Raw genomic sequence first — 56271 nt, forward strand, 5'->3', positions numbered from 1 at the left:
AAGCCGAGTTCCGGCCCCGTGCCCTCCGCTCAGGTCCAGCCGTAGCGTTCTGCCAGCCTTCGGCGTACCAGGTCGAAGCGTCCGCGGTCCAGGGCGCAGGCCTCGCGGCGCATGCCGTTCTCGTGGAGACGCAGGACGCGGTCGATGTCGACCCAGGAGTCGCGGCCGGTGCGGTCCCAGGGGCCGCTGCCGATGGCCACCCATTCCCGGTCGCCGTCGTGCCGCTTGCTGGAGAGCTGGACGGCGAGCAGGGTGCCGCCGGGCTCGCGGGCGACGACGAGGACCGGGCGGTCCTTGCCACGGCCGTCGTTCTCCTCGAAGGGCACCCAGGTCCACACGATCTCCCCGGGGTCGGGATCGCCGTCGTGTGCGGGGGAGTACTCGGTGCGCACCTTGCCGACCTGGCGCGGGTCGGCCTCGGTGGTGGCGGAGGGGCCGAAGCGGCCCGGGACGTTCTCATCGGTAGTCGCGGTCACGGGGGCACCTTAAACCGTGCGCGTGTGTGTACGGCGACTGCCTACGCCGCCGGGGAGTCCGTCACCGCCCGCTGCGGTGGCCACGCCCCGTGCCAGCGCAGTTCCGCCTCCAACTGCGCGGCCAGGGAGATCAGCAGCGGTTCGCTGCCGGCCGGTCCGAGGAGTTGGGCGCCGACGGGAAGGCCCCCGGTCACGAAGCCGGCCGGGACGTTGACGCCGGGCCAGCCCAGTACGTTCCACGGCCAGGCATAGGGGCAGGCGGCGATCATCGCGCGGTCGGTGGCGAAGCCGCTCAGCGGCAGCAGGGCGCCGATGCGCGGCGGGGGAGCGGCCGTGGTCGGCGCGAGGATCACGTCGTAGGACTCGAAGACGGAGCCGATACGGCGGTGCAGCACCGCCTCCGCCCGCCGGGCCGCCTTGAGCGGGGCCCCGCCGAGCAGCCGCCCCAACCGGGCGGCGTCGCGGGTGCGTCGGTCCAGGAGCGCGGGGAAGGGCGCCTCGGCCACACGCTCCGCGATGCCGAAGGTGGCGCGGGGGACGAAGGTGAGGCCGATCTGCCCGTAGGGCGGGTTCGCCTCCTCCACGACGTGTCCCAACTCACTGAGTTTCTGCGCGAGTTCGAGCACTCGCGCGCGCACCTCCGGCTGGAGGCGTGCGCGCACGGCGGTGAACGGGGGTTTGAGGGCGAGCGCGATGCGCAGTCGACCGGGCTCACGGCGGGCCGCCTCGGACGCGTCGATGGGCGCCGGCCGGTGCGGATCATTGGCGTGGTTGCCGCTCGCCGCGTCCAGCAGCAGGGCGGCGTCCGCGACCGTACGGGCCAGGGTGCCGTTGACGGTGATGCCCTGGAAGGACTCGCCGCGCGGCCAGGTGGAGATGCGGCCGCGCTGCGGCTTGATGCCGATGAGGTGGGTCCAGGAGGCGGGGATGCGCACGGACCCGGCGCCGTCCGAACCGAGGGCCGCGGGCACCAGCCCGGCCGCGACGGCAGCCGCCGACCCGCCGGACGAACCACCCGGCGTGTGCTCCGGGTTCCACGGATTGCGGGTCGCACCGAACGCGGGCCCCTCGGTGAACGGCCACTGCCCGAACTCACAGGTGTTGGTCTTGCCGACGATCACCGCACCGGCCGCCCGCAACCGCCGTACGGCCTCGCCGTCCCGGGCGACCGGCGGGAACTGTCCGTCGCAGCCGAACGCGGTCGGCTCGCCCGCCACGTCCATGTCGTCCTTGACGGCGACCGGCACGCCGAGCAGCGGTTTGCGTACACCGGCGGCCAGTTCCGCGTCGGCGGCCTCGGCCTCGGCGAGCGCGGCCTCGGCCCGCACGACCCGGAAGGCGTTGACGGAGGGCTGCGACGCCTCGATGCGGGCGAGGGCCTGCTCGACGAGCGCCCGTGAGCTCACCTCCCCGTCGGCCAGCGCCCGCGCGGACTCCGCCAGGCCTGCGGCACGGTCGAGCGTCATGCGGGCACCTCCGGTAGCGCTGCGCGTTGTCTACCGAACAGTAACGTCCGCGCGGCGGTGAGGGGAACGGCCGTACCGACGAGGGGAGTTCGCCGCAGGGGCCACCCTGCGCCTGAGCAGCACGGCGAGCCGACCACCGGTCCGGAACCTATCGACGCCGTATCGAAAACCGCATACACGACGGCAACACCGTGCTGCCTTGACTTGGGGCATGTCCTACAGCGAACCAGCCCGACCAGCGGTCCGAAACGCGCACCATCGCGGGTCCGGGACCGGGGGCGCGAGGCTGACCGTCGGGCCGATCAGCGCCGCCGAGCATCTGGCGTTCGTCAGGGCACAGCGGTCGGTCAGCTTTCTGCAGACCCCTGCCTGGGGCCAGGTGAAGACCGAGTGGCGCAGCGAGTCCCTCGGCTGGCACGACGGGCGGCGACTGGTCGGTGCCGGACTCGTCCTGCACCGCCCGATACCGCGGCTCGACCGCTTCACGCTGGCCTATCTGCCCGAGGGCCCGGTCATCGACTGGACCGGTGACATCGACGCATGGCTCGACCCGCTGGCGGCCCACCTCAAGACACACGGCGCGTTCGCGATCCGACTCGGCCCGCCGGTGCGCACGCACACCTGGAGCGCCGCTCAGGTCAAGGAGGGCATCGTCGCCCCGGACACCAAACGGCTCACCGACGTGTCCTGCCAGTGGGCCGACCCGGTCGGCGCCAGGGTGATCGGCCAGTTGGAGGACGCCGGCTGGCTGCCGCAGAGCCCCGAGGACGGATTCGGCGTGGGGCACCCGCAGTTCAAGTACGAGATCCCGCTCGCGGGCCGGACCGAGGACGATCTCCTCAAGGGCATGAACCAACTCTGGCGCCGCAACATCAAGCGATCCGCCAAGGAGGGGGTCGAGGTCACGGTCGGCGAGGACCTGAAAGCATTCCACGACCTCTACGTCCACACCGCCGAACGCGACCGCTTCACGCCCCGCCCGCTGCGCTACTTCGAGACGATGTTCGCGGCGCTGCGCGCCGAGGACCCCGAACGGATCAGGCTCTATCAGGCGCACCACCAGGGCGACTTGGTCGCCGCCACCCTCCTGGTCCGCGTCGGCGCCCACGCGTGGTACTCCTACGGCGCCTCCTCCACCGAGAAGCGCGAGGTACGCGGCTCCAACGCCTGCCAGTGGGCGATGATCCGCGACTCGCTGGCCGCCGGCTGCGACACCTACGACCTGCGCGGCATCACCCCCACCCTGTACGCGGACGACCCGCACGTCGGCCTGATCCAGTTCAAGGTCGGCACCGGCGGGCAGGCGGTGCGCTACGTCGGCGAGTGGGACCTGCCGCTGCGACCGATGGTCTACCGGGCCTTCGACCTCTATATGAAGCGGCGTGCGCGCAACGCCTGAGCCCTCTGGGTGAACTACCCGAGTGCGGCCGCGACTTCATCGAGGTGCGCCCCGCGGGAGGCCTTGACCAGCACCACGTCTCCGGTAGCGATGCGGTCGCCCAGCCAGTCCACGGCCGCGTTGTTGTCGGCCAGTGTCACCGCCCGCTCGCCCGCGCCGTCGGCGATCGGCCGGGCGGCCTCGCCGACCGTGGCCACCACGTCGGCCCGGGAGGCGGCGTACTCCCCGACCGCGCGGTGCTCGGCTTCACTCGCGTCGCCCAGTTCGAGCATCGGGCCGAGGACGGCGATGCGGCGCCTGCCCTCGATCGCCGCCAAGGCGTCCAGGGCGGCCCGGGTCGAGTCGGGGTTGGCGTTGTAGGAGTCGTCGACCAGCATTGCCCCGCACGGGAGTTCGCGCAGCTCCATGCGCCAACTCGACAGCGAGGCGGTGGCCAGCGCCGCGGCCGTCGCGTCGAGGGGTACGCCGGCCGCCAGTCCCACCGCTGCCGCGGCCGAGGCGTTGAGCGCCTGGTGGGCACCCACGTGCGGCAGTGTGACGGGGACCGAGGTGTCCGCGGTCAGCAGCGTGAAGGACGGGCGGCCCAGCCGGTCCAGCGTCAGGCCGGCGACCCGTACGTCGGCATGTTCCGCCCGGCCGAAGGTCAGCACCGGGCCGTCCGTGAGCGAGCGCATCGCGACCACCCGCGGATCGTCGGCGTTGAGGACGGCGGTGCCGCCGGGCGCCAGCCCGCGCACCAGCTCGCCCTTGGCCCTGGCGATGGCCGCACGCGATCCGAAGGTGCCGAGGTGGGCCTGACCCACGTTGAGGACGACGGCGATGTCCGGCGCGACCAGGCCGGTGAGCAGGGCGATGTCCCCGACATGACGGGCCCCCATCTCCAGGACCAGGAACCGGGTGGCCGCTTCGGCGCGCAACATCGTGAGCGGTACGCCGAGTTCGTTGTTGAGCGAGCCGGTCGTGGCGACCGTCGGCGCGGCGCTCGACAGTACGGCCGCCACCTGGTCCTTGGTGCCGGTCTTGCCCTGGGAGCCGGTCAGCCCGATCACGGACAGCCGGTCGCGCAGCCGGGCCACGACATGGGCGGCGAGTGCCTGCAGCGCGGCCTGGGCGTCCTCGACGACGACGGTGGGCAGCGGCGTGGGACGCGAACCGAGCACGGCCGACGCACCTGCCCGGCCTGCCTGTTGGGCGAAGTCGTGGCCGTCGGCATGCTCGCCGGCGAAGGCGACGAAGAGGCCGCCCGGCTCGGCCCGCCGACCGTCGAGCACCGCAGGCGCGGTCACCTTCACACTGCCGTCGCCCACGACCGCCCCGCCGACCGCGGCGGCGATCTCACCGAGGCTGAGAAAGTCTGGTTCGCTGTAGGTCATGCCCTCAGTCAAAAGGGCGTGATGTTGCGCGCACGTATGCGGAATTCGATAGGCCGACCATACATTACCGAGCGGTAGTGTATCGGTGGAATATCGAAAAGCGCATACGCCTCGGCAACATGGTGTCGCATTGACTGGGGGCATGCCCTTCAGTGAACCAGCCCGTATCGCGGCCCATCGCAATCGATCACCGGCCACGGGAATCACCATTTACGGATGCGAGCGGGACGAGGCGGCTCTGTTCCGGAAGATCGCACCCGGCTTCGGCGTCGTACCGACCATCACAGAAGCTGCCCTGACCGCATACAATGCCGAACTGGCCCTGGGAAACCGGTGCGTCAGCGTGGGTCACAAAACCCGGGTCGCTCATTCGGCGCTTCGTGCGCTCGGCCGGGTCGGCGTGAAGTACCTCTCCACGCGGAGCATCGGCTGCAACCACATCGACGTGGCATACGCGGAAAGCATCGGCATCTCCGTCGGGAATGTCTCCTATTCGCCCGACAGCGTGGCCGACTACACGCTGATGCTCATGCTGATGGCGGTGCGGAACGCGAAGGAGACCGTCCGCCGGGCCGACCTGCACGACTACAGGCTGCACGATGTGCGCGGGAAAGAGCTGCGCGATCTGACCGTCGGGGTGATCGGCACCGGGCGCATCGGCACGGCGGTGATGGACAGACTGCGGGGTTTCGGCTGCCGAACACTGGCCCACGACAATCGCCCCGAAGCTTCCGCCGACCACGTATCTCTCGACGAACTGCTGCGGCTGAGCGACATCGTCACGCTCCACGCACCGCTCAACGCGGACACGCACCACCTCATCGACCGCCGGCGAATAGATCGGATGAAAGAGGGGGCATTCCTCATCAACACCGGACGCGGCCCACTGATCGACACCGAGGCCCTTGTCCGGGCACTGGAGAACGGCCGATTGAGCGGCGCGGCGCTGGACGTGCTCGAAGGAGAGGAAGGCATCTTCTACGCCGACTGCAGAAGCAGATCCATCGAAAGCAAACTGCTGTTGCGGCTGCAGGAGTTGCCGAATGTACTCATCAGCCCGCACACCGCCTACTACACCGACCACGCCCTGCGCGACACGGTCGAGAACTCCATCTTCAACTGCCTGAAATTCGAGAGCGGGAGTCAAGCATGTCCAGGCTGAACGTCGGCATCGTATTCGGGGGCTGCTCCGAGGAGCACCCCGTCTCCGTCAAGTCCGCGCGGGAAGTGGCGCGAAACCTCGATACCGCGAAGTACGAACCGTTCTACATCGGCATCACGAAGAACGGCGACTGGAAGCTCTGCGACGGCCCTGACCCGGACTGGGAGAACGGCGGCAGCCGTCCGGTCGTACTGTCACCGGACCGCGGCGTCCACGGACTCCTCGTACTGGAGCAGGGGCGATACCGAACGATCCGCCTGGACGTCGTGCTGCCGGTGCTGCACGGCAGACTCGGTGAGGACGGCGCGATGCAGGGCCTGCTGGAACTCTCCGGCATCCCCTATGTCGGCTGCGACGTGCCGAGTTCCGCGCTGTGCATGGACAAGTCCCTTGCCTACGTGGTCGCCGGGAGCGCGGGAATCGCCACTCCGAAGTTCTGGACCGTCGCGGCGGGCGAGAACATCGATACCGAAAGCCTCACCTACCCCGTCTTCGTGAAGCCGGCCCGTTCGGGATCGTCCTTCGGCGTCAGCAAGGTCTCCCGAAAGGAAGAGCTGCACAGTGCGGTGGAAACCGCTCGGCACTACGACGCGAAGGTGCTGATCGAAGAGGCCGTCGTCGGCAGCGAGATCGGATGCGCCATCCTGGGCAACGACCTGGATCTGGTCGCGGGCGAGGTGGATCGCATCGCGCTCTCGCACGGCTTCTTCAGAATCCACCAGGAGGACGAGCCCGAAAGCGGCTCGGAGAACTCGACGGCGATCGTGCCGGCCGACATCCCCGAGGCGTCGCGGGCACGCGTGCAGGAGACGGCGAAGGCCGTGTACCGCGCCTTGGGGTGCAAGGGGCTCGCGCGGGTGGACCTGTTCCTCACCGAGGACGGGCAAGTGGTCCTCAACGAGGTCAACACCCTGCCCGGCATGACCTCGTACAGCCGCTATCCGAGGATGATGGCGGCGGCCGACCTGCCGCTCGCCGAAGTGCTCGACCGTCTGGTGTCGTTGGCATTGACCGGGAAACTGCGATGAAAGAAGACTTCGTCTTCGTGGACGAGTTGGTGCCCGGAATGCGGTGGGATGCCAAGTACGCCACCTGGGACAACTTCACCGGCAAGCCGGTCGACGGCTATCTGGCGAATCGGATCGTCGGCACGCGGGCCCTGTGCGAAGCCCTGGCGAAAGCGCAGGAGAAGGCCGAATCCCTCGGCTTCGGGCTGGTGCTCTGGGACGGTTACCGCCCGCAACGCGCCGTGAACTGCTTTCTGCGCTGGGCGCAGCAGCCGGAGGACGGCCGGACGAAGGCACGGCACTATCCGAACATCGGCAGGGCCGAGATGTTCGACCGGGGGTACGTGGCCACGAAGTCGGGCCACAGCCGCGGCAGCACCGTAGACCTGACGCTGTATCACCTGGACACCGGTGAACTCGCCCCCATGGGCGGTGGCCATGACCTGATGGATACCGTCTCGCATCACGGGGCAAAAGGAATCACCCAGGTCGAGGCGGCGAACCGCCGACACCTGTGTTCCCTCATGGACGCCTGCGGATTCAGCCCGTACGCCAGCGAGTGGTGGCACTACACGCTGAAGGCCGAACCCTATCCCGACACCTATTTCGACTTCCCGGTCGCATGACCACTGAACGCACGCTCCAGGCTCCCCTTGTCCGGTGGTGCCGCGGCGGATAGCGTCCCGATGTATCAACTCGATATATCGGGTCGGCACTTGGGGTCGGCCGTCCGACGCGGGAGCGGCGATGAGATCGATCGACTACGACGCGGAGCAGCACCAGGACTACGCGCGGGGCCGCGCGCTCAGTCGGCAACAACTGCGGGTATGGATCAGCGCCTTCGAGGCGGCACTGCCCGAACGGCGCCCGCTGGTAGGGCTGGACGTCGGTTCGGGCACGGGCCGGTTCACCCCCGCACTGGCGCGGGCGTTCGGCGGCCCGGTCACCGGCGTCGAGCCGTCGGACCGTATGCGCGAGGTCGCGCACGCGCAGTCCCGCCACCCCGAAGTGTGCTACCTCCCCGGCGCCGCCGAGGAGTTGCCCGTGCCGTCCGACAGTGCCGACTACGCGCTCATGGGCTGGTCCTGGCACCACGTCCAGGACCGGCCCCGGGCGGCGCGGGAGCTGGCCAGGGCGATCAGGAGCGGAGGACGTCTGCTTCTGCGCACCAACTTCAGCGACCACCATCCCCGGCCCTGGTGGCTGGAGTACTTCCCCCGCGGCTGCGAGGCGGACGCCTCGCTGTTCCAGCCGCTGCACGAGGTCATCGCCACGTTCACCTCGGCCGGCTGGCGCGTCGCCGGCTTCGGCACGGTCACCGAACCGTCCTCGGGCACCCGCGCCGAGATGCTCGAACGGCTGCGCCTGCGCACCCTCTCCTTCTTCGCCCAACTCGATCCCGACGAACTGGAGACCGGCTTCCGCCGATTGGAGGAGGCGGTCGCCGCAGACCCCGACGCCCCGGCCCCGGTGTTCGCCGAACCGTTGCTCACGCTCGAACTTCCGTGACACTGTGCGCTGTTGGCGGTTCCTGCGGCCCCAGCGGCAGTACGTGCCCTACAGCGGCGCCGGCGAAGAGGCCCCCGGGATCAGCAGCCGGGGCGTGCCCGTGCCGTCCGCCGGCACGCTCCACAGGTCGCTGGTGCCGACCTTGCCCTGGGTCGGCAGGGCGTATGCCACGGTGTGGCTGTCGAGCCAGGTGGCCTGGTCGTCGACGCTGTGGCGTTCGGCCAGGGCCGTCTCCTTGAGGGTCTTCAGATCGAGGACGTACTCGTGCCACAGGTCCGTGCGGGACAGGATCCGTTTTTTGAAGGCGACGCGGGTCTCGTCCGGGGACAGCGACGGGCACTCCACGTTCTCGACCAGCGTCGTGACCTTGCGCTGCGAGAGCGAACCGCGCACCAGGTACGTCTTGTTGGCGGTGTTGAGGGTGGCGTAGAAGGTGTCGTCGTCGTGGGCGAAGGTGACGCCCCAGAAGTTCACGTCCGCGGCCTTGTAGGGCTTGCCGTCCTTGACGATGGAGAAGGTCTCCAGGCTGGGGATCAGCTTCATGGTGCGGGTGTCCAGGATCGAGGTCCTGGTGGAGAAGAAGGCCGAGGAGTAGGACTCGCCGGAGACGAACACGGTCCAGGCGACCAGTCGGCCACTGGGGGAGACCCGGGCCCGGCTGGGGGTGCCCGCGAGGGCGAACGTGTGCCGGGTGCGCAGGTTCGCATCCAGCAGGAGCGCGCGGTTGCTCTGCTTGAGGACGCCCGTGGTCGACTGGAGGCAGACGCCCGTGCCGCCCGCCGCGTAGAAGCGCACGCACTTCAGGTCCGAGGCGACGCGCTTGGCCTTCGGGTCGTCGGAGGGGACCGCGGCGACCGCGGTGCGGTGCGGGCCCGCGGCCCCGTTGACGAAGGCCAGACGCTTGTCCTGATTGAGCGTCAACTTGCCCGCGCCGACGGCGGGTCCGCCGGCCTGGGGGTGGTTCGCACGGTCCGCGCGGGCGGCGGCGTGCAGCACGACGCCGGTTCCCACGCCCGCGAGCACGAGGACCGCCGCGACGAGTACGAGCAGGCGGCGTCGCATGGATGTCATCTGGATCCCTGTGGTCTTGTCGCTTGGTCTTGTCGCTGAGGCGGTCATCGGCCGGCTGAGGTGGTCATCGGGTCCCTGCGGTGTTCAACGGTCGTTGTGGTCGTCATCGGGTGCCGTCGGCCGGTCGTAGCGCCACACCCGCTACGGCCGCGCAGCACAGCAGTCCGATCGCGGAGCCCGCCAGCGCCGGGCCGTCGCCCCATACGGTCCAGGCGGCGCCGAAGGCCAGCGAGCAGCAGAACCGGGCCAGCGCCTGGCTGGTACCGACGATGGCCAGACCGCTGGCCCGCAGATGGCCGGGTACGACGGCGGCGAGCGCGGCCGGGAGCACGCCGTCGGTGGCCGCGTAGAACACGCCGTGCAGAGCAAGTACCAGACACGGCAGAGCCGGTGTGTCCGGAGCCCACAGCAGGAGGGCGTAGGCGGTGAGCAGCACCGCATGTCCGGCGAGGAACACGGTACGGCGCCCGATCCGGTCGGCCAGTGCGCCGACGGGCACGGCCAGCAGCAGGAAGACGACGGCGGTGCCCAGCGGCAGCAGCGGGAACCACTCCTCGCCGATGCCCGCCCGCCGTTGCAGCAGCAGGTAGACGAAGGCGTCGCTGACGGTGGTCAGGCCGAGCAGCGCGGCGCACCCGGCGAGCGCCCGCAGCCGCGGTATGCGTAGGAGCGCCAGTGCTTCGCGGACGCGAACGGGTTGTTTGGTGCCGGGGTCGGCCGCCTCGCCGCTCGCCGCTGCTCCGTCGCGCGCCAAGTCCTCGTCGGGCGCGGCGGTCGCTGCCGCCGCATCGCCCGGCGCGGCCCGCTCACCCGACTGCCCGCCTCCCCGCCGAGCCGACGCCCCCCGCTCCCTCCCCGGCACGAACAGCACCAGCACCAGTACGCCGAGCACGGCGACGCACGCGCTCACGCCGAAGACCGCGTCGTAGCCGTCAACTGCCGTACGTAGGATGAGGAACGCGGCGAGCGGGCCGAGCATCGCGCCGGTGGTGTCCATCGCGCGGTGCACGCCGAAGGCCCGGCCCTGTTTTCCGGCGGGTGTGGACAGGGAGATCATCGCGTCGCGCGGGGCGGTGCGCAGACCCTTGCCGGTGCGGTCCAGGGCGAGGACGGTGCCGAGCGCTCCGACGCTGCTCGCGAGCAGGAGCAGCGGCTTGCACAGCGCGGACAGGCTGTAGCCGAGCCCGGCCAGCAGTTTGTGATTGCGAATGCGGTCGGCGAGGTGGCCGCCGGTCAGCTGGACGAGCGCGCTGACGCCGTTGTAGACGCCGTCGAGGGTGCCGAAGCCCAGCGGGCTGAAGCCGAGCGTGGTGACGAGGTAGAGCGGCAGGACGGCGGTGACCATCTCCGAGGAGATGTCGGTGATCAGGCTGACCGTGCCCAGTACGAGGACGACCGGGGCGACCTTGCGGCCCGGTCCGCGTCTTCGGCCCTGATCGGTGCCCGCTTGGGCGGGCGCGGAACGGTCGGTGAGATACAAGCTGTGAACTCCAGGTGTGGTGCGGTCAGTTCTGCCGGCTGCTCTCGTCCCGCAGCCAGGTGCCGAAGTCCTGTGTCCGGATGGCCTTCCTGGCTTTGCGCCGGGCGGTGACCGCCGCCGCGAGGAAGACCACGAGGCTCGGCAGAAGCCTCGGCTCCCTGCGGAGCATGGCCTTGAGATCCGCCGAACTCGTACGCGCCGACGCCTCCTTGGGGCCCTGACTCCGCTCGCCCCGACTCCGCTCGCCCTGATTCTGTTCGCCCTGATTCTGTTCGACCTGGGCCGTGGACACGGCTGCCCGGATGCGTCTTCTGATCAGATCCGGCCAAGTTCGCGGTGGTTGGATCACCACGGAGGCCGAGTCCACCACGCGCCGCTCCTCGGGCGTGAACGCCAGCGAAGCCGCCAGGTCATCGGCCATCAGCGGTGGCAGCGCGGCGATCCGGGCGTGCCCGGCCTTGGAGACCGCGACGACCCCCCGGCCGAACAGCCCCTCGCGCACGGCGGGCAGCCGCTGCCACACCCGGTAGTAGGCCCGAACCCGCCAAGTGCAGGCGGCGAGCGGGATGTTGCGCGCGGGGGCGGTGGCCAGGATGCCCGAGGTCCCGTCCTCCAGGGGCTCGGCCAGTGCCCTCACCCCGGCACCCGTGATGACCACGTCGGCGTCCACGTAGACGCGGGGAAAGCCGCGCGCGTGGTCGTCACCCGCCCGCAGAGCAGCGTGCTTTGACGGGACGGGGATCTCCACCACCCGGACCCGCGGACCGCGCGCGGCGGCGACCTGTGCGGTCTCGTCCGTGCAGCCGTTGCACACGACCAGGATGTCCGTGTCGTCCTCGGGGACGGAATCGGCCAACAGTGAATCGAGGAGTCTGCCGATGACTGCCGCCTCATTGTGGGCAGGGATCACGATGCTGGTCACGCGGGCAGTATGCCGCTGGTGTCTCTATTGCGACATGTGTTTCGTCCAACTGTTCCCGAGACTGAGGTACGTGGTCTAGATTGAGCTCCGCCGGACCGGTTTGGGTGGGGAACAAGGCTTGATTGCATGTCACGGTGCGGCTTTGTGAACGGATTTGATCAACCAGTAACCGGCGCGCTGGGGGCGTGAGGGCGGTTGGGGAACCGCTGCAGCTTCCGTCGCTTTCCAGTGCCGCCTTCGCGAGGGCACTTCGGTCAGGGGTAGTCGCGCATGTGGTGGGGGGCGCATGACCATTGAGGTCACGCATGAGCGAGTGGTTGTGGAGCGCAGACGTCCACAGACTCGTCGAAGACGTTGGGAACAGAAGTACCGGATTGTTCTGATGGTCGCGGACGGCCTCGCAGCCGCTGCCGCGGCCTTCTTGGTCCACGCGGCCTACGGCCGCTGGGCGGTGGCCCTGGTGCTGCCGCCGATCTGGATCGTGGCGATGTTCGCCCACCGCGCCTACGACCGCGGCGCCCTCGGCCTGGGAACCGAGGAGTACCGCCGGGTGCTGCGCGGTGCCGTGGCCCTGCCGGCCCTGTCGGCTCTCGCGTACGGGCTGGGAACCCGCGACTCGGGCCTCCTTCATGACATGATCATGGCGGCTGTGCCGGTCGCCGTGCTGGCGGTGATGCTGCGCGGCACGCTCCGCCGCAGACTGCACCGGCGCTGGGCGCGCGACCGGGACCGCAGCGCGACGCTCCTGTTCGGTCCGTCGCAGGGCATCGTGGAACTGGCCGCCGTACTGCGGCGCGGCGGCGCCGAGGAACTCCAGGTCGTCGGCGTGTGCTTGAGCGATCCCGAAAACGCCGCGGACATACGTAAGTTGGGGCTTCCCTTTCTCGGTGGCCTCGGCGACATCAACGACGTCGTGCGGGCCCTGGGCATCAACACCCTTGTGGTGCTGCCGGTTCCGGGTGCCGACGTCTCCGTACTGCGCCGGATGTCGTGGGCCGCGGCCGCGCAGGGCGTCGACTTCCTGCTGGCACCTGTCCTGAACGACGTGTCCGCCTCGCGGCTGGCGATACGGCCCACCAACGGGGTGCCGCTGGTACGGATCAAGGCACCCGACCTCTCCCGGTTCTCACGGCTGCCGAAGGAAGTGCTGGACCGTTCCCTCGCCGGAGCGCTGCTGCTGTTCCTCGCGCTGCCCATGCTGCTGATCGCCCTGATCGTCCGGCTGGACAGCTCAGGACCGGCGCTGTTCCGGCAGCAGCGGGTGGGCCGCTACGGCGACCACTTCACCATGCTGAAGTTCCGCACCATGCGGCCGGACTCCGAGGCCCTCAGGGCGCAGCTGCAGCACCTCAACGAGAACAGTGACGGCCTGCTGTTCAAGGTGAAGCAGGACCCGCGCATCACCCGGGTCGGCTCCTTCCTGCGCCGCAGCTCGCTGGACGAACTGCCGCAGCTCATCAATGTCGTCAAGGGCCATATGTCGCTCGTCGGCCCCCGCCCGTCGCTGCCCGAGGAGGTCGAGGAGTACGCGCCGGACGTCAAGCGCCGACTGCTGGTCAAGCCCGGTCTGACCGGACTGTGGCAGGTCAGCGGCCGCTCCGACCTGCCCTGGGACGAGGCGGTCCGGCTCGATCTCGGATACGTGGACAACTGGTCGACGGGTCTTGACCTGTCGATCCTGGCGCGCACCGGGTCCGCGGTGGTGCGCGGAACGGGGGCCTACTGATGGACCTGACCGACCGGGAGAAGAGGAAGCAAGTGACGCAGACCAGCAAGCCGTTGGGGGTCGCGGTCGTCGGGGCCGGCTACTGGGGCCCCAACCTCGTACGCAACTTCCAGGCCGGCGAGGGATTCCGGCTGCGCTGGCTGTGCGACCTCGACGTGGAGCGGGCCCAGCGGGTCCTCGGCTCCTACTCGACCGTGCAGGCGACCTCGGACTACGCGGCCGTACTCGCCGACCCCGAGGTGACGGCCGTCGCCGTGGCCACGCCCGCGGGCACCCACCTCGACATCGCCCTGGCCGCCCTGCGCGCCGGGAAACACGTCCTCGTGGAGAAGCCGCTCGCGGCCACCTACGCCGACGGACTGCGCCTGGTGACCGAGGCCGAGGAGCGCGGCCTCATCCTGATGTGCGACCACACCTACTGCTACACACCCGCCGTCGGCCACATCCGCGAGCTGGTCCGCTCCGGCGAACTCGGCGAGATCCACTTCGTCGACTCGGTCCGGATCAACCTCGGGCTCGTCCAGAAGGACATCGACGTGATGTGGGACCTGGCCCCGCACGACCTGTCGATCCTGGACTTCATCCTCCCGGCCGGTGTCGAGCCGGTCGCCGTCGCCGCCCACGGGGCCGACCCGATCGGTGCGGGCCAGGCCTGCGTCGCCTATCTGACGCTCCAGCTCAACACCGGGGCGATCGCCCACGTGCACGTCAACTGGCTGTCGCCGACCAAGGTGCGCACCACCATGGTGGGCGGCTCCAAGCGCACCCTCGTCTGGGACGACCTCAACCCCGCCCAGCGCGTGGCGGTCTTCGACCGGGGCGTGGACCTGGCCTCGCCGCAGGAGATCGGCGCGGACGAGCGCCGCGACATGCTCATCTCCTACCGCTCCGGGGACATGGTCGCGCCCGCGATCGGCGAGAAGGAAGCGCTGCGCAGCATGGTCGAGGAGTTCGGCGCCGCGATCACCGGGCGCAGGGCGCCGCTGACGGACGGCCGGGCGGGCCTGAGGGTGCTGGACATCCTCGAAGCGGCCTCCCGCAGCCTGGAGTTCAAGGGCGCGGTCGTCGGCCTGCGCGCCGGACACTGAGCGCGTCCGGTCCGGATTCGGTGCAGCCAATGCAATTCACTGGGAGGGCACAGCAGTTGAGCAGCGTACGAGGCAAGAAGATCCTGGTCACCGGGGGAGCGGGCACCATCGGCTCCAACCTCGTCGACCTCCTGGCCGAGGGCGGCGCCCGCGAGATCGTCGTACTCGACAACCTCGTGCGCGGCCGGCTGGCCAACCTCGCCCAGGCCCTGCCGAGCGGTGTCGTGCAGGTCGTCGAGGGCGACGTCCGCGACGCCGACACCGTACGGAAGGTCACCGAGGGCGCGGAGCTGGTGTTCCACCTCGCCGCGATCCGCATCACCCAGTGCGCGGAGGAGCCCCGGCTCGCCAACGAGGTACTCGTCGACGGCACCTTCAACGTCCTGGAGGCGGCGGCCGAGGCCGGCGTCGCCAAGGTGATCGCCTCGTCCTCGGCGTCGGTGTACGGCATGGCCGAGGACTTCCCGACGACCGAGCGCCACCACCCCTACAACAACGACACCTTCTACGGCGCGGCCAAGGCCTTCAACGAGGGCATGCTGCGCAGCTTCCACAGCATGTACGGCCTGGACTACGTGGCGCTGCGCTACTTCAACGTCTACGGCCCCCGCATGGACATCCACGGCCTGTACACCGAGGTCCTCATCCGCTGGATGGAGCGCATCGAGGCGGGCGAGCCGCCGCTGATCCTCGGCGACGGCACCCAGACCATGGACTTCGTCGACGTACGCGACATCGCCCGCGCCAACGTCCTGGCCGCCGAGTCGGATCTGACCGACGAGGTGTTCAACATCGCGAGCGGTACGGAGACTTCGCTGAAGGAGCTCGCCGAAGGTTTGTTGGAGGCGATGGGGGCGTCCGGTCTGGAGCCGGTGCACGGGCCGGCCCGCGCGGTCAACGGCGTGACCCGCCGGCTCGCGGACACCTCGCAGGCGGCCGAACGGCTCGGCTTCACCGCGCGGATCGACCTGCGCACGGGGCTGCGCGACCTGGTCGAGTGGTGGCGCGCGGAGCGCTCCGCCGCCCAGGAGGCCGCCCAGTGAGCACCGACCGCATCCCGGTGATGATCCCCTGGCTCGGTGAGGAGGAGGCCGCGGCCGCCTCCGCCGCGGTGCTGTCCGGGTGGGTCGCCCAGGGGCCGCGCGTGGCCGCCTTCGAGAGGGCCTTCGCCGAACGGGTGGGCGCCGAGCACGCCGTCGCCGTCAGCTCCTGCACCACCGCCCTGCATCTGTCCCTCGTCGCGCTCGGCCTGGGCGCGGGCGACGAGGTCGTGGTGCCCTCGCTGTCGTTCATCGCCACCGCCAACGCCGTACGGTACGTCGGTGCCGAGCCGGTGTTCGCCGACGTCGACCCCGACACCGGCAACCTGACCCCGGCCACGGTGGACGTGGTCCGCACCCCGCGCACCAAGGCCGTCCTCGCCGTCCACCAGGGCGGTGTACCGGCCGACGTGCACGCCCTGCGAGCCGCCTGCGCCGACTGGGACCTGCCCCTGGTCGAGGACGCGGCCTGCGCCATCGGCTCGACCGTCGGCGGCAAGCCGGTCGGCCACGGCGCGCTGCTCGCCGCCTGGTCCTTCCACCCGCGCAAGCTCGTCACCACGGGCGAGGGCGGCATGGTCACCACCGACGACGCCGAGTGGGCGGCACGGCTGCGCAGGCTGCGCGAGCACGGCATGAACGCCTCGGCGGCCGAACGCCACGCCAGCGACAGGCCCGTCCTGGAGAGCTATCTGGAAGTCGGCTTCAACTACCGGATGACGGACGTCCAGGCCGCGATCGGCCTGGTCCAGCTCGGCAAGCTGGACACGATGATCGCCCGCCGCCGTGAACTGGCCGCGCGCTACGCGCAGTTGCTGCACGACGTGCCCGGTCTGACCCCGGTGAGCGATCCCCCGCACGGGCAGAGCAACTTCCAGTCCTACTGGGTGCTGCTCGCCGAGGACTTCCCCGTCGGCCGGGACGACCTGCTCGCCGCGCTCGCCGCAGCCGGCGTCTCCGCCCGGCGCGGGATCATGGCCGCGCACCTCGAACCCGCCTACGCGGACCACCCGCGCGCACCGCTGCCGGTCACCGAGCGCCTCACCCGCGACTCGCTGATCCTGCCGCTGTTCCACACCCTGACCGAGGCCCAGCAGGACCGCGTCGTGGCCGTACTGCGTGAACAGGCCGGTGGATGAACGAACTTGTCATCGTGGGAGCGGGCGGCTTCGCCCGGGAGACCGCGCAGGCCGTGGCCGACGCGGGCGAGTTCACGCTGCTCGGACACCTCGACGACGACGCCGCCCTGCACGGCACCGAGGTGGACGGCGTACCCGTCCTCGGCGGCTGCGACCTGGTCCGCGAACTGCCCAATGCCCGCGTGGTGGTCTGCGTCGGCAACCCTCGGGACTACGCGGCCCGCGCCCGACTGGTGCACCGGCTCGCCCTGCCCGTGGAGCGCTACGCCACCGTGGTCCATCCCACCGCGGCGGTGTCGGTCACCTCCCGGATCGGCCCCGGCTCGGTCCTGCTCGCGCACTGCGTGCTGACCGCCGCCGTACGGGTGGGCGCGCATGTCGCCGTGATGCCCCATGTCGTCCTCACCCATGACGACGTGGTGGAGGACTTCGCCACGCTCACCTCGGGCGTCCGCCTGGGCGGCAGCGCACGGCTGGCGCGGGGAGCCTACGTGGGCTCCGGTGCCCTCGTCAGGGAGGGCACGACGATCGGCGCCTGGTCGCTGATCGGAATGGGCAGTGCCGTGCTCGGCGACGTACCGCCGGGCGAGGTCTGGGTGGGGAGCCCGGCCCGGCGGCTGCGCGCGGCGGACGCGCCCGCGCTCGACCAACTCGCGGCGCAGACAGATGACTTCGCGTCGCCGCACGTACTGGGGGGACCAGTCACATGAACCAGATTCCGCTTGTGGACCTCAAGGCGGCCCACGAGGAGGTCGCCGACGAGGTACGGGCCGGATTCGAACGGGTCCTGGCCAACACCGCCTTCGTCGGCGGCGAGGAAGTCCGCCGATTCGAGCGCGAGTACGCGGACTTCGGCGGCATCGCGCACTGCGTGGGCGTCGCCAACGGCACCGACGCCGTCGAACTCGCCCTGCGTGCAAGCGGGATCGGCCCCGGCGACGAGGTCGTGCTGCCCGCCAACACCTTCATTGCCACCGCGGGCGCGGTGGCCAGGATCGGCGCCCGCCCGGTCCTCGCGGACTGCCTGCCCGACAGCCAACTGCTCGATCTGCAGGCCGCGCTCGACGCGGTCGGCCCGGCCACCCGCGCGGTCGTCCCCGTCCACCTCTACGGCCAGATGGCCGACGTCGCGGCACTGACCGGCCAACTGCCCGACCGCGTAAGGGTCGTCGAGGACGCCGCCCAGAGCCAGGGCGCGAGCCGCGACGGCCGCACCCCGGGCAGCGGCCACATCGCGGCCACCAGCTTCTACCCGGGCAAGAACCTCGGCGCCTACGGCGACGCGGGCGCGGTCCTCACCGACGACGAGGAACGCGCCGGCCTGGTGCGGGCCATCGCCAACCACGGCGGCACCGCCAAGTACCGCCACGACGTACCCGGGTTCAACAGCCGTCTGGACGGACTGCAGGCCGTCGTCCTGCGGGCCAAGCTGGCCCGCCTCGCCGACGGCAACACCGCCCGCCGGGCGGCCGCGGCCCGCTACGACGCGCTGCTCGCCGGCCTGGCCGAGGCCGGCCGTGTCGTCCTTCCGGTGACGGAGCCGGGCAACGTCCACGTCTGGCACCTGTACGTGATCCAGGTCGCCGGAGCCGACCGCGACGACGTCGTCGGCAAGCTCAACGCCGAGGGCATCGGCGCCGGAGTGCACTACCCGGCCCCGGTCCACCTCACCCCGGCGTACCGCCAACTCGGCCACAGCCGCGGCGACTTCCCGCACGCCGAAGCCGCGGCGGACCGGATCCTGTCCCTGCCGCTGTACCCGCAGATCAGCCCCGACCAGCAGCAACGGGTCGTCGACACGCTCACCGACGCACTCGACGGCTGACCGGTCCCACATGTACGACGCTCCACGCCCGGCCCGCCGACCGGTCCGGCACAGCACCGCTGAGAGGTACACATGAAGAGATGGAGCAGACGGATCCGGGGCGGGCGCCTCGCCGTCGCAGCAGCACTGATATTGGCGGTGCTCCCGCTGGCCGGGTCCGCACAGGCTGCGTCCGATCCGTGCGGGTCGGGCTCGAACCCCATCGTCTGCGAGAACTCCAAGCCGGGCAGTCCCAAGGAGGACTGGTTCTCGCCCAACGCCTACGGTGACATCCAGGGCTTCTCCACCAAGGAGAGCGTCCAGGCCGGTGACACCGTCCAGTTCAAGATCCAGTCGAAGACCCCGTACAACGTCCAGATCTACCGTCTGGGCTGGTACGGCGGCGACGGCGCCCGTCAGATGTCGACCGCCGCCGAGGCGGCCAAGACGTACCCGGCCAACTACACTACGAATCCCGCCAGTTGCACCACCAAGCCCGCCGCGGGCCTGGTCGACTGCGGCAACTGGCCGGTGACCGCGAGCTGGACCGTGCCCAGCGATGCCGTGTCCGGCCTGTACATCGCGAACCTGACGCAGACCGACGGCGACGGCCTGATGCCGTACCCCTTCGTCGTGCGCAACGACTCCAGCACCTCCGACGTCGTCGTGCAGACCAGCGACCAGACCTGGCAGGCCTACAACGACTACGGCGGCCAGGACCTCTACGGAGGCACCGGGCCCGCGCCGGACGGCCGCGCCTACGAGGTCAGCTACAACCGGCCGCTGGACATCGGCGGCGACAACGGCATCTACGGCTCCGAGTACATGATGCTGGCCTGGCTGGAACGCAACGGCTACGACGTCAGCTACACCTCCGGCGTGGACGTGTCGTCCGCGAACGGCGCCGCCCTGCTGGAGAAGCACAAGGTGTATCTGTCGTCGGGGCACGACGAGTACTGGACGCAGAGCCAGTACTCCAACGTCCTCGCGGCCCGGAAAGCGGGCGTCCGCCAGGGCTTCTTCAGCGGCAACGAGGTCTTCTGGAAGACCCGCCTGGCCCCCAGCATCGACGGCACCAGCACCGCCGACCGCACCCTGGTCTGCTACAAGATGACCAAGATGGCGCAGAACAACGGCATCGCGGATCCCAGCGGCAGCTGGACCGGCACCTGGATGGACCCGGCCAGCAAGGACTACGGCCAGGACTACCAGCCGCCCAACATCCTCACCGGCTCCATGTTCACGGTGAACGGCTACCGCGCCGACGCCATCACCGTCCCCGGCTCGTACGGCAAGAACCGGATCTGGCGCAACACCTCGATCGCGGGCCTCAGTTCGAGCCAGACCGCCACGTTCCCGACGGGCACCCTCGGCTACGAGTGGGACAGCGACATCGACAACAGCACCCGGCCCGCCGGGGCGATCGACGTGTCGTCCACGACGGTCGACATCAACGACGGCAAGCTCCGCATGGACTGGGGCAACGTCTACGGCAACGGCACCGCGACGCACAACCTCGTCGAGTTCCGCGACCAGGACTCAGGAGCCCTGGTGTTCGGCACGGCGACCGTGCAGTGGTCGTGGGGCCTGACCAACGTGCCCACGTACAACCCCGACGACACGGTGGTCACCGAGGACTCCCGGATGCAGCAGGCGACGCTGAACATCCTCGCCGACATGGGTGTCCAGCCGCTGACCCGGCAGAGCAACCTCGTGGCCGCGACGGCCTCCACCGACACCACAGGGCCGACCGTCACCGTGACGAGCCCGGCCTCCGGGGTCACCGTGCCCGCGCTGAAGCCGCTCACCATCAAGGGCACCGCCACCGACTCCGGCGGCGTGGTGGCCCGGGTGGAGGTGTCCACGGACGGCGGCAAGACCTGGAAGGCCGCGAGCGGACTGTCCTCCTGGACCTTCAGCTGGACCCCGACCGCCCCGGGCGCGGCGTCCATCAAGGTCCGCGCGGTCGACGACAGCGTCAACATCGGCGCCGTCACCACCATCCCGGTGACCGTCGGCCCCCAGGCCTGCCCCTGCAGCATCTGGCCGGCCTCGGCGGTGCCCGGCACCGTCAACGCGGGCGACGGCAGCTCCCTGGAGCTGGGCGTCAAGTTCCGTACCACCGTGGCCGGTTCGATCACCGGCGTGCGCTTCTACAAGTCGCCCGCCAACACCGGCACCCACACCGGCAGCCTGTGGAGCGCCTCCGGCACCCGCCTGGCCACCGGCACCTTCACCGACGAGACGGACTCCGGCTGGCAGCAGCTGAACTTTTCCACCCCGGTCACCGTCAAGGCCAACACCACCTATGTCGCCTCCTACTTCGCCCCCAACGGCGGATACTCCTACGACGGCGGCTACTTCGACGACAATGACGCGGGCCTGGCCCCGCTCACCGCACTGAAGTCCGGCACCGACGGCGGCAACGGCGTCTTCCACTACGGCTCGACCAGCGCCTTCCCGAACACACCGTCCGAGGGCAGCAACTACTGGGTCGACGTGGTGCTGGACACCTCCACCGCCAGCACGACTCCGCCCACAGTCGGCTCGACCTCCCCGACGTCCGGGGCGACCGACACCTCGATCACGGCACCGGTGTCGGCCACCTTCAGCGCCGCCGTCGACACCGACGACGTGACGTTCACCGTGAAGGACGCGGACGGCGACACCGTGCCCGGCGCGGTCACCTTCCCCTCGTCGAACAAGGCGACTTTCACCCCGTCGACGCAGCTGTCGCTGCACACCACGTACACCGCCTCGGTGCAGGCCTCCGACGTGTGGGGCAACGCCATGGCGGAACCGGTGACCTGGTCCTTCACCACCAGTTCCACCCCGCCCGCGGTCACCTGCCCCTGCACCCTGTGGAGTGCCTCCGCGACGCCGGCCACCACTGACACGACCGGGGACACCAACTCCGTGGAGCTGGGCACCCGGTTCACGTCCTCGGCGGACGGCTGGGTCACCGGTGTCACCTTCTACAAGGGCACCGGCAACACGGGCACCCACACCGGCAGCCTGTGGACCGACGACGGCACGCTGCTGGGCAGCGGGACCTTCACCGACGAGACGGCGTCAGGCTGGCAGACCCTGACGTTCGCCACTCCGGTGCCCGTCACCGCCGGCACCCCGTACGTCGTCTCCTACCACGCGCCGAACGGCAACTACGCGGTGAACGGCGGCTACTTCGCCGGCGCCCACCAGTCGTATCCGCTCACCGCCACGGCCGACACCACCGCGCACCACAACGGGCTCTACCGCTACGGCGCCGACCCGGCCTTCCCCAACGGCTCCTACGGATCCGCGAACTACTGGGTGGGCCCGGTCTTCACCGCCGAGAACCCGAGCGCGTCCCTGGCCACGGAGACCGCAACGGAGGTGACCGCGTCCTCGGCGGCGCACACCGCCGACGCGGCGAGCCCCCTGGTCATGGCCGTGGACAAGAAGGCCGCGGTGGCCTCGGTCAAGGCGAGCGTGAGCATCGTCAAGGGCTCCAAGGCGGCCAGAAAGCTCCATGTCACGGCCGTCGTCTCCTACGACCGGGCGACCCGCAAGGCGTCCGTCCGTCTGTCCGCCCCCCTGCCGGACGGCACCCGGTTCAAGGTCACGGTCACGGCGAAGGACAAGCACCGGCACACGGTGAAGTCCCGCAGCTGGACGCTGACGAGCAAGACCGTCTTCCACAAGAAGAAGAGCCGATGAGCAGCGTCAGCGTGGTGATCCCCTGCTACAAGTACGGCCACTTCCTGGCCGACTGCGTCAGCAGCGTCCTGGACGAGCAGGACGGCGTCGACGTCCGCGTCCTCATCATCGACGACGCCTCGCCCGACGACTCGGCGGCGGCCGCGCAGAAGCTGGCCGCCTCCGACCCGCGGATCGAGGTCCTCGTCCACGAGAGCAACAAGGGCCATATCGCCACGTACAACGAGGGCCTGATGGAATGGGCCGACGGCGACTACGTGGCCCTGCTGTCCGCCGACGACCGGCTGGTGCCGGGCGCACTGGTCCGGGCCGCCCGGCTGCTGGACGAACACCCCGAGGCGGGCTTCGCCTACGGCCGCCCGCTGCGCTTCCAGCACGGAGGCCCGCTGCCCAAGGCCCGTACACGGAGCACCGGTTCGGTCGTCTACCCCGGGCACTGGTGGCTGGAGCGGCGCTTCCGCGAGGGCACCGGCTGCATCACCTCGCCCGAGGTCGTCGTCCGCACCAGCCTGCAGCACAAGGTCGGCGGCTACGATCCGGCCCTGCCGCACGCCGGCGACATCGAGATGTGGATGCGGCTCGCCTCGCACGCCGACGTCGGCTACGTCCGCGGCGCCGACCAGGCCTTCTACCGCGTCCACGGCAAGAACATGTCCACCGTCGACTTCGGGGGCCAGCTCGACGACCTGCGCCAGCGGCTGGTGGCCTTCGACTCGGTGCTGGCCAAGTGCGGCGACCTGCTGCCCGAGGCCGACCGCCTGGCCGAGCAGGTCCACACCCGCCTGGCCCGCTTCGCCCTGCGCCGGGCCTACCGGGCCTACGACCGCGGCCGTACCGGCGTCGTACCGGTCGACGAGTGCGTGACGTTCGCCGAGCAGTGCCTGCCGGGATACCAGGCCCTGCCGGAGTACCGCGCGCTACGGCTGCGGCGGCGCGTCGGCCCGAAGGCGATGCCGTATCTGCAGCCGCTGGTGTGGTCGGCCGTGGCCGAGCGCGGGCGGGAGTGGCTGTGGTGGGAGTCCTGGAAGCGCCGCGGTATCTGATGGATGGTCAGTTCAGCCCGGTGGCCGGGTCAGTTGGCCACCGGGACGGCAGGAGTGGAGCTTCGCCGGCGGCCCTGCGGGGTCGTCCGGCGGTTCAGCGCGTACCGGTCGAGCCACAGCGCGCCGACCACACCGGCCGCGAGCCCCAGCAGCGCCACGCCCGCAAGGCCGCGGGTCTTGTTGCCCCGCACCGCGGCGGCGCTCGGGGTGGTCAGCACGGAGGCGGTGATCCGCGCACCGGACGGGACGTGCTGGGCGCTCTGCAACTGCTCGACGTGCCGGGTGTAGACGTCGATGATGCGGCGCACCGCCGTCACCGCGGCGTCGGGCCCGGACGCCTGCGACTGCACCTGCAGGGACGGGATCAGATACTGCGGCGTCGCGCTGGTGCCGCTGTTGCGGGGGATCAGCTGATAGGTCCCCCGGACACCGGCCGCGTGCAGCTCCTCGGTCCCGGCGGGGGACCGCAGTTGCTGCACGACGCCGTAGGAGACCACCGCGAGCGGTGGCTGCAGATTGGTGTACTGGTTGGGCTGGTTCCGCGTCACCGGCGGCTTGAGCACGACCACTGCGGAGCCCACGTACTGCGGCGCGGGCCGGAGCACGAAGTACGCCCCGGCGATCGTCACCAGCAGCGCGGCCACCACGACGTACCAGCGGCGGAGCAGCGCGTCGGCGACGTTTCCAGGCGACATACGAGTTCCTTCCGTCACTCCCGATACTGGCAGGACGCGCGGTGGGATGCCACCGAATGGAGGGACGCATCGTGAGTCTTGGTGAGATATGGGCAATTCTGCGCCGACGCTGGTACTTCATGGTGCCCTTCACCGTGCTCAGCCTGATCGGTGGCGGCTATCTGTGGGTGACCGTGCCCGTCTCCTACGAGTCGCACAGCTCCGTCGCGCTGCTGGACTCCTCGGCCGTCGCACGGCTCGCGCCCACCTTCGGCAATCCCATCTCGAACGCGGGCGGTTCGCTCATCGTCACGGCCGACGTGCTGATCAGAACGCTCGAATCGGCGGACGCCGCAAAGGAGTTGCAGGGCCGCGGAGTCACCGACGCGTACACGGCCGGCTTCGCACCGGCCAGCGACAGCCCGCTGCTGGTGCTCACGGTCACCGGCACGGACCGGGAGAAGGTGCTCAAGGAGACCAGCACCCTGACCGCGTTCGCCGGTGAGCAGCTCGACGCCCTGCAGTCCGCCGCGAAGGTCCCGCCCGCGTACGCCGTGCAGACCGCGCCCGTCGTGCTGCCGCAGACCCCCGTCGCCAAGTCCAAGAGCCGCTACCAGGGCGTCGCGGCCGTCGTCATCCTCGGTGTGGTCAGCGCGTTCCTGCTGTCCATCCTGATGGAGGGCGTCTCGGTGGTCCGCCGCCGCTACAAGACGGCGTCGAAACCCAAGAAGGCCCGCACTCCCGGGCGGGGCCGGGCGGGCATGCTCGGCCGGCGGGTCGACGCCACCGCGATCCTCACCGTCTACCTGGTGCTGGCCTTCTTCATCCCCTCGAACCTCGCCCTGCCCGCGCTCGGCGGAGTGGGCACCCCCGCCAATGTCTTCGCCCTGCTCGGCCTGATGTGGTACCTGGCGACCTGGCTCGGCGGCCGTATCCTGCCCGCGCCCGGCACCAGACTCGTGCGGGTCGCGCTGTGCGTGCTCGGGCTGGCCGTCCTTTCGGCGTACATCTCCGACGCGATGCGCGAGAGTTCGCACGAGGAGGTCCTCGGGGCCGACCGCGGACTCATCGGCTTCCTGGTGTGGGTGTCCCTGGTCGTCCTGACCGCGGCGGCCATGCAGCAGCGCGGGCGGCTGGACGTGCTGATGCGCCGCGTGGTCGTCATGGCGTCCGTCGTCGCCGCGATCGGCTTCTACGACTTCTTCGCCGCCACCAACATCGCCGACTCCATCAACATCCCCGGCCTGCAGACCAGCGTGGCCCAGGTCAGCGTCATGGACCGCGGCGCCTTCACCCGGCCCCGGGCCACCACGGCCCAACCCCTCGAATTCGCGGGCATGTTGGCCATCCTGCTGCCGTTCGCCGTCCAGCAGGCATTGGACCCGGTGCGCCGCCACCGCCACGCACTGCGCCGCTGGGGCCCGGTGATCCTGATGGCCGGCGCGCTGCCCCTGTCGGTGTCGCGGACCTCGATCATCGGCCTGCTGCTGGTGGCCCTGGTGATGGTGCCGCGCTGGAAGCCGGCCCGGCGCTGGGCCGCGATCGGTGTGCTGACGGGCTCCGTTGCCGTGTTCAAGGTGCTGGTTCCGGGCCTGATCGGCACCATCACGGGCCTGTTCGCGTCGTTCCTGTCCAACTCCGACAGCAGCACCCAGGCCCGCACCGTCAAGTACAGCGCGATCGTGCCCTATCTGAAGGAACACCCGCTGTTCGGGCGGGGGTTCGGCACCTTCACCCCGGACCTGTACTTCTTCACCGACAACCAGTACATGCTGGGCCTCGCCGAGATGGGTCTGCTGGGGCTGATCGCCCTGCTCACCCTGTTCTTCACCGGCATCCACCAGGGCGGCGCGATCCGCCGGTTGGCGCGCACCGAGAGCGACCGTGAACTGGGCCAGGCGTTCTTCGCCTCGGCGCTGGTCGCCCTGGTCATCAGCGCCACCTTCGACTCGCTGAGCTTCCCGATGTTCGCCGGCATGTTCTTCCTGATGCTGGGGGCGGGGTCCGGCTATCTGGGCTTCGTCCGGCGCGAGGCGGCCGCCGCCACCGTGCCCGGCCCCCGCAGGACCCCGAAAACCGCACTGGCCCGACCAGTTGAGCGTCCCCGACCGGCCGAGCTTCCCCGACCCGTGGAGTCCCGATGAGCACGACCGTCGCCGTCATCGTCGTCACCTGGAACAGCGCCTCGGTGCTCCCCGGGTTCCTGGCCGCGCTGCCCGACGCCATGAAGGGCCTCGACCACCGGCTGGTCGTCGCCGACAACGACTCTGCCGACGACACCGTCGACATCCTCAAGACCCTGGCCCCCGAGGCCACCGTCGTCCAGACCGGCCGCAACGCCGGGTACGCCGCCGGGGTCAACGCGGCGCTGAACGCCGCCGGGGACATCGGCGCCGCCCTGATCTGCAACCCCGACATCCGGATGCGGCAGGGCTGCGCGAAGCGGCTCGTCGACAGCCTGGGGGAGGGCGTCGGGATCGCCGTACCCCTGCTCTACGAGGAGGGCCGGGACACCCCCCACTATTCGCTGCGACGTGAGTCGAGCGTGCCGCGGGCGCTGGGCGAGGCGGTGATCGGCAACCGCCGGGCCGGGCGGTTCCCGGCCCTGAGTGAACTGGTCACCGACCCCGGCGCCTATCGCCGCCCCACCCGCGTCGACTGGGCGACCGGCGCCCTGATGGCGATCTCGGCCGACTGCCTGTCCGCCTGCGGTCCCTGGGACGAATCCTTCTTCCTCTACTCGGAGGAGACCGAATTCTGCCTGCGCGCGCGGGACTTGGGCCACGCCACACAGCTGGAGCCGACCGCCGAGGCCGTCCACCTCGGAGGCGACTCCCAGGTCTCACCCCGCCTGTGGAGCCTGCTCACGGTCAATCGCGTACGGCTGTACGCGCGTCGGCACGGAAGGCTCGCCACCCTCTGCTTCCGGGCCGCCGTCCTGCTGCGCGAGGCGTCACGGGCGGCCCTCGGACGCAAGGCGAGCCGCGCGGCGGCGGGCGCCCTTCTCAGGCCGGGGGCGCTGCGGGCGACGCCCGGGCCGTGACCGGAGGGCGCTCAGCCGCCGCTCCAAGTCGTGTAGAAACTCTCGGGGTTGACCAGGTACCGCACCGTCGCGTGCGGCACGTGGCGCACCTCGTGGTTCCGGCTGTAGCGGTACACCAGCTCCCAGTCCTCACGCGGGAGCACCTTCGGTGTCCGGCGCAGGCGGCTGAAGTGCAGGGCGCCGTCGCGGCGGGCCACGAACGCGTTGGTGTCGAGGAAGGACTCGCGGGCGGCGCGGCGGCGGTCGAACGGGACGGAGAGGGTGTCGCGTTCGGTGCCGTCCGGCAGGACGCGAAGCAGGGCGGTGTAGATGCCGTCGGGGCCGCCGGGGGAGTCCAGGACCGCCAACGCCCGTTCCAGATGGTCGGATTCCCAGACGTTGTCGTCGTCGAGGAAGGCCACGTAACGGGAGCGGGTGAGGCGGATGCCGACGTTGCGCACGACACCGGCCACGGCGGTGTTGCGGGCCAGTGACACCGCGAACAGCCGTGGATCGTCCGGGAGTTCGGGGAGCCCCGCGCCGTCGTCGACGACGATGACGACCTGGTCGCGCACGGTCTGCGCCAGCGCCGAGCGGACGGCCGCCCGCAGTGCGTCCGGCCGGCGGTGGGTGGCGATGACGGTGGCCACGAGGGCGCTGGGCATGGGCCCCGTTGCGGCCTTGAGGCGGCGGACCTCCGCGGATTCGAAGCGGCGCAGCCGCAGCGCGGACGGCGCGAGCAGCACCTTGTTGCGCAGCTCGAAGAGGACCAGCCAGCCGAAGGCGCCCTTGAGAAGCTCCCAGGGAGCCCGCGCGACACGTCTCATGGTCCTCTTCCTCAGCCGGCCGGTGCGGGGGTGATCGGGGTGCCGTCGGCGAAGCGGTTGTCGCGCCAGACGTTGCCGCTGCCCGTGGCGTTCCAGGCGGTGACGGCGCCGTAGACACCGGCGTTGCCGTGGTACCGGGTCGAGAAGACGTTGTCGGTGACCGTGATCCCGGTGGCCCCGTCGCCGCCGCCGTAGAGGGCGTAGGCGCCGCCCGCCAGCAGGTTGCCGTCGATGACGGTGTCGGAGACATGGCCGGTGTCGGCGAACAGCCCGATGCTCGCGGACGCCCCCCGGTTCACGTCGACCGGGTTGAGCAGCGTGTTGTGCCGGATGACCAGCCTGCCCGTGTTGCCGCCGCCGCTGATCACCGCGTCCGTGTGCTGCCACTCGCCACCGGCGTTGCGGAACGGGACGAGGTCGTGGACGTAGTTGTCGTGGATGGTGCCCTGGCCCATGGACAGCGCGTTGCCGAACACGGAGATGTCGCACCAGCCGACCTCGACGGAGCTGGTCCCCATGTTGGACACGGCGTAGTCCACACCGCCGTTGTCGGGGCCCTTGCCCGGGACGGCCGTGATGGTGGTGTGCAGGACCCGCAACCCGTGATGGCCGGGACGGAGGTTGACGCCCCACCAATTGGTTGAGGTGATCCGGGAGTCGACGATGGTCACGTCGTTCGCGTAGATGTCCAGGGACCCGGTGATGTCCCAGCCCTTGATGACCGTGCCGTCGGTCCTGACGCTCATGTTGCCTGTGGCGTGCGGCTTGAGGCGGGTCCGGGGGCCGGTGGTGCGGGCGCTGGGGAAGTCGGCCTCCACGGGTGCCACGGTGGTGACGCGGGTCGAGGGCTTGGCGCCGGACCCGGTGGCGGAGGGCGGGGAGCTGGGGCTGGGCGTGGGGGAGGCCGTGGCCGAGGGGGAGGGGCTGGACGCCGGCGCGGCCGAGGGCCGGTCGTGGGTGCCGGCCGTGTGCGGTGACGCGGACGGAGCGCCGGAGCCGGAGCAGCCGGCGATCAGCAGCAGGGCCAGGCAGGCGAGCGGGCCGCGGAGCCTTCTCATACGGCCTCCGGTGTCCGGGTGCCGCGCAGGAAGCCGAGGCCGGGCAGGACGCACAGCACGTAACTGGCCAGCGCCACCGCGCCGATGGCGAACACGGCCGGGGTGCCGTCGCCGAGCAGCCGTCGCGCGCCGAGGATCACCAGGGTCATCACGATTCCCCCGAGGAAGGGCCAGGCACAGGCTCTGGCGATGTGGGCGAGGCCGATCCCGGCCCGGCCGAGGGCGTGCAGGAACACCGGGACGACCAGCACTGCGCCGACCAGGACGTGGCCCTGCGCGACGCCGACGATGCCGCCCGTGCGCGCGCCGACGATCAGGACCGGGACGAGAGCGACGACCCACAGACCCTGCACGAGGATGAGGGAGCGCCGCTGCCCGGACGCCACCAGGCAGTCGTAGGCGAGTTCGCAGCCGATGCGGATCAGACCCAGGGCCATCAGCCAGGGCAGCGCCTCGGCGGCGGGCAGCCACTTGCCGCCGTAGACGAGGTGGACGACCGGGCCCGCGAGGCCGCCGAGCAGGACGCACAGGGGCACGGTGCCGGTGACCAGCACCCCGAGCGCCCGGCTGAAGCCCTGGGCGAGGGCCTGCGGGGTGTCGGCGAGGCGGGAGAAGCCGGCGAAGGAGACCCGCCGGGCCGCCTCGGAGATGACCCGGACGGGCCAGCCGGACATGTTGAACGCCAGGACGTAGAAGCCGAGGGAGACCCCGCCGAGCGTGGAGCCGACGACCAGGGTGTCCACGTTGACGACCGCGAGCGCGAGCAGGCTCGCACCGGCCAGGGGGAGCCCGAACTTCAGCAGGGCGCGGGCCTGTTCGCGGTCCCAGCCGAAGCGCAGGGTGCCCGGGGCGGCCACGGCGGAGGCGACGAGCGCGGCGACGTTGCCCACGACCGCGCCCCACGCGAAGCTCATCGCGCCCCAGCCCGCGAAGGCCAGCGTCAGGGTCACGGCGGTGCTGAGGACGAAGTTGAGCGCGTCGATGAGCATTCGCTTGCCCTGCGCGAACTCGCGGGTCAGGAAGCCGGCGGGCACCTGCGCCACCCCGTCGATCACCAGGCACAGACACATCACGCGCAGGACGCCCGAGGCGTGCGGCGAGTCGAGCAGACCGGCCACCGTCGGCGCCGAGACGAACAGCGCGGCGTACAACACGACGCTGGAGGCGGTCGCCAGGGTCAGCACCGTCGGCGCGAAGCGGCGCGGGTCGCCGTCCCAGCGGATGAGGGCCAGGCTGACGCCCAGCTCGTTCGCCGAGAGCAGGACCAGCAGGACGGTCTGGGCGATGCCGTAGACGCCCCACTCGGCCGGGCCCAGGGCGAAGCGCGCCAGCAGGATGCCCGTGGCGAAGTTGCCCAGGCGCATGACCACGGTGTTGATCAGGCTCCACCGGGCCGCCGAACGGACCTTGCGGCCAAAGGAGTTGTCGACCGCCGGAACTGACGCCCCGGAGTTCCCGCTCGCCTCAGATCTCTCGCTGTCCGGTGTGCGAACGCTGTCCATGAGTCGACTCCTCGTCGAGCGGCTCGGCGGCGGACGCCACGGCCGTGGCGGACCGTCCGGCCCCCGGCTGCGTGGCGCGCCGGTTCTCGGCGGAACGCGACCAGGCGGGCGGCCGCCTGAGGGCGATCGTCTGGTCCGCGACCGGCTCCCCGGCCTTCGGCTCGGGGAAGTCGTCCTGCCCCGCCGGTTCTTCGGGCGGCGCGAATTCGTCCGGCCCCGCCGCGGTGCGCGGTCGGCGGCGCGCCTCCACGTAGAAGACGGCGACCAGGCTCAGCACCAGACCCAGGAGCCCGGCCATGACCATGTACTCCAGCCGCGTCTTCGTCTGCGCCGCCGGGTTCTGCGGCGGCACGATCGTCGTCATGCGGATCATGGCCTTCGGGGCGACCGACTGCTGCTTCTGGAACTGGTCGAGGCGGTCCTTGGCGTACGAGGTGAAGACCTTGTCCGAGGCCAGGACGGAGGCCTTGTCGGTGCCGGTGACGGTCAGCCACATCAGCGGGCCCTGCGCGTTGTCGGCGAGCTTGGCCTCGAACGTGCCTTTGGCTCCACGGGACTTGAGCTCCCGCAGCGACACGTCGGAGTTGAGATTGCGGGCCAGGCTGTCGGCCATGCCGGTGAGCGAGGTCTGGGTGCTGAGGAAGGGGTTGCCGTCGTAGGCCATGGTGGCCTTCTGGGAGTTGAGGAGGACCACGGTGCTCTGCGACTGGTAGGTGACCGGGACCAGCACGAGGACGCCGACGACCAGACCGGCGGTCAGCAGCAGTCCCGGCAGCAGGACGTACCAGCGCCTGCGCATGACGCGGAAGATCTCAGCGAGATCCATGGCGGTCCCCCCTAGCGACCAGATGTTCGACGAGCATATGTTGCAAGCGGATCATATGGGGAACGTTCGGTCCGTAGGTCTGGGCTGGTCCGTAGGTCTGGGCTGGTCCGTGGGGCTGGGCTGGTCCGTGGGGCTGGGCTGGTCAGTGGGGCTCGGCTGATCCGTGGGTCTCGGCCGGTCGGTCGGTCGTGGCCGGGTGCTCGCGGTGCCTCCTCCCAGCAGCACGTCGGCGATGCGGTCGCTCGCGCGGCCGTCCCACAGGTCGGGTCTGCGCGGTGCGGGCGGGGCGTCCAGTACGGCGCTCACGGTGGCCACGATCCGCGCCGGGTCCCGGCCGGCGAGCACATTGGTGCCCTGCTCGACGGTGATGGGGCGCTCGGTGTTGTCCCGCAGGGTCACACAGGGCACGCCCAGTGCGGTCGTCTCCTCCTGCACGCCGCCGGAGTCGGTCAGCACGAGGCGGGCCGCGTCCTGCAGCGCGATGAAGTCCAAGTACCCTGCGGGCGGCACGAGTTGGATGCCGCCCGGCACGCCGATCTCGGCCAGCTTCCCGGCCGCCCGCGGATGCACGGGCAGCACGAGCGGGCAGCTTCCGGCGATCTCGCCCAGGGCCTTGAGCAGTCCGGCGAGGACCTCGGGGTCGTCGACATTGGCGGGCCGGTGCAGGGTGACCAGGCCGAACTCGCCCTGGGACAGGCCGTATCGGCCGAGCACGTCCGAGGCGCGGGCCCGTTCCAGGTTGGCCAGCAGCGTGTCGATCATGACGTTGCCGACCAGATGGATCTGGTCCTCCCGGTAGCCCTCCGCGCGCAGGTTGGCGACGGCATCGGGGGAGGGGGCCAGCAGGTAGTCGCTGACCCGGTCCGTGGCGACCCGGTTGACCTCCTCCGGCATGCCCCAGTCGCGGCTGCGCAGACCGGCCTCGACATGGGCGAGCAGCGGTCCGGCCTTGGCGGTGACCAGGGCGCAGGCCAGCGTGGAATTGATGTCGCCGACCACGACGACGAGGTCCGGCGCCACCTCCTCCAGCAGCGGTTCGAACGCGGTCATCACCCGTCCGGTCTGCTCCGCGTGGCTGCCGGAGCCGACCCCCAGGAAGCGGTCGGGCGGGCGGATGCCGAGGTCGGCGAAGAACACGTCGTTCATGGCCGGGTCGTAGTGCTGGCCGGTGTGGACGAGGAGCAGCTCGGCGCCCCGGCGTTCCAGGGCGTCCATCACCGGTTTGATCTTCATGTAGTTGGGGCGCGCCCCGGCGACACAGACGATGCGCATGGCTTCAGAGCACCTCGATCGTGGGTCCGGACGGCAGCCGCCGACGGCAGTCCAGGACGAAGGGGGCGTGTTCGGCGACGAGTTCGTAGTCGAAGCTGTCGTGGTCCGTGAGCAGCACCACCACGTCGGCGCCCGCCAGCTCCTCGGGTGTCGGCTCGACCCGCACCAGCCGGGTGTCCACCGGCAGGCTCTCGACGACATGCGGATCCGCCGCCCTGACCTGCGCGCCCATGTCGAGCAGAAGTTGGGAGATGCGCAGGGCGGGCGACTCGCGGGCGTCGCCGGTGTTCTTCTTGTACGCCAGCCCCAGCAGCAGGACCCGCGAGCCGTTGACGGAGCGCCGCCGGTCGTTGAAGTGCTCGCTGATGCGGCGCGTCACGTACTCCGGCATATGGCCGTTGATGTCGTTGGCCAGCTCCACGAACCGGAAGTTCTGGCCCAGTTCGCGCTGCACCCGCCAGGACAGATAGGAGGGGTCGATCGGCAGGCAGTGGCCGCCGACGCCCGGGCCTGGCGTGAACTTCATGAAGCCGAAGGGCTTGCTGGAGGCCGCGTCGATGGCCTGCCAGATGTCGATGTCCAGGTGATGGGCGAACATCGCGACCTCGTTGACCAACGCGATGTTCACATGCCGGAAGGTGTTCTCCAGCAGCTTGGCGAGCTCGGCCTCCTTGGGGGAGCGCACCGGCACGGTGGTGTCGACGAGTTGGGCGTAGAAGTCCTGAACCGCCTTCAGAGAGGCGTCGTTCACTCCGGAGACGACCTTCGGGGTCTCCTTGAAGCCCCACACGGCGTTGCCGGGGTCGATCCGTTCGGGGCTGTAGCCGAGCTGGAAGTCGGCGCCCGCGGTCAGTCCCGAGCCCTCCTCCAGGATCGGCGCGAACAGCTCCTGGGTGGTGCCGGGATAGGTCGTCGACTCCAGGACGACCGTTGCGCCGGGACGCAGATAGCGGGCGAGGGTGACCGCCGACTCCTTGATGTACCGCAGGTCGGGGGTGCCCTCGTGCAGCGGGGTCGGCACGGTCACCACGGCGATGTCGAAACCGCCGCAGTCGCGGGCCGAATCGCTCGCCCGGTAGGTGCCGTTGTCCAGGGCTGCGCGGATCCTCTCGGAGGAGACGTCCTCGACGAAGGACTCACCGGCGGCGAGGCGCTTGATCCGCCGGGCGTCGACGTCGTAGCCGATCACCTCGTGTCCGACCTCGGCGGCCCGGATGGCCAGGGGCAGGCCGACGTAGCCCTGCCCCACCACGACGACGCGCATCAGTGACTCCTGTTCGCGGGGGCGGTCGACGCGGTGAGCCGGATCAGCTCGCGCGCCGTCATGAGGAGGAAGGAGACGTTGGTGGTGAGGTAGCGCCGGCCCAGACGTCGGGGCTCCTGCTTGACGCGGTAGAGCCACTCCAGGCCCCAGCGCTGCCAGGTGGCGGGGGCGCGCTTGGTGACTCCGGCCAGGATGTCGAAGGAGCCGCCGACGCCGTGCACCACGCGGGCGCCGGTGCGGGTGCCGTAGGCGGCGGTGAAGATCTCCTTCTTCGGCGAGGTCATGCCAAGGAAAAGCATCTGGGCACCGCTTCGCGCGATGGTGTCGGCGATCTCCTGCTGCTCGGAGTCGTCGAAGTAGCCGTTGCGGCTGCCGGCCACCTTCAGACCGGGGAAGCGGTCGGCGACGCGGAGCAGCATCCGCTCCATCACCTCCTGCTTGGCGCCGAGGAAGTACACGGAGATGCCCGCCGCCTCCGCCTCGGCCAGCAATCGCAGGAACAGGTCGATCCCGGCCACCCGCTCGGGCAGCGGGGCGCGCAGCACCCGCCCGGCCCACACCACGGCCTGTCCGTCCGCGAGGACCAGATCGCAGCCGGAGACCGCCTTGGCGAGCCGTTCGTCGCGCCGCATGTTGACCAGCTTCGCGGCGTTGACCACGCCGATCTCCAACTGCCGTTTGTCACGCACCGCTTCGAGACAGCGCTCGACGGTCTCGTCCATCGTCAGCGGATCCAGCTCGACGCCGAACAACTTCCGACGCTCCGTCATATCCGGCCCCCCTGCCAGGCGTAAAGCATCCAGCCGAACTCGTACGGCCGGCATTCGCGGTCCACTGACAGGGGGCGGTACACCCGGTCCAGGGACTTCAGCCGGGCGCCCGGCGCGAGTCGCGTCGACAGGCCACGGGCGGCACGTACGGCCTTCTTCGGGTCGCCCCGGTAGACCTTGCGCCAGGTGGCGCCGAGCTCGTCGAGGATCATCGGCTCGCGGTGCTGAGAACCGGCCAGTTCGGGTACGTCCGTCATCCAGCGCAGCCCCTTGCGGACGGCCGCGCCGAAGTCGGTGCCGCCGGCGTCGGCGAGGTCGAACAGGGCGGTCGGGGCCATCGCGTGCTGATGGACGCTGTAGACGGGGTAGCCCTCCACGACACCGCCGGTGCGCGCGTCGTAGTGCCACCACCACTGCCCGCCCTCGCCCTGCAGTTCACAGATCCGCGCGGCACACGCCTCGGCCGCGGCCAGCGCCTCCGGGTCGCCGTCCCCGTCACCACTGGCATGGGCGCGGGCCAGCGCCTGCAGCGGGTAGGTCTGGTCGGCGAAGCAGCTGACGTGCGCCCGGTACCAGGGCACCAGGCCCGGGCCGGTGGCGTGCGGGAAGAGCGGACTGCCCTCGATCCGGGCCCGCAGCAGACGGTTGCGGGCCGCGGCGAAACGTGCCTCCACGTCGACCGTGTCACGCGCCGCCGTGAGGGCGGACAGCACCCAGGCGGCCTCGACGGTGTACTGCGGCCGGTCCTCGTCGTCCAGGGCGTCAACCCGGGCGACGGCGTCGGAGAGCTTGGGATGCTCGGTCTCGGCGGCGGCCCAGGCGATCAGTGCCGCGTCACCGAGATTGGTCACCGCGGGCAGCGATTCGATCAGCAGGCCGGTGAACTCCTGCGCCGTACGCCCCCCGAGCACCGCACGCTGGCGGTCCTCGGGCAGAAAACGGACGCCCAGTGCGGTGATGGCCGCATAGCGGGTGCTGGTGCCCCGGCGCTCCAACGTCCATGAACCGTCCGGGGCTTGCTGTCCGGCCATGGTGAAGACGAAGGCCTCACTGCCGGGCAGCAGCATCGACGGAAGCCCCAACTCGGCGACGGTGAGAAGCCGTTGGGCGAGCGCAAGAAGCGGCGGTTCCTCCTGAGCGAGTGCCGCGAGACGTGTGGTGGTCATCTTTTGGGCACACCAACCCCCCTGTGGTCCTGTTGTGCACGGACTGGTGATCGCCAGTGCACGCACCGGTGATCGCCGCGGCGTGGATGGCCACGCGGCGGAAGACGGACGTCAGGTGTCGAGACCGACGTCGCTAGTGGTTTCAAGCACAGGTGTCCCCCACCCCGTTACCCCCCTGGGCACTACCGGTACGTGTGCTCATTGTGCTGGATCTGCACAGATAACACACATGTTATGCCGGTAGATGTTCGAAGATTTGCGGTTTGGGGGAAACCGGAGTCACGCACGTTCGAGGAGTTCACTGTCCTTCTCGTCGTACAGCGCACCCGTCCGCGGGCACTCCCACACGCCCGGCTCGCCCTCGCGCTCGACAAGCCGTACGCCGGCCCGTCCGACCCAGCCGATCCGGCGCGCCGGAACACCGGCCACGAGAGCGAAGTCCGGTACGTCGCGGGTCACTACGGCGCCCGCCGCGACCAGCGCCCAGCGACCGACACGCACCGGCGCCACGCACACCGAACGGGCGCCCAGCGACGCGCCTTCGGCCACCGTCACCGCGACGGGCTCCCAGTCGCCGCCGCGCTTGAGCCGGCCCTCTTCGTCCACCGACCTCGGGAAGTAGTCGTTGGTCAGCACGGCCGCCGGGCCGACGAACACCCCGTCGGCGAGGACGGCAGGCTCGTAAACCAGCGCGTAGTTCTGCAACTTGACGTTGTCGCCGATCCGGACGCCGGGGCCGACATACGCTCCCCGGCCCACGATGCATCCGTTGCCCAGCAGGGCGTTCTCCCGGATCTGGGCCAGATCCCAGACCGTTGTCCCGTCGCCGACCGTGGCCGTCTCGTCGACCTGTGCGGTCGGCTGGATTCTGAAGCTCAACGGGCAGAACCTTTCTTCTCGTTGCTGTCGCGGACGGGCGAGGAGGAAGAGGCCGTCATGACGAGATCTGCACCTTGCTGTGGTCGCCGAGGACGAAACGGTGGGCGGCAGGTCTGCGAGGTGCCGGAGTCACCTCGACATTGCGGCCGATGAGCGAGGCCTCCACGCGCCGGACCCCGCTCACGGAGGAGTCGCGCAGCACGATCGAGTACTCGATCTCGCTGTCCTCGATACGGCAGTCATCGGCGATCGAGGTGAAGGGGCCGACGTAGGAGTCGGTGATCACGGTGTGCGCGCCGACGACCACGGGACCCACGATCCGGCTGCCCGTCACCTTCGCCCCGGCCTCGATGCGCACCCGGCCGATGATCTCGCTGTCCTCGTCGACCGTGCCGTCGATCCTGCGCTCCAGGGTCTCCAGCACGGAGCGGTTGACCTCCAGCATGTCGGTGACGTTCCCGGTGTCCTTCCAGTACCCGGAGATCGTCGTGGAGCGCACATCGCGTCCGGCGTCCAGCATCCACTGGATGGCGTGGGTGATCTCCAACTCGCCGCGCCGGGACGGCTTGATGGCGCGCACGGCCTCATGGACGGCGGGGGTGAACAGATACACGCCCACCAGCGCGAGATCGCTCTTGGGGTGCTCGGGCTTCTCCTCCAGGCCGATCACCCGGCCCGCCGCGTCCAGTTGGGCCACTCCGAACGCGGTCGGGTTCGCCACCTTCGTCAACAGGATCTGCGCATCGGGCCGTTCGGCGCGGAAGGCGTCCACCAGGTCCCTGATGCCGCCGACGACGAAGTTGTCGCCGAGGTACATCACGAAGTCGTCCTCGCCCAGGAACTGCCGTGCGATCAACACCGCGTGGGCGAGCCCCAGCGGCTCGGCCTGCGGGATGTAGGTGACGTCGAGGCCGAACGCGGAACCGTCGCCGACCGCCTCCCGGATCTCCTCGGCCGTCTCCCCCACGATGATCCCGACCTGCGTGATGCCCGCCTCCGCGATCGCCTCCAGTCCGTAGAACAACACCGGCTTGTTCGCGACCGGTACGAGTTGCTTCGCCGACGTATGCGTGATGGGGCGCAAACGAGTACCTGAGCCACCGGACAACACGAGTGCCTTCACGCGATCACCATACTTTCGGCACAGTTGCCGAAGAAAGGATTCCGCATATGTCTGGCTGGTCTGGAACGTCCGAGGTCGGCGGGGTGGCCGAGAACAGCTTCGACGGGCCCGATTCAGGGGACAAAGGTCCCTCTGCTCCCCCCCTACTGCCCCCTACTGCCCGTCGGCCGGAGCCGTCGCGGGCTTGGTGTGCAGGACCTCGCGGGCCTGTTCGGCGGCGCGGGTGATGCTCTCGCTGATGAAGTCGAGGAAGCGGGCGATGTTCTCCAGACGGTCGGCGGCCGGAGTTTCGGGGCCGAGGACGGCGACGCCCCGGCGTGCGGTCTCCACGAGCTGGTCGTTGGCCCGGGCGCTGGCGATCGTCGCCTGGTAGAAGAGCTCGTCGTCGACGATGTAGCGGTCGCGGCGGCGTTCGTCGCGTTCCCGGCGCACGAGGCTCTGGCTCTCCAGAAACGCGATCGCCTTGGACACGGACGCCGGGCTGACCTGGAGGTGCTGGGCGAGTTGTGACGCGGTGAGGCGGCCCGCGTCGGTGATGAAGAGGCAGGTCAGCACCCGCGCCGTCATCTTGGGCAGCCCCGAGGACATCAGCACGGTGGTCAGGGTCTCCTCGTACGCGGCCACCGCCTCGGCGTCGCGCCCGTGCGGCTGGGGGACCGACGTCGTCGCCCGGGAGGAGGCGGGCCTGCGCCGGTGGGCTCGGTGCTCGGTGGCCCGGTGGGCCAGGTCGGCGCGATAGGCGGTGGGGCCGCCGTTGCGCATCACCTCCCGCGTGACCGTCGAGGTCGGACGCCCCAGACGCCGGGCGATCTCGGCGTAGGGGAGGTTGTCGGCCAGCCCCAGCGCGATCTGCCTGCGTTCGGACTGGGTGAGCCTGCCTCCCGGCATCGCGGTCTCCTCGGTGCTTTTGTGTGACGGCCTGCGTGATGGCCGTTCCTGAGGCGTCACCATAGCGTTCGCGTTCTCATCATTGCAATGGACGGACCAGGAGTCGTTGCATTAAATCTTGCCTCGTTGCAACACTTTAACTGCTCTGTACTGCAGCTATTCAATCGCAGTGCAATAAGCTTGTTGCCGCATGTTGGAAAGCAACGTAGCGTTTCAGGAGTCGGAAACAAGGAGGCAGGCATGACGAAGAACAGCACCCCGCAGAGCAACACTCCCCAGAACGCGACCGGCGCGACCTGGACCGGCATGGTGCCCGTCGACGACACGGCCCTGGCCGTGACCGACACCGGCGGTCCCGGCGTTCCCGTCGTCTACCTCAACGGCCAGTTCGCCACGCAGGGCTACTGGCGACGGGTCATCGCCGAACTGGGCACCGGATGGCGGCACATCACCTACGACGAGCGGGCGCGCGGCAGAAAATCGAAACGCTCGGCGGACTATTCCTTCGAGGCCGCCGTCCGGGACGTCGACGCCGTACTCGCGGCCCGGGGCGTGGACCGGGCGCTGCTGGTCGGCTGGTCCTACGGAGCCGTCGTCGGGGCACACTGGGCCCACCGGAACCCGGAGCGTTCACTGGGCGCGGTCCTGGTCGACGGCGCCTTCCCGTACGACTGGCTCGACGAGGCGATGGAGCAGCGGATCCGCAAGCAGTTCCGGCAGTGGGGCCCCTTCCTGCCGTTGCTGCGCCCGACGGGTCTGACCCCGCGGCTGAACGCCGAGCAGATGGCGGACAGCAACATCGAGCTCGGCAGGCTCTCCAGCGAACGTGAACTCGGCCCCGTACTGGACGCAATCACCGTCCCGGTGCGCTACGTCGTCGCCTCGGGGACGTCCCTGGGAAGCCGCGATGACGAGCAGGAACAGATCCGCACCGGCCTCGACGCGGTAACCGCCCGCAATCCGCACATCAAGGTGAGCGCGAAGGTCGCCAGCAATCACGGGGCGATCCTGAAGAAGGATTTCCGGGCCGTCGTGGAGGCCGTGCGCGAGATCGCGGACCTCGACCGCGGCCGGGCGGAGTAGACACCACCCATGGTGGGGCGAAGGGCTCCCCTCACGTCGGCGCCGACCCTCTGATGGGACGGCGCCGACGTGCTTCGGCCGCCGAGCAGCAGCGATTCAGCCGCCCGCGCGGGTGAACGTCAGGTGCGTGACTCCGCTGGGCGAGGAGGTGGCCTCGATGTCGTAGTCCTTCTCGAGGTCCTCCAGTTCGTCCCAGAGGCGTACGCCGCGCCCGAGCAGGATCGGGGCCACCACGACGTGCATGTGGTCGATGAGCCGGGCGGCGAGGAACTCACGAACCACCGTGGCCCCTCCGCCGATGCGCACGTCCTGGCCCTCCGCGGCCTTGCGGGCCGCTTCGAGCGCCTCGGCGGGGGAGGCGTCGAGGAAGTGGAACGTCGTGCCGCCCTCCATCTCGATCGGCGGCCGTGTGTGGTGCGTGAGGATGAACGTCGGTGTGTGGAACGGTGGGTTGGGCCCCCACCAGCCCTTCCACTCCGGGTCCTCGTGCCACCCGGGGAAGCCGTACTTCCCGGCGCCCATGATCTCGGCGCCGATCCCGGGGTTGAACTGCCGCGCGAAGGCGTCGTCGATGCCGGAGCTCCCGCCGGGCTTGCCGATCATGTCGTGCCAGAAACGGGTCTTGAACATCCACTGGTGCAGCCGTTCGCCGGCGTGACCGAACGGCGCTTCCCGGCTCTGGCCCTCACCGGTGCCGAAACCGTCGAGCGAGATGGCGAAGTTGTGGACGCGGGCGAGTGACATGGCTGGCGACTCCCTCTTCTCGGATCCGGCTTGTTCGGATCAGCTCGATCATGCGGGGACGATGGCCGTCATGCAGCGATGATGGCCGCCCCGTGTCATGACGTCCAATGCCAATCCGTCTCAGATGTCATGGATGAACTCAATACCGTCGATCCATGCCTGTACGCGTCAGCCGTCGCGGCCGTCGTCGCCTCAGCCGATGGGTGCCGGCATGGGCCGGACGGCGTAGTCGAGGCGGATGGTGTCCCCGGTGACGGGGTCGCCCAGTTCCACGGTCCAGCCGTCGGCGAACTGGTCCACGCCGGGGGCCATCGGGATGGTCCCGGAGATCAGGACCGTGCCCGGGACGAGGGCGTCACGCGAGCGCAGGACGTCGACCCAATAGGCGGGGGTGAGGAGTTCGGCGAGGGTGCCGTGCTGGATCTCGGTGCGCGTGTCGCCGTGGGTGACCCAGGCCCGCAGGGTGAGCTCGTCGACACGGGACTCCACGTCGGCAAGGCGCCAGGCGCGACGGGCGAGCACGTCCGGGCCGGCGTTCTTGCTCCAGGCCACCCCGTGCACCTCCAGGTCGCGGTCAGTGTGGTCGCAGGCGGCCGTCAGCAGCAGTTCCCCGCCGTCCGCGACGACCAGCGCCCACTCCGCCTCTCCGGACGTGCGCCCGTGCTGCGCCTGGACCCGGTCGGTCTGCTGTGCGAGGTAGGGGGAGACGGGGTAGAGGGCCGGCGTCACCGACGGACCCGGCACGCCCAGCTCGGCGAGTTCCGCGACATGCGCGGCGACGTCGTCCTGGCTGCGGCCGGCGTACCCGGCGTTGAGGACCTGGACGACGTCGACCTCGCGCATCGATCCGTCGGGCAGTTCGAAGGTCAGCACGGCCATGAGGGCACTCCCAGAGATCGCATCCACGGTGAACTTCTTGGCGCAGGGGCTTGCGCATACGACCTGTATACAAGAAGTATGCCGGAAGGTCGATGTCTCTCAGCAAGGATGGGAACCATGCCCCGCACCCCGAAGGACGACCTGAACGCGTCCGCCCGGCACTCCGGCGTCCGCCGGGCGTTCGTCGCGAGCCTGACCGGAACAGCGCTGGAGTGGTACGACTTCGCCGTCTACTCCGCCGCGGCCGCCCTGGTCTTCGGCGACCTCTTCTTCCCCTCCGAGGACCCGCTCACCGGCACGCTCCTGGCGTTCTCCACCTACGCGGTCGGCTACGTCTCCCGCCCGCTGGGCGGCTTCGTGTTCGGCCGTCTCGGCGACGTCATCGGCCGCAAGAGGGTGCTGATGGCCACGCTGGTCCTCATCGGCGCGGCCACCTTCCTGATCGGCGTCCTGCCCGCGTACTCGACGGTCGGCGTCGCCGCCCCGATCGCCCTGGTCGTGCTGCGCTTCGCCCAGGGCGTCGGCGTCGGCGGCGAGTGGGGCGGAGCCGTCCTGCTGTCCAGCGAGTTCGGGGACCCGCGCCGTCGCGGCTTCTACGCCTCCGCCGCGCAGGTCGGCCCTCCCGCCGGGAACCTGCTGGCCAACGGCGTCCTGGCCGCCCTCGGCGCGCTGCTGACCGAGGCGCAGTTCGAGTCCTGGGGCTGGCGCGTGGCCTTCCTGCTCTCCGGCGTCCTGGTCGCGTTCGGGCTGTGGGTGCGGGCGAAGCTGGAGGAGACGCCGGTGTTCAAGGCGATGGCGGCGGAGCACTCCCGCCCCGAGGCGCCGATCCGCGAGGTCTTCACCACCCAGCCCCGCGCCCTGCTCGCCGCGATCCTGTGCCGCGTCGGCCCCGACGTGCTGTACGCCATGTTCACGGTCTTCGTCCTGACGTACGCCACCAAGGAACTCGGCATGTCGCGCGGCTCCGCTCTCGCGGCCGTCCTCATCGGCTCCACCCTGCAGGTCTTCCTGATGCCGCTGGCCGGTGCCCTCTCCGACCGCGTCAACCGGCGGCTGCTGTCCGGCGGTGCGGCGGTGGCCTCCGCCGTGTGGCCCTTCCTGTTCTTCCCGATGATCGGCGGCGGCAGCTGGCTGCCGCTCGCCGCCGGTGTGGTCGTCGGCCTCGTGATCCACTGCTGCCTCTACGGCCCGCAGGCCGCCTTCATCGCGGAGCAGTTCTCGCCCCGCCTGCGCTACACCGGCTCCTCACTCGCGTACACCCTGGCCGGGATCATCGGCGGCGCGATCGCCCCGCTGCTGTTCACCACCCTGCTGAGCGTCTACGGCACCTGGGTGCCGCTGGCCGCGTACATCGCCGTCGCCTCGGCCGTCTCCCTCGCCGGGGTCTGTCTGGGCCGCGACCCCGAGGCCGCCGTGGACGAGGACGCCGTACTCGCCGCGCCGAAGACGCGCACGGCGCCGGACACCACCCGCACCCACTGACCCCCGAACCCCGAGTCCCCGCCGCACCTCCGAGGAGGAACCGCGTCATGCGGATCGCTTTGAGCCAGCTCACCACCGGCCCAGACCCCGGCAAGAACCTCCGTCTCCTGGAGGAATGGACCCACCGCGCGGCAGCCGACAAAGCCCGCGTCGTCGTCTTCCCGGAGGCGTCGATGGCCTGCTTCGGCACGCCCCTGGCCCCGCTCGCCGAACCCCTGGACGGCCCCTGGGCCGAGGGCGTACGGCAGATCGCACAGGCCACCGGCACGGTGGTCGTGGCCGGCATGTTCACCCCGGCCTCCGGCGGCAGGGTGGCCAACACCCTGCTGGCCACCGGACCCGGCGTCGAGGCGTCGTACGACAAGATCCACCTCTACGACGCCTTCGGCTACCGCGAGTCCGACAGCGTCGCGGCGGGATCGGCCCCGACGCTGATCGACGTGGACGGCGTACGGCTGGGCCTGGCCACCTGCTATGACGTCCGCTTCCCGGAGCTGTTTCGGGCACACGCCGACGCGGGAGCCGTCGGCACCCTGCTCGCCGCCTCCTGGGGCGCGGGGCCCGGCAAGCCGGAACAGTGGGAGCTGCTGGTGCGAGCCCGTGCGCTGGACGCCACCGTGTGGCTCGCCGCCGTCGGTCAGGCCGAGCCCGGGGGCGAGCCGGGTACCGCGCCGACCGGCATCGGGCACAGCCGCATCGTCGGACCCGACGGCACGGTCCGCTACGCGCTGGGCGCCGAGCCCGATCTGCTGGTGGCCGACCTGGACTTCGACGAGGTCGCCGCCGTACGGCAGAAGACGTCCGTACTGGCCAACCGGCGCCCGGAGTTGTGGCGATGAGCAAGCCCGAGCTGGAGTTCCATCTCCCGGACGGATTGTGGATCGCCCCTGTGGGGGCGGGCCCCGGCGTCGAGGAGCGCGTCCTGGCCGACGACCCCGAGAGCGGCTGCCGCACCGCGCTCGTCCGCTGGGCGCCCGGCACCGACACCTCGGACGGCGGCGTGGCACGCCACGACTTCTGGGAGGAGGTCTACCTCGTCGAGGGCGCCCTGCACGACCTGACCCTGGACCGCACCTTCACCGCGGGCATGTACGCCTGCCGCCCACCGGGCATGCCGCACGGCCCCTGGACCACCGAGGACGGCGTGACCATGCTCGTGATCACCTACCCCTGACCGGACGTCGAGGACAGGACTCCTCGCCCCATTCGCCGCTACCTGCGCGGACGGCAGATCCAGCACATTATCCCCGAGCCGAACAGCCGAACAGCCGAACAGCCGGCCAACGATCCGACCGTGGCTCAGTACGTGACCGGGCAGCTGGGACTCACAACCACCGCTGTGCCGCCTCGACGCTGTCCCCGCCGCTGGTGTTGAACGCGATCGCAGCCTGGGGCGCATGGCGCCGGACCAGGTTCACGATCTGTTCGAAGAGCGGAAGCAGCGGCTCGGCCTTGCGGATCCCGCCGCCGACGACAACGACATCCCACGGCTGCTCGGTCAACGAGGCGACGAGGGTGGACTCGGCCGATTCGTCGAACACGAGCAGCGTCATGGCCGCGTCGATGCCGTGCTCACCGAACCGTCCCAACTCCGCGTCGAGCGCCGCACGAAGGGCCTCTCCGTCAACACCGGGTATCGCTTGCGGGTCGTAACCGACGACGAGTGCAGAAGACATGCGGCCAACCTACCGAGCCCTGCCCGAACATGATCCGCCGGACAGGGCTACCCCGCGAGCAGCACCTTCAGCGTCGACTCCAGGTGGTGGTCGATGGCGGCGCACGCGGCCTGTGCGTCGCCGGCGGCCAGGGCGTCCAGGATCGCCTCGTGTTCCTGCAGTACGGCCTCCTGCCGGCCCTGCTGGTTGAACAGGGCGACCACGCCGGCGCGGACCTGGCGGCTGCGCAGTCCGTCGTAGTGGCGGTCCAGGAGGCTGTTGCCGACGGCGGAGATCAGTGCCGAGTGGAAGCGGTGGTCGACGTCGATGAACTCCTTGGCGTCCTCGGCGCCGGTCAGCTCGCGCTGCTGCTCCAGCAGCGACCGCAGCTCCGCCACCGGCGGGCGTCCGGCGGAGACCAACTGCTCGGCGGCGTACCGCTCGACGATGGCGCGCAGCTCCATGAGCTCGCGGATCTCCCGCCCCGTCAGCGGCGCCACCCGCGCGCCCCGCTTGGGCACCAGCTCGACCAGATCCTCGGCCGCGAGCTGCAGCAGCGCCTCGCGAATGGGCGTGCGGGAGACACCGATACGGTCGGCGAGCTCCTGCTCCGACAGGAACGCCCCCTGCATGTCGGGATCCGACAGCACCGTGTCCTTGAGATACGCGTACGCCTTCTCCCGGCCCGACGCCACGGCAACCCCCACAGCTCGCATACAGCTTGTATACGGACGCTACGACGCTACCATGTGCCACCCTCAGCAGCCCCGGCCCGCCCGAGAGGCCGACGGGAGGACCGGAGCCGGTGGGGGTGGCCGGGTGGTCAGTGCTCGGCGGCGGCCGCGTCCAGCGGGACCCCGGCGCCCGGAGCGGTCGCGAGCCCCGGAGAGGTGAGCTCCTCGAGCGAGCGGCCGGTGGTCCGCGGGCCGAGCAGGCCGATGTCGACGATGACCGCCGCCATCGCGCAGGCGATGAAGACGAAGACCGCGTTGGCGCCGTGGTTCAGCAGCAGCGGCAGCAGGACGTACGGCATGACCGCGGAGGCGAGGCGGCTGAGCGAGTAGGCGCCGCCCGCGCCCGTGGCGCGCAGCCGGGTGGGGAAGAGCTCGCCCTGGTACACGTGGTAGGCGTTGGAGAAGAGGTTGCTCACCAAGGTGTAGCAGAAGCCGAAGGCGACGATCATCGCGGTGTTCTGGGCGTAGCCGAAGCCCAGGCCGAAGGCGAGCATGCCGAAGGCGGACAGCATGATCAGTGTCTTGCGCTCGACCCGCTCGATGACGAACACCGACAGCAGGGAGCCGATCGGGTAGCCCACGAAGGACAGGGAGCTGAAGGTCAGGCTGTGGACGATGTCGTAGCCCTTGCTGGCCAGCACCAGCGGGGCCAGGGTGCCGAAGCCGTAGTAGCCGAAGACCTGCAGGATCTGGAAGATCACCAGCATCACCGAACGGGACCGCCAGGGCGGCTGGGCCAGTTGGCGCAGCGAGGCCTTCTCGGGAACCGTCGCCGGCGCCTCGGCCTCCGGGTCGGTCGGGCCATTGGGGCCGGTCGGGCTCGTCGCGGCGGCGGTGTTGCGGTGGGCCGACTCCTCGAAGATGCGCACGACGCGGTCGGCCTCCTCGTGCCGCCCCATCGCCTCCAGCCAGCGCGGCGACTCCGGGAGGCCGCGGCGCAGGACCCAGCACAGCGCCGCACCGACCCCGCCGATCACGAACATCCAGCGCCACCCGGCCACGCCCAGATAGGTGTCCGGCACGATGTTCAGCGCGAGGAAGCCGGCGAGCGGCACGCCGCAGAAGCCGACCGTGTACGCCCAGCCGATGAGACGCCCGCGGTGGCGTGCGGGCAGCAGGTCCGAGAGATAGGCGTCGCACAGCGGCAGCTCGCCGCCGATGCCGAGACCGGCCAGGAAGCGGCAGACGATCAGCATCTCGACATTCGGACTGAACGCCGCGAGTACCGAGAAGGCCGAGTAGACGGCCAGGGTGAGATAGAAGGCCCTGCGGCGGCCGAGGCGGTCGGCGATGCGGGACATGACGACCGCGCCGACGAAGGCCCCGACGAAGGCGGAGGCCAGCAGCGGCTTGAGCTGGTCCGCGCCGACCTGGAAGTCGTCCTTGAGCGCGGTGCTGACCGTGCCTGCGAGAAACACCTCGTAAAGGTCGAAGAAGATACCCAGGCCGACCACGAGGACGGCCATGAGATGCATGCGGGTGATGGGTAGGCGATCGAGCCTGGTGGCAACCGAGGCGTCCTTCACGGGCCCTCCAGCGAGCGGTGGTGAGTTGTAGACTCACAATGTGGTTCGACTCATGCTGAAGGTGCAATGGTCTGACGTCAATGGGTCGGCGGCCACGGTCTGAAGAAAAGTCCCGCGGCGGGGCGCGCGGCACCGCGGCGGAGCCCGGCCGGGGCGGCGCTCAGTAACCTTGGCCCGGGCAGCACGGATCCGCGGAGGACGGGCGCCCGGGGGAGAGGAGACCAGTGGTGAGTGCGGGCGAGAAGGTGGGTGCGGGCGAGAAGAGCGGCATTCCGCCGATCCTGGTGCTGCAGAAGTTCCGCCAGGTCCTGGAGTGCTTCACGATCGCGGAGCCCTGTCTCACGTTGCAGCAGATCACCAGGAAAACGGGACTGCCGGCCAGCACCAGCCAGCGCCTGGTCCACAACCTGGTCCGGGAGGGGTTCCTGGACCGGGACGAGGACGGTTACCGCATCGGTCTCGGACTGGTGCGCTGGGCGGCCCCCGGCACCTTCGGCCTGGACATGGTGCGCCTGACCCGCCCGTCGCTGCAGGACCTGCGGGACTCCACCGGCGAGACGGCCTGTCTCTACGTGCGCGACGGCGCCTACCGCACGGTGGTCTCCATCGCGGACACCCACCACGTCGTCATGCGGCTGTTCATGGTGGGCATGGTGATGGCCCTGCACGCGGGCTCGGCGGGAAAGGTCTTCATGGCCTACGACCCGCTGGCCCGCTCCGCGGCCGTCAGCCACGGCCTCAGCCGGCACACGGCCCGCACCGTCGTCGACATCGACCTGCTCGACCAGCAGCTGGAGGAGATCCGCAAGCTCGGCTACGCGGCCTCCTTCGAGGAACGCGACCTGGGCGCGGCCTCGGTCAGCGCCCCGGTCTTCGGGCTCACCGGTGAACTCGTCGCGGTGCTCGGCATCGGCGCGCCGACGCAGCGGCTGACCCCCTCCGACGTCGGTGAGCTGGCGCCGAAGGTGGTGGCCGCCGCGGAGGACGCCTCACGCCGGCTCGGCTACCGCCCCGGAACCCGCTGACCGAGCGAATCCCCGGCCCGGGCTCAGACGCGCAGTGCCACGGGAGCCGCCGGCACGGACGAGAGCGCGGACTCCAGCTTTCTGCCGAGCAGGACATGCAGCTGGTCGCGTACGGCCACCAGCTTGGCGGCGTCGACTCCGGTGGCGATGCCGACGTTGTGGAAGAGGTTGACCAGGTCGTCGGTGGCGATGTTGCCCGCCGCCCCGGGCGCGAACGGGCAGCCGCCGATCCCGCCGAGCGCCGCGTCGAAGCGGCGCACGCCCAGCTGGACGCCCTCCCACGCGTTGGCCGAGGCCATGCCGTAGGTGTTGTGCAGATGCAGCCCGAGCGACTGGGCGGGCAGCGCGGCGCGCACCTCGGAGACCGTACGGCGGATGTGCGCCGGACTCGCCGCGCCGATCGTGTCGGCGAGGTGGATCACCTTCGCGCCCAGCTCGACCAGTCGGTGGGCCACGTCCACGACCCGCCGCGGCGCGGTCTGGCCGTCGTAGGGGCAGACGAACGCCGTCGCGATCGACGCCTCGATCCGGATGCCGCGCTCGGTCAGCAGCCGGGCGCAGGGCTCCAGCCGCTCCAGGGCGCCCCGGGTGTCCGTGCCGGCGTTCGCCCTGCTGTGGCCGTCGCTCGCGGAGACGACGAAGCGCACGTGCCGGGCTCCCGCGGCGATCGCGCGCCGGGCGCCGCGCTCGTTGAAGACCAGCGTGTGCAGGGCGGCGTCCGTGCCCGGCTGCAGGGCGGCCACGAGCGGATCGGTGTCCGCCATCTGCGGCACCTTCTCCGGGTGGACGAAGGCCCCCACCTCCAGCGACGTCAGACCGGCCTCGATGAGGCCGTGCGCCAGCCGGATCTTGTCGGACGTCGGCACGCTGACGGGCTCGATCTGCAGGCCGTCGCGCAGCAGGACGTCGGTGATGAGCACTTGCTCGACCGGCTCCTGCGCCGCTGGTCCGGTGGTCACGGGTCCGGGCGTTGCGGATCCGGGCGTCCTGGGTCCGGTCGTCCTGGGTCCGGGCGTCACGGGTCCGGTCGTCCTGGGTCCGGTCGTCCTGGGTCCGGGCGTCACGGGTCCGGGCGTCGCGGGTCCGGGCGTCGCGGATCCGGTCGTCCTGGATCCGGGCGTCGCGGGTCTGGGCGTCGCGGGTCCGGGCGTCGCGGATCCGGTCGTCCTGGATCCGGGCGTCGCGGATCCGGTCGTCACGGGTCCGGGCGTCCCGGAACCGGGCGTCCCGGAATCGCTCGTGACGGATCCGGTCGTCTCCGTACCGGTCGTCTCGGAACCCGTCATCACAGCACCCCCTGCGCACGCAGCCGCTCGCGCCGGGCCGCGCCGACGCCGAGCGAGTCCAGGACGGCATCGGTGTGTTCACCCAGGTCGGGGCCGAGCCACCGGGTGCTGCCCGGACGGTCCTCGAACCGGGGCACGACCCCGGGGAAGACCACCTCCGCCTTCTCGTCGGCGCTCACGGCGACCGGATGCCTCTCGTGCATGCCCCGGGCGCGGAAGTGCGGGTCGTCGAGGATGTCGGCGGCGGTGTAGATGGGGCCGCCCGGAACCGCGGCTTCCGTCAGCGCCTCGAGTACGTCGGCGCAGGGCAGCGAGGCGGTCCAGGCGCTGATCGCGTCGTCCAGTTCCTCGGCCCGGGCCACCCGTCCGGCGTTGTCCGCGAGCGCGGGGTCCTCGGCCAGGTCGGGGCGGCCGACCAGCCGCATCAGCCGCCGGTAGATGGCGTCGCCGTTGCCGCTGATCACCGCGTATTTGCCGTCCGCGCACCGGTAGGTGTTGGAGGGCACCACGCCGGGCAGGGCGCTGCCCGTGCGCTCGCGCTCGACGCCGTACGCGTCGAAGTCCGGGACCAGGGACTCCATCAGCGAGTAGATGCCCTCGTAGAGCGCCACGTCCACGGTGTCGCCGTGGCCGTCGCGGCCGCGCCGGTGCAGCGCCATCAGGGCGCCGATCACCGCGTACAGCCCGGCGATCTGGTCGGCGATGCTGATGCCGACCCGGGTCGGCGCGCGGTCCGGGTAGCCGGTCAGGTTCCGCAGCCCGCCCACCGCCTCGGCGACCCCGCCGAAGCCCGGGCGGTCGCGGTAGGGCCCGCTCTGGCCGTACCCGGAGATCCGCACGAGGACGGCCCGCGGGTTGGCGCGCCGGATCTCCTCCGGGCCCAGGCCCCAGCGCTCCAGGGTGCCGGGCCTGAAGTTCTCCAGCACTACGTCGCACTCGCGGATCAGGTCGAGACAGAGCGCGCGGCCCTCGTCCGTGCGCAGGTCCAGGGTCACCGACCGCTTGTTGCGGTTCATCACGCGAAACAGCAGTGAGGTGTCGCCGCCGTGCAGCCGCCAGCGCCTCAACTCGTCGCCGGTGCCGGGTCGTTCGACCTTCACCACGTCCGCCCCGAAGTCCGCGAACAGCCGTCCGGCGGACGGCGCCGCGATAAAGCTGCCGAGCTCCAGGACGCGGAGTCCGGCCAGGACGTCGTCGGAACCGACGGATCGCTGCCTGCTCATCCCGCACACCCTTCCTTGTCTGCTACTCACATTCCGAGTGGTGCACTCATAATGTGAGCGCGCTTCGAGAGCGGTCAACCGGTGTCCACCCAGCGGACAGGCGATGAGACGGGAGTCGGCCGGAGCCGGGCAACAAAAGGGCCGGGCAGTGGCGCGGCTCCGTCACCCGAGTGACGGGACCGCTGCCGACTGCCCGGCCGGGTCCGAAAGAGGAGGACTAGGCGACTACGCCCGAGTCCTCGATGACGATCTTCTTCGAGGTCGTGCCCGAGCGGCTGCCCAGGGCCTCGACGGCCTTGACGACGTCCTCGCCCTCGACGACCTCGCCGAAGACGACGTGCTTGCCGTCCAGCCACGGCGTCACGATCGTGGTGATGAAGAACTGCGAGCCGTTGGTGCCGGGGCCCGCGTTGGCCATGCTGAGCAGGAACGGCCTGTCGTGCTTGAGCTGGAAGTTCTCGTCCGCGAACTTCTCGCCGTAGATGCTCTTGCCGCCGGTGCCGTTGCCGTTGGTGAAGTCGCCGCCCTGCAGCATGAACTCGGGGATGACCCGGTGGAAGGGCGCGCCCTTGTAACCGAACCCGTTCTGGCCGGTCGCCAGCTCACGGAAGTTGCGCGCCGTCTTCGGCACGACGTCGTCGAACAGCCGGAAGACGACGCGGCCGAGCTTCTCGCCGTTGGCCGAAATTTCGAAATACACGTTCTCGCTCATGGCTCTGATTCTCCACATCAGGCGCGCCCAGGTCGAACGGGCCCGGCGCAAAAGGGGTGCCCCGCGTCGTCAGCCCGTGATGCGCAGGGCCTGCAGCTGCTCCTGGAGCGGGCCGAGACCGACATCGCTGCGGCGCTCGTCGACGCTCTGCGGATGGCGGATCGGATACGGGCGCAGCGTTCTGGGGCTGATCCGCGTGCCGTAGTACTGGGGCTGGCCCAGATCGACCGCGCACTGGTCCGCGACATAGGCGAAGTGGATGGCGGGCGTGTGCCCGTCCGCGGTGGCCAGCGCGATCAGATCGCGGCACCGCAGGCGGAAGCCGAGGTCGGGGGAGTGCAGCAGGATCATCACGGCCGCCGTCGACGCGGGCGATCCGACCAGGTCGGCGTGCGGCCACCCGTACCGGGCGACGATCGCCGCAAGGGCCTCGGCGTTGTCCCGGTGGCACTGGGCGATCCGGTGCCGCCGCAGCGGCGCGGGATCCTCCTGCGCCTGCCGCATCAACTCCCTGTCCTGCTCCGCCCTGCCCAGCAACTCGACGGCGAGCGCCGCCACATCGTCCGGCACCTGCGCCTTCGGGGCGAGCGTGGTGGTCTCCGTCGGTACGCCGTCACGGACTTCACCGCTCGCGGCCTGTCGACCGACCGGCGTGCCGGCTGCGTCGTCGCCCGGCCGTCCCGTCGGCAGGCCGGCTGCGTCGTCGTTGCGACGTCCCGTCGTGCCCCTCACGGTGCCACCTCCCGGCGCGTCATCGTGAACCACACCCGTTTGCCCGGTCTGCCCGGTTCGGGAGGTGCGATTCCCCAGTTGTCGGTCAGGGCCGAGACGATGGCCAGACCACGGCCCGACTCGGCGCACGCATCCGTCGTCTGCGGTCGGGGCGGTACGGGGGAGCGGTCGGCGACGATCACGCGGAGCGAGTGCTCGGTGCATTCGACGGCGACGGTGACGGTGTCGCCGGGGCCGAGGCCGGCATGTCTGACGGCGTTCGCGAAGAGTTCGCCGGTGGCCAGGGCCGCGTTGTCGATCTGCTCGGGGTGCGGCAGCACGGTCGCGAGGCGGTCGGCGACCGTGCGCCGTACCGCGGCGGCCCAGGAGGGGTCGGCCGGGAAGGTCGAGCGAAGGAGTTCGTTCGCGGCGGTGTTCGCAGTTCGGGCCCGAACCGCCGCCCTGGGGGCGAACGTTCCGTCACCATCGTGGACCCGTAAGAGCGACGGCGCGCGGCGCTGTGCCCTGGATGCCGTCATCGAACCTCCTTCGTACACAGCCCTGTTGTGGGGTGGCTGCAGCGGTGGCCGTGATGAGAACGGCAGACCCGTCGGAACATCAGTTCCCTTGGCCTCAACGGCCGTTGGGCACCACATGAGCGCTCTGTACGACAGGTCACGGGTTAACTATGGCCTTCTGCAAACTCAGCCCGCAACCTTCATTCCGATAATTTCAGATCTATCGCATCGTTCTGTCGGAGTCGTCCGAGCCGTGGCACACTGCAGAGCGTGACGGCCGTTCAGGAGGTTGAACGTGACCGATAACCGCTCGGGCGGCAGCGCGCCGACCGTCCTGCGCATCGTTCTCGGCAGACGTCTGCGGACCCTGCGCGAGCAGGCCGGTGTGTCGTTCGAGGATGCGGCGAGGGCCATCGAGGTGACCCCTTTGACGGTCCGCCGGATCGAGAAGGCCGAGGTGGGGCTGCGGATCCCGTACGTCAGGGAACTGCTGCACCTCTACGGGGTCCCGAAAGGGGAGATCGACGACTTCCTCGGCCTGGCCAGGGAGGCCAACCAGCCCGGGTGGTGGTACTCGTACCGCGACGTACTGCCCGAGTGGTTCAAGGCCTACGTCAGCCTGGAGAGCGAAGCCAGCGTCATCCGGCTCTACGAACCCCACTACGTCCCGGGCCTGTTGCAGACGCGCGACTACGCCGCCGCGCTGCTGCACGTCGGCTTCCCCAACGAACCCAAGGAGGAGATCGACCGCCGCGTGTCCCTGCGCCTGAGGCGCCAGGACCTCCTCACCAAGCCGGACGCCCCGACCCTCTGGGCCATCCTGGACGAGACGGTACTGCGCCGGCCCGTCGGCGGGACCGAGGTGATGCGGGCTCAGATAGGCCATCTGATCGAGGCCTTGGCCAGGCCCAAGGTCCGCTTACAGATCATGCCCGTGTCCGTGGGCGCCCACCCCGGTGCCTTCGGTCCCTTCCACCACTTCCGCTTCGGATTCTCCGAACTGCCCGACGTCGTCTACACCGAGAACCTGACCGGCGCCGTCTACGTCGACCGGCCCGAGGACGTCGTCTCCTATCTCGAAGTGCTGGACCGGATGTCCGTTCAGGCGGAGCCGGTTGCACGAACCAGGGACATCCTGGGTGAACTGCGTAAGGAGCTGTGATCCATGGGATCCAAGGACCGCATCTACAGTGGAATGCCCGCCATCGATCTGGGAGCCGAGGGCTGGCACAAGCCCTGGAGCGGGACCAACGGCGGCAGTTGCGTGGAAGCCAAGCGACTGTCCGACGGCCGCGTCGCCTTCCGCCAGTCCACCAACCCCGACGGACCCGCACTCGTCTACACCCGCGACGAGATGATCTCCTTCCTGGAAGGCGCCAAGGCCGGCCAGGCGGACTTCCTCGTCGCCTGAACGACCGCGCCCGACCCCGCGAACGGACGACCGGACACGCCCGCACGGCAACCTCAGTCGTGCGGGCCCGCGACCCTCGCCTTGTCAACTCGGGTCCCTCGCGGGGGCGTTGTCGTTAGGTTGAACACACACCCCGTGACGCACGGCAGGAGAAGCTCCATGGCTGACAGCAAGCCGACCGACCAGGACGCGCTGTCCAAGATCGACACCTCGGTGCCGCACTCGGCGCGCATCTGGAACTACTGGATGGGCGGGAAGGACAACTACGAGGTCGACCGGGCCGCGGGGGACGCCTACCGCGAGGTCGCCCCCAACATCGAGACCATGGCCCGTGCCTCCCGCCACTATCTGATCCGCGCCGTCACCCTCGTGGCCGGCGAACTCGGCGTCCGCCAGTTCCTCGACATCGGCACCGGCCTGCCGACGTACGACAACACCCACCAGGTCGCCCAGCGCATCGCACCCGAATCACGCATCGTCTACGTCGACAACGACCCCCTGGTGCTGCGGCACGCCCAGGCACTGCTCACCAGCTCCCCCGAGGGCGTGACCGAGTACATCGACGCCGACCTGCACGAGCCCGAGAAGATCATCGAACGGGCCGCCAAGATCCTGGACTTCGACCGTCCGGTCGCGCTCATGCTGATGGGCATCCTCGGCCACATCCAGGACTACGAGGAGGCCAAGTCCATCGTCGCCCGCCTCCAGGCCGCGCTGCCGTCCGGCAGCTACTTCGTCCACTACGACAGCACCGACACCGACGCCTCGCTCAAGGACGCCCAGCAGGGCTACGACGACACCGGCGCCATCCCGTACGTGCTGCGCAGCCCGGCCCAGCTGGCCGCCTACTACGAGGGCCTCGAACTGCTGGAGCCCGGAATCGTCTCGTGCCCGCTGTGGCGACCCGAGCCGGGCAGCACGCCCGAACCCACGGACATCTATGGCGGAGTCGCCCGCAAGGCCTGAACGCCCGTCACCGGGTGCGGGGGCCGGGGAGCCGGTTCCAGGAACGCAGCTTGTCCGGGTTGAGGACCACCCAGACCTGTGCGACGTGGTGGTCGGCCACGTCCAGGCTGAGCACCGCGGCGACCCGGCGCTCGTAGCGCACGACCAGACCGGTACGGCCGTTGACGGACTGCGCGCTCATGGCGGTGCGCGGCCCGTGGGCCAGCAGGGTCAGCAGGGCGCGGGCCACCGGCCGGCTCCCGTGCACCGGCCGGTCCAGCGCCCTGACCTTGCCGCCCCCGTCGAAGAACGCCACGGCATCCGCACACAGCAGGGCCGTCAGCGCCTCGTCGTCCCCGGACGCGCACGCCCGCACCACCGAGCGCACCACGGCGTCCTGCTCCCGCGTCGACGCGGGCCGCGCCCGCCGCACCCGGACGCCCGCCCGCGCCCGCTCGGCCGGTTCGGCACACTCCGGCTCGCCGCGTCCCACGCCGTCGGCGACCTCTCCGACGTCCTCGCCGGTGTCGGACGGGCGGTTCCAGCAGCTGCGGCTCGCCGCCCCCGCCAGCCAGGACCTCGGCCGTACGATCTCTCGACGCGCGTCGTGCGACAGCCCGTACCAGAGACGGTAGACCTCGTCGACGACCCGCTCCGCCTCCGGGGCGCTGCCCAGCATCCCAAAGGCCACCTCCAGCAGGTAGCGGCGTTCGTCGAGCAGGTCGGCGATCGGCAGCGCCTCGGCCTCGTCCACGGGACGGCCTCCCTCCCGGTGGCATCCATATGACCGGACACACACCGATCGTGTGACACGCGCCTCCCCGCTCCAGTGTCACACCGGCGCCGCCCGTCCGGTCTCACTTGTGAGCGTCCGACACCACTCACGGCGATGCTGGAGGTGCGCTTTCGATGGCTGTTGAACGAGCAGACCCCACCCTGTCCTGGCGTGAACGGGCCGGCTGTCTGGGCCAGGACCCCGATCTCTTCTTCCCCGTCGGCACCATCGGCCCGGCGCTCGTCCAGATCGACGAGGCCAAGGCCGTCTGCGGCCGCTGTCCGGTCGTACGGCAGTGCCTGGACTGGGCCCTGCGCGCCGGACAGGTGGACGGCATCTGGGGCGGCACGACGGAGAGCGAACGCCGAGCGGTGAACCGGCGCCGGGCCCGCCCCGCACAGGACACGGTCACCACGGCGGCCTGACCACAACTCTTTCGAACACATCAGGGAACGGTGGTGCTGGAGCCGTGGACGAGGGCAGCCAGGACAACGACGTACGGGAACGAGGCAGGGGCGAACGGGTCGCCGAGTGGGCGGACGGGCGTCTGGGGCTCTACAGCCTGGTACGGGGAAAGGCGCGCAAAGCCTTTCCGGACCACTGGTCGTTCCTGCTCGGCGAGATCAGCCTCTACAGCTTCGTCGTCGTCATCGTCACGGGGGTCTATCTGACACTGTTCTTCCACCCGTCGATGAACCAGGTGGAATACCACGGCAGTTACGCACCGCTGCGGGGCCGGACGGTGTCGGAGGCGTTCGACTCGACGATGCACATCTCCTTCGACGTCCGCGGCGGACTGCTGATCCGGCAGGCCCACCACTGGGCCGCGCTGGTCTTCGTCGCCGCCATGCTGCTGCACATGATGCGCGTGTTCTTCACGGGCGCCT

At 70.4% G+C, this 56271-nt stretch carries 55 protein-coding genes (2 of these 55 running past the window's edge); 26 read left to right on the forward strand and 29 right to left on the reverse strand.

Going from position 1 to position 56271, the window contains the following annotated elements; translation table 11 throughout:
* Positions 1–45, forward strand: the 3' portion of a protein-coding gene (locus tag JYK17_RS03490) for a chloramphenicol phosphotransferase CPT family protein (protein WP_108012315.1). 534 nt of this gene lie to the left of the window's left edge; 45 of the gene's 579 nt are visible here — the last part of the coding sequence; its start codon lies beyond the left edge, outside the window; it ends in the stop codon at positions 43–45.
* On the opposite strand, the gene JYK17_RS03495 is transcribed toward JYK17_RS03490, so the two are convergent.
* On the reverse strand, positions 30–476 hold the full coding sequence (locus tag JYK17_RS03495) for a type II toxin-antitoxin system PemK/MazF family toxin (RefSeq protein WP_108012316.1): 447 nt from the start codon (positions 474–476) through the stop codon (positions 30–32). The two genes, JYK17_RS03490 and JYK17_RS03495, sit on opposite strands and share 16 nt — an antisense overlap.
* Positions 477–517: 41 nt before the next feature.
* Positions 518–1942, reverse strand: coding sequence for an amidase (locus JYK17_RS03500; protein WP_108012317.1), 1425 nt, complete (start codon positions 1940–1942; stop codon positions 518–520).
* A 211-nt stretch (positions 1943–2153) separates the two neighbouring features.
* Between JYK17_RS03500 and JYK17_RS03505 the strand changes: the two genes are divergently transcribed.
* Positions 2154–3341 carry a lipid II:glycine glycyltransferase FemX gene (locus JYK17_RS03505; RefSeq protein WP_234548280.1) on the forward strand — a complete coding sequence of 396 codons (1188 nt, stop codon included), beginning with the start codon at positions 2154–2156 and terminating at the stop codon, positions 3339–3341.
* A 14-nt stretch (positions 3342–3355) separates the two neighbouring features.
* Here JYK17_RS03505 and JYK17_RS03510 read toward each other — a convergent pair whose 3' ends face one another.
* Positions 3356–4714 carry a UDP-N-acetylmuramoyl-tripeptide--D-alanyl-D-alanine ligase gene (locus tag JYK17_RS03510; RefSeq protein ID WP_108012318.1) on the reverse strand — a complete coding sequence of 453 codons (1359 nt, stop codon included), beginning with the start codon at positions 4712–4714 and terminating at the stop codon, positions 3356–3358.
* Positions 4715–4856: 142 nt separating this feature from the next.
* Between JYK17_RS03510 and vanH the strand changes: the two genes are divergently transcribed.
* From vanH to JYK17_RS03530, 4 genes are all read left to right on the forward strand, one after another.
* Complete coding sequence (gene vanH, locus JYK17_RS03515; protein ID WP_108012319.1) at positions 4857–5876, forward strand: D-lactate dehydrogenase VanH; 1020 nt, start codon at positions 4857–4859, stop codon at positions 5874–5876.
* Complete coding sequence (gene vanA-Sc, locus JYK17_RS03520) at positions 5864–6904, forward strand: D-alanine--(R)-lactate ligase VanA-Sc (RefSeq protein ID WP_222809737.1); 1041 nt, start codon at positions 5864–5866, stop codon at positions 6902–6904. The genes vanH and vanA-Sc overlap by 13 nt, the downstream gene beginning before the upstream one ends.
* A complete protein-coding gene (gene vanX / locus JYK17_RS03525; protein WP_108012321.1) occupies positions 6901–7509 on the forward strand; it encodes a D-Ala-D-Ala dipeptidase VanX in 609 nt (202 codons plus the stop codon). Before vanA-Sc ends, vanX begins: the two co-directional genes overlap by 4 nt.
* Before the next feature lie 121 nt (positions 7510–7630).
* On the forward strand, positions 7631–8392 hold the full coding sequence (locus tag JYK17_RS03530; protein ID WP_108012322.1) for a class I SAM-dependent methyltransferase: 762 nt from the start codon (positions 7631–7633) through the stop codon (positions 8390–8392).
* Between the two features lie 48 nt (positions 8393–8440).
* Here JYK17_RS03530 and JYK17_RS03535 read toward each other — a convergent pair whose 3' ends face one another.
* From JYK17_RS03535 to JYK17_RS03545, 3 genes are all read right to left on the reverse strand, one after another.
* The gene (locus tag JYK17_RS03535) at positions 8441–9463 is read right to left on the reverse strand and encodes a TolB-like translocation protein (protein WP_108012323.1); all 1023 of its coding nucleotides are present in this window, start codon (positions 9461–9463) and stop codon (positions 8441–8443) included.
* A 103-nt stretch (positions 9464–9566) separates the two neighbouring features.
* A complete protein-coding gene (locus JYK17_RS03540) occupies positions 9567–10943 on the reverse strand; it encodes an MFS transporter (RefSeq protein ID WP_108012324.1) in 1377 nt (458 codons plus the stop codon).
* 25 nt (positions 10944–10968) lie between these two features.
* The gene (locus JYK17_RS03545; RefSeq protein ID WP_108012325.1) at positions 10969–11865 is read right to left on the reverse strand and encodes a glycosyltransferase family 2 protein; all 897 of its coding nucleotides are present in this window, start codon (positions 11863–11865) and stop codon (positions 10969–10971) included.
* A gap of 382 nt (positions 11866–12247) precedes the next feature.
* Here JYK17_RS03545 and JYK17_RS03550 point away from each other — a divergent pair, with 382 nt between their 5' ends.
* The 8 genes from JYK17_RS03550 to JYK17_RS03585 all read left to right on the forward strand — a co-directional run bounded on the left by JYK17_RS03550 (position 12248) and on the right by JYK17_RS03585 (position 23404).
* Positions 12248–13591, forward strand: a complete 1344-nt coding sequence (locus JYK17_RS03550) for a sugar transferase (RefSeq protein WP_108012326.1) — start codon at positions 12248–12250, stop codon at positions 13589–13591.
* 32 nt (positions 13592–13623) lie between these two features.
* Positions 13624–14679, forward strand: coding sequence for a Gfo/Idh/MocA family protein (locus JYK17_RS03555; RefSeq protein WP_234548281.1), 1056 nt, complete (start codon positions 13624–13626; stop codon positions 14677–14679).
* A 56-nt stretch (positions 14680–14735) separates the two neighbouring features.
* Positions 14736–15722 (forward strand): SDR family NAD(P)-dependent oxidoreductase, encoded by a 987-nt coding sequence (locus JYK17_RS03560; protein ID WP_234548282.1) that lies wholly within the window; start codon positions 14736–14738, stop codon positions 15720–15722.
* A complete protein-coding gene (locus tag JYK17_RS03565) occupies positions 15719–16858 on the forward strand; it encodes a DegT/DnrJ/EryC1/StrS family aminotransferase (RefSeq protein WP_108012329.1) in 1140 nt (379 codons plus the stop codon). Before JYK17_RS03560 ends, JYK17_RS03565 begins: the two co-directional genes overlap by 4 nt.
* Positions 16855–17568, forward strand: coding sequence for an acetyltransferase (locus tag JYK17_RS03570; RefSeq protein ID WP_108012330.1), 714 nt, complete (start codon positions 16855–16857; stop codon positions 17566–17568). Before JYK17_RS03565 ends, JYK17_RS03570 begins: the two co-directional genes overlap by 4 nt.
* Positions 17565–18683 (forward strand): DegT/DnrJ/EryC1/StrS family aminotransferase, encoded by a 1119-nt coding sequence (locus JYK17_RS03575; protein ID WP_108012331.1) that lies wholly within the window; start codon positions 17565–17567, stop codon positions 18681–18683. Before JYK17_RS03570 ends, JYK17_RS03575 begins: the two co-directional genes overlap by 4 nt.
* 72 nt (positions 18684–18755) lie before the next feature.
* Positions 18756–22361, forward strand: a complete 3606-nt coding sequence (locus JYK17_RS03580) for a DUF4082 domain-containing protein (protein WP_222809739.1) — start codon at positions 18756–18758, stop codon at positions 22359–22361.
* On the forward strand, positions 22358–23404 hold the full coding sequence (locus JYK17_RS03585) for a glycosyltransferase (protein ID WP_108012333.1): 1047 nt from the start codon (positions 22358–22360) through the stop codon (positions 23402–23404). The genes JYK17_RS03580 and JYK17_RS03585 overlap by 4 nt, the downstream gene beginning before the upstream one ends.
* A 29-nt stretch (positions 23405–23433) precedes the next feature.
* On the opposite strand, the gene JYK17_RS03590 is transcribed toward JYK17_RS03585, so the two are convergent.
* Positions 23434–24099 carry a hypothetical protein gene (locus JYK17_RS03590; protein WP_108012334.1) on the reverse strand — a complete coding sequence of 222 codons (666 nt, stop codon included), beginning with the start codon at positions 24097–24099 and terminating at the stop codon, positions 23434–23436.
* A 71-nt stretch (positions 24100–24170) separates the two neighbouring features.
* Between JYK17_RS03590 and JYK17_RS03595 the strand changes: the two genes are divergently transcribed.
* A complete protein-coding gene (locus tag JYK17_RS03595; protein ID WP_222809740.1) occupies positions 24171–26222 on the forward strand; it encodes an O-antigen ligase family protein in 2052 nt (683 codons plus the stop codon).
* Positions 26219–27121 carry a glycosyltransferase family 2 protein gene (locus JYK17_RS03600; protein WP_108012335.1) on the forward strand — a complete coding sequence of 301 codons (903 nt, stop codon included), beginning with the start codon at positions 26219–26221 and terminating at the stop codon, positions 27119–27121. Before JYK17_RS03595 ends, JYK17_RS03600 begins: the two co-directional genes overlap by 4 nt.
* Before the next feature lie 11 nt (positions 27122–27132).
* Here JYK17_RS03600 and JYK17_RS03605 read toward each other — a convergent pair whose 3' ends face one another.
* From JYK17_RS03605 to JYK17_RS03655, 11 genes are all read right to left on the reverse strand, one after another.
* Positions 27133–27927: a glycosyltransferase family 2 protein gene (locus JYK17_RS03605; RefSeq protein WP_128801190.1), complete on the reverse strand. Its 795-nt coding sequence runs from the start codon at positions 27925–27927 to the stop codon at positions 27133–27135.
* A gap of 11 nt (positions 27928–27938) precedes the next feature.
* Positions 27939–28985, reverse strand: coding sequence for a hypothetical protein (locus JYK17_RS03610; RefSeq protein ID WP_164932077.1), 1047 nt, complete (start codon positions 28983–28985; stop codon positions 27939–27941).
* The gene (locus tag JYK17_RS03615) at positions 28982–30487 is read right to left on the reverse strand and encodes an oligosaccharide flippase family protein (protein ID WP_222809741.1); all 1506 of its coding nucleotides are present in this window, start codon (positions 30485–30487) and stop codon (positions 28982–28984) included. The genes JYK17_RS03610 and JYK17_RS03615 overlap by 4 nt, the downstream gene beginning before the upstream one ends.
* A complete protein-coding gene (locus tag JYK17_RS03620; RefSeq protein ID WP_108012339.1) occupies positions 30450–31313 on the reverse strand; it encodes a YveK family protein in 864 nt (287 codons plus the stop codon). The genes JYK17_RS03615 and JYK17_RS03620 overlap by 38 nt, the downstream gene beginning before the upstream one ends.
* Before the next feature lie 51 nt (positions 31314–31364).
* Positions 31365–32585 (reverse strand): non-hydrolyzing UDP-N-acetylglucosamine 2-epimerase, encoded by a 1221-nt coding sequence (gene wecB, locus JYK17_RS03625; protein WP_234548283.1) that lies wholly within the window; start codon positions 32583–32585, stop codon positions 31365–31367.
* A 4-nt stretch (positions 32586–32589) separates the two neighbouring features.
* Positions 32590–33849, reverse strand: coding sequence for a nucleotide sugar dehydrogenase (locus tag JYK17_RS03630; protein WP_108012340.1), 1260 nt, complete (start codon positions 33847–33849; stop codon positions 32590–32592).
* A complete protein-coding gene (locus JYK17_RS03635; protein WP_108012341.1) occupies positions 33849–34619 on the reverse strand; it encodes a WecB/TagA/CpsF family glycosyltransferase in 771 nt (256 codons plus the stop codon). The genes JYK17_RS03630 and JYK17_RS03635 overlap by 1 nt, the downstream gene beginning before the upstream one ends.
* Entirely contained in the window at positions 34616–35785 is a 1170-nt protein-coding gene (locus JYK17_RS03640; protein ID WP_108012342.1) for a hypothetical protein, read from the reverse strand. The genes JYK17_RS03635 and JYK17_RS03640 overlap by 4 nt, the downstream gene beginning before the upstream one ends.
* 279 nt (positions 35786–36064) lie before the next feature.
* A complete protein-coding gene (locus JYK17_RS03645) occupies positions 36065–36664 on the reverse strand; it encodes an acyltransferase (protein ID WP_108012343.1) in 600 nt (199 codons plus the stop codon).
* A gap of 55 nt (positions 36665–36719) precedes the next feature.
* Positions 36720–37787 (reverse strand): glucose-1-phosphate thymidylyltransferase, encoded by a 1068-nt coding sequence (locus JYK17_RS03650; RefSeq protein ID WP_108012344.1) that lies wholly within the window; start codon positions 37785–37787, stop codon positions 36720–36722.
* Between the two features lie 153 nt (positions 37788–37940).
* Positions 37941–38675, reverse strand: a complete 735-nt coding sequence (locus tag JYK17_RS03655) for a helix-turn-helix domain-containing protein (RefSeq protein WP_108012345.1) — start codon at positions 38673–38675, stop codon at positions 37941–37943.
* Between the two features lie 240 nt (positions 38676–38915).
* Between JYK17_RS03655 and JYK17_RS03660 the strand changes: the two genes are divergently transcribed.
* Positions 38916–39758, forward strand: a complete 843-nt coding sequence (locus JYK17_RS03660; RefSeq protein WP_108012346.1) for an alpha/beta fold hydrolase — start codon at positions 38916–38918, stop codon at positions 39756–39758.
* 96 nt (positions 39759–39854) lie between these two features.
* On the opposite strand, the gene JYK17_RS03665 is transcribed toward JYK17_RS03660, so the two are convergent.
* Positions 39855–40502: a dihydrofolate reductase family protein gene (locus tag JYK17_RS03665; RefSeq protein WP_222809742.1), complete on the reverse strand. Its 648-nt coding sequence runs from the start codon at positions 40500–40502 to the stop codon at positions 39855–39857.
* A 192-nt stretch (positions 40503–40694) separates the two neighbouring features.
* Positions 40695–41381 (reverse strand): DUF2848 domain-containing protein, encoded by a 687-nt coding sequence (locus JYK17_RS03670; RefSeq protein ID WP_222809768.1) that lies wholly within the window; start codon positions 41379–41381, stop codon positions 40695–40697.
* Between the two features lie 117 nt (positions 41382–41498).
* Here JYK17_RS03670 and JYK17_RS03675 point away from each other — a divergent pair, with 117 nt between their 5' ends.
* Genes JYK17_RS03675 through JYK17_RS03685 form a run of 3 tightly spaced genes read left to right on the forward strand, consistent with a single transcriptional unit; the run spans position 41499 to position 44037 of the window.
* On the forward strand, positions 41499–42863 hold the full coding sequence (locus JYK17_RS03675) for an MFS transporter (RefSeq protein WP_128801180.1): 1365 nt from the start codon (positions 41499–41501) through the stop codon (positions 42861–42863).
* Between the two features lie 47 nt (positions 42864–42910).
* Positions 42911–43702, forward strand: a complete 792-nt coding sequence (locus JYK17_RS03680) for a carbon-nitrogen hydrolase family protein (RefSeq protein ID WP_222809743.1) — start codon at positions 42911–42913, stop codon at positions 43700–43702.
* A complete protein-coding gene (locus tag JYK17_RS03685; RefSeq protein ID WP_222809744.1) occupies positions 43699–44037 on the forward strand; it encodes a cupin domain-containing protein in 339 nt (112 codons plus the stop codon). Before JYK17_RS03680 ends, JYK17_RS03685 begins: the two co-directional genes overlap by 4 nt.
* 151 nt (positions 44038–44188) lie before the next feature.
* Here JYK17_RS03685 and JYK17_RS03690 read toward each other — a convergent pair whose 3' ends face one another.
* The 3 genes from JYK17_RS03690 to JYK17_RS03700 all read right to left on the reverse strand — a co-directional run bounded on the left by JYK17_RS03690 (position 44189) and on the right by JYK17_RS03700 (position 46727).
* Entirely contained in the window at positions 44189–44539 is a 351-nt protein-coding gene (locus JYK17_RS03690; RefSeq protein ID WP_108012352.1) for a hypothetical protein, read from the reverse strand.
* Between the two features lie 47 nt (positions 44540–44586).
* Positions 44587–45213, reverse strand: coding sequence for a GntR family transcriptional regulator (locus tag JYK17_RS03695; RefSeq protein ID WP_108012353.1), 627 nt, complete (start codon positions 45211–45213; stop codon positions 44587–44589).
* A gap of 128 nt (positions 45214–45341) precedes the next feature.
* A complete protein-coding gene (locus JYK17_RS03700; RefSeq protein ID WP_234548285.1) occupies positions 45342–46727 on the reverse strand; it encodes an MFS transporter in 1386 nt (461 codons plus the stop codon).
* 278 nt (positions 46728–47005) lie between these two features.
* Between JYK17_RS03700 and JYK17_RS03705 the strand changes: the two genes are divergently transcribed.
* The gene (locus tag JYK17_RS03705) at positions 47006–47803 is read left to right on the forward strand and encodes an IclR family transcriptional regulator (RefSeq protein ID WP_234548286.1); all 798 of its coding nucleotides are present in this window, start codon (positions 47006–47008) and stop codon (positions 47801–47803) included.
* 23 nt (positions 47804–47826) lie between these two features.
* On the opposite strand, the gene JYK17_RS03710 is transcribed toward JYK17_RS03705, so the two are convergent.
* The 5 genes from JYK17_RS03710 to JYK17_RS03730 form a co-directional block, all read right to left on the reverse strand.
* Positions 47827–48762 carry a hydroxymethylglutaryl-CoA lyase gene (locus tag JYK17_RS03710; protein ID WP_222809746.1) on the reverse strand — a complete coding sequence of 312 codons (936 nt, stop codon included), beginning with the start codon at positions 48760–48762 and terminating at the stop codon, positions 47827–47829.
* Positions 48763–49088: 326 nt separating this feature from the next.
* Positions 49089–50312, reverse strand: a complete 1224-nt coding sequence (locus tag JYK17_RS03715; RefSeq protein ID WP_108012356.1) for a CaiB/BaiF CoA transferase family protein — start codon at positions 50310–50312, stop codon at positions 49089–49091.
* A gap of 217 nt (positions 50313–50529) precedes the next feature.
* Positions 50530–51024 (reverse strand): peptidylprolyl isomerase, encoded by a 495-nt coding sequence (locus JYK17_RS03720; RefSeq protein WP_108012357.1) that lies wholly within the window; start codon positions 51022–51024, stop codon positions 50530–50532.
* 69 nt (positions 51025–51093) lie between these two features.
* Positions 51094–51756 (reverse strand): DUF6624 domain-containing protein, encoded by a 663-nt coding sequence (locus JYK17_RS03725; RefSeq protein ID WP_308011636.1) that lies wholly within the window; start codon positions 51754–51756, stop codon positions 51094–51096.
* Positions 51753–52274: an ATP-binding protein gene (locus JYK17_RS03730; RefSeq protein ID WP_222809747.1), complete on the reverse strand. Its 522-nt coding sequence runs from the start codon at positions 52272–52274 to the stop codon at positions 51753–51755. The genes JYK17_RS03725 and JYK17_RS03730 overlap by 4 nt, the downstream gene beginning before the upstream one ends.
* A 274-nt stretch (positions 52275–52548) precedes the next feature.
* Here JYK17_RS03730 and JYK17_RS03735 point away from each other — a divergent pair, with 274 nt between their 5' ends.
* The 3 genes from JYK17_RS03735 (at position 52549) to JYK17_RS03745 (ending at position 54630) form a co-directional block, all read left to right on the forward strand.
* Positions 52549–53415: a Sco1979 family transcriptional regulator gene (locus JYK17_RS03735; RefSeq protein WP_181362462.1), complete on the forward strand. Its 867-nt coding sequence runs from the start codon at positions 52549–52551 to the stop codon at positions 53413–53415.
* 3 nt (positions 53416–53418) lie between these two features.
* A complete protein-coding gene (locus JYK17_RS03740; protein WP_108012359.1) occupies positions 53419–53664 on the forward strand; it encodes a DUF397 domain-containing protein in 246 nt (81 codons plus the stop codon).
* Positions 53665–53823: 159 nt separating this feature from the next.
* Positions 53824–54630, forward strand: coding sequence for an SAM-dependent methyltransferase (locus JYK17_RS03745; protein ID WP_108012360.1), 807 nt, complete (start codon positions 53824–53826; stop codon positions 54628–54630).
* A 7-nt stretch (positions 54631–54637) separates the two neighbouring features.
* On the opposite strand, the gene JYK17_RS03750 is transcribed toward JYK17_RS03745, so the two are convergent.
* Positions 54638–55363: a sigma-70 family RNA polymerase sigma factor family protein gene (locus JYK17_RS03750; protein WP_222809748.1), complete on the reverse strand. Its 726-nt coding sequence runs from the start codon at positions 55361–55363 to the stop codon at positions 54638–54640.
* A gap of 155 nt (positions 55364–55518) precedes the next feature.
* Between JYK17_RS03750 and JYK17_RS03755 the strand changes: the two genes are divergently transcribed.
* Together JYK17_RS03755 and qcrB are read left to right on the forward strand one after the other, a co-directional pair.
* On the forward strand, positions 55519–55809 hold the full coding sequence (locus JYK17_RS03755) for a WhiB family transcriptional regulator (protein WP_108012362.1): 291 nt from the start codon (positions 55519–55521) through the stop codon (positions 55807–55809).
* A gap of 44 nt (positions 55810–55853) precedes the next feature.
* Positions 55854–56271 carry the 5' portion of a cytochrome bc1 complex cytochrome b subunit gene (qcrB, locus tag JYK17_RS03760; RefSeq protein WP_108012363.1) on the forward strand. It continues 1070 nt past the right edge of the window, so only the first 418 of its 1488 coding nucleotides appear in the window; the start codon lies at positions 55854–55856; its stop codon lies beyond the right edge, outside the window.

The sequence above is a fragment of the Streptomyces plumbidurans genome (assembly GCF_019857225.1).
In the GTDB taxonomy this organism is placed as follows: Bacteria; Actinomycetota; Actinomycetes; order Streptomycetales; family Streptomycetaceae; genus Streptomyces; species Streptomyces plumbidurans.

Excerpts from the sequence above, each read along its gene's own strand:
- JYK17_RS03615 (WP_222809741.1), bottom strand. The coding sequence starts at position 30,487 with ATGGACAGCGTTCGCACACCGGACAGCGAGAGATCTGAGGCGAGCGGG.
- JYK17_RS03665 (WP_222809742.1), bottom strand. The coding sequence starts at position 40,502 with ATGTCACTCGCCCGCGTCCACAACTTCGCCATCTCGCTCGACGGTTTC.
- JYK17_RS03745 (WP_108012360.1), top strand. The coding sequence starts at position 53,824 with ATGGCTGACAGCAAGCCGACCGACCAGGACGCGCTGTCCAAGATCGAC.
- JYK17_RS03690 (WP_108012352.1), bottom strand. The coding sequence starts at position 44,539 with ATGTCTTCTGCACTCGTCGTCGGTTACGACCCGCAAGCGATACCCGGT.
- JYK17_RS03740 (WP_108012359.1), top strand. The coding sequence starts at position 53,419 with ATGGGATCCAAGGACCGCATCTACAGTGGAATGCCCGCCATCGATCTG.
- wecB (WP_234548283.1), bottom strand. The coding sequence starts at position 32,585 with ATGCGCATCGTCTGTGTCGCCGGGGCGCGCCCCAACTACATGAAGATC.
- vanX (WP_108012321.1), top strand. The coding sequence starts at position 6,901 with ATGAAAGAAGACTTCGTCTTCGTGGACGAGTTGGTGCCCGGAATGCGG.
- JYK17_RS03535 (WP_108012323.1), bottom strand. The coding sequence starts at position 9,463 with ATGACATCCATGCGACGCCGCCTGCTCGTACTCGTCGCGGCGGTCCTC.
- JYK17_RS03640 (WP_108012342.1), bottom strand. The coding sequence starts at position 35,785 with ATGACCACCACACGTCTCGCGGCACTCGCTCAGGAGGAACCGCCGCTT.
- JYK17_RS03685 (WP_222809744.1), top strand. The coding sequence starts at position 43,699 with ATGAGCAAGCCCGAGCTGGAGTTCCATCTCCCGGACGGATTGTGGATC.
- JYK17_RS03610 (WP_164932077.1), bottom strand. The coding sequence starts at position 28,985 with ATGAGAAGGCTCCGCGGCCCGCTCGCCTGCCTGGCCCTGCTGCTGATC.
- JYK17_RS03550 (WP_108012326.1), top strand. The coding sequence starts at position 12,248 with ATGGTCGCGGACGGCCTCGCAGCCGCTGCCGCGGCCTTCTTGGTCCAC.
- JYK17_RS03720 (WP_108012357.1), bottom strand. The coding sequence starts at position 51,024 with ATGAGCGAGAACGTGTATTTCGAAATTTCGGCCAACGGCGAGAAGCTC.
- JYK17_RS03500 (WP_108012317.1), bottom strand. The coding sequence starts at position 1,942 with ATGACGCTCGACCGTGCCGCAGGCCTGGCGGAGTCCGCGCGGGCGCTG.
- JYK17_RS03755 (WP_108012362.1), top strand. The coding sequence starts at position 55,519 with ATGGCTGTTGAACGAGCAGACCCCACCCTGTCCTGGCGTGAACGGGCC.
- JYK17_RS03655 (WP_108012345.1), bottom strand. The coding sequence starts at position 38,675 with ATGCCGGGAGGCAGGCTCACCCAGTCCGAACGCAGGCAGATCGCGCTG.
- JYK17_RS03585 (WP_108012333.1), top strand. The coding sequence starts at position 22,358 with ATGAGCAGCGTCAGCGTGGTGATCCCCTGCTACAAGTACGGCCACTTC.
- JYK17_RS03600 (WP_108012335.1), top strand. The coding sequence starts at position 26,219 with ATGAGCACGACCGTCGCCGTCATCGTCGTCACCTGGAACAGCGCCTCG.
- vanA-Sc (WP_222809737.1), top strand. The coding sequence starts at position 5,864 with ATGTCCAGGCTGAACGTCGGCATCGTATTCGGGGGCTGCTCCGAGGAG.
- JYK17_RS03715 (WP_108012356.1), bottom strand. The coding sequence starts at position 50,312 with ATGAGCAGGCAGCGATCCGTCGGTTCCGACGACGTCCTGGCCGGACTC.
- vanH (WP_108012319.1), top strand. The coding sequence starts at position 4,857 with ATGCCCTTCAGTGAACCAGCCCGTATCGCGGCCCATCGCAATCGATCA.
- JYK17_RS03635 (WP_108012341.1), bottom strand. The coding sequence starts at position 34,619 with ATGACGGAGCGTCGGAAGTTGTTCGGCGTCGAGCTGGATCCGCTGACG.
- JYK17_RS03670 (WP_222809768.1), bottom strand. The coding sequence starts at position 41,381 with ATGGCCGTGCTGACCTTCGAACTGCCCGACGGATCGATGCGCGAGGTC.
- JYK17_RS03700 (WP_234548285.1), bottom strand. The coding sequence starts at position 46,727 with ATGCATCTCATGGCCGTCCTCGTGGTCGGCCTGGGTATCTTCTTCGAC.
- JYK17_RS03580 (WP_222809739.1), top strand. The coding sequence starts at position 18,756 with ATGAAGAGATGGAGCAGACGGATCCGGGGCGGGCGCCTCGCCGTCGCA.
- JYK17_RS03505 (WP_234548280.1), top strand. The coding sequence starts at position 2,154 with ATGTCCTACAGCGAACCAGCCCGACCAGCGGTCCGAAACGCGCACCAT.
- JYK17_RS03590 (WP_108012334.1), bottom strand. The coding sequence starts at position 24,099 with ATGTCGCCTGGAAACGTCGCCGACGCGCTGCTCCGCCGCTGGTACGTC.
- JYK17_RS03530 (WP_108012322.1), top strand. The coding sequence starts at position 7,631 with ATGAGATCGATCGACTACGACGCGGAGCAGCACCAGGACTACGCGCGG.
- JYK17_RS03675 (WP_128801180.1), top strand. The coding sequence starts at position 41,499 with ATGCCCCGCACCCCGAAGGACGACCTGAACGCGTCCGCCCGGCACTCC.
- JYK17_RS03620 (WP_108012339.1), bottom strand. The coding sequence starts at position 31,313 with ATGGATCTCGCTGAGATCTTCCGCGTCATGCGCAGGCGCTGGTACGTC.
- JYK17_RS03630 (WP_108012340.1), bottom strand. The coding sequence starts at position 33,849 with ATGCGCGTCGTCGTGGTGGGGCAGGGCTACGTCGGCCTGCCCCTGGCC.
- JYK17_RS03680 (WP_222809743.1), top strand. The coding sequence starts at position 42,911 with ATGCGGATCGCTTTGAGCCAGCTCACCACCGGCCCAGACCCCGGCAAG.
- JYK17_RS03575 (WP_108012331.1), top strand. The coding sequence starts at position 17,565 with ATGAACCAGATTCCGCTTGTGGACCTCAAGGCGGCCCACGAGGAGGTC.
- JYK17_RS03510 (WP_108012318.1), bottom strand. The coding sequence starts at position 4,714 with ATGACCTACAGCGAACCAGACTTTCTCAGCCTCGGTGAGATCGCCGCC.
- JYK17_RS03570 (WP_108012330.1), top strand. The coding sequence starts at position 16,855 with ATGAACGAACTTGTCATCGTGGGAGCGGGCGGCTTCGCCCGGGAGACC.
- JYK17_RS03660 (WP_108012346.1), top strand. The coding sequence starts at position 38,916 with ATGACGAAGAACAGCACCCCGCAGAGCAACACTCCCCAGAACGCGACC.
- JYK17_RS03605 (WP_128801190.1), bottom strand. The coding sequence starts at position 27,927 with ATGAGACGTGTCGCGCGGGCTCCCTGGGAGCTTCTCAAGGGCGCCTTC.
- JYK17_RS03730 (WP_222809747.1), bottom strand. The coding sequence starts at position 52,274 with ATGACGGCATCCAGGGCACAGCGCCGCGCGCCGTCGCTCTTACGGGTC.